This window comes from Martelella sp. AMO21009 (genome assembly GCF_053484295.1).
Genome location: NZ_JBAKFR010000028.1, coordinates 1 through 52,104, shown reverse-complemented (window position 1 = coordinate 52,104; position 52,104 = coordinate 1). Strand labels below are relative to the sequence as shown.

Sequence of the window (52,104 nt, the reverse complement as noted above, 5' to 3'; positions counted from 1 at the left end):
ATGATCGAAGGCGTCTCCAACAGCGAAACCAGCCTGCTTTTAAGCAGCGTCTGACGAGCACCGGCGACGACCACCATTGATCAACGTCGGAAACCGCGTCTCACGCAATCTGATCTAATGCCGAAAGGCGAAGTGCTTTATGACCGGACCGCGCCGAACAGCCACATCAGTTGCCCTCGGCACCTTCTCCCGACGGATCAGTACACAAGCACGAGATCGCGCTTCCCCCATGGGTCGAGCACACCGTGTTCCGGCACCTGTATCCTAGGCGATATCGAGAACCGGGCGCGTCTCGAAAGAAAACAGGTTCTTTGCCTCGCCGATGCGGAAGCCGTTGACGAAGGCGTAGAGGGATTGGGGTCGCCGTGCTGGCGTGGCGCGGCGGCAGGATTCGGGGCCAGCAGCCTCGCCAACGCCTGTCTCCAAAAGTCGCCGGCGGTGAAAACCGTCGTCATATTGGCGGCGTTCTTTGTCGGCGGCTCGCGCATCGAAACGGATTCGCATAATCTGAGGCGGGTTCTGGCCGGGGCACTCTGGGCGCTTCTGTTCGGGCGCGGCTTCAGGATAGCTACCGGCCGGCTCCGGCGACCGGCGCGCAAGCACAGAGAACATGGCCGCAGGCACAAACACGGAGAGCATCGGTCGATGAAATTTGCAGAATATGCCGAAAAGCTGATGATGATGGACGACAGCACCTGGCAGCGCCATGCCAGCCCGTGGAGCGGATGGAGCCGACTGACGGTCCTGCCTGCGATCGCGCTTGCCGCCTGGAGCCGGGTGCTGATCGGGCCCTGGGCCATCCTGCCGGCCATTGCAGCCCTTGCCTGGGTCTGGCTGAACCCAAGGCTTTTTTCGCCGCCCGCCCGCAAGGACAACTGGATGACGCGCGGGATTTTCGGCGAACGGGTCTGGCTCAGACGCAAAAGCGTGCCCATTCCCGCCCATCACGAGCGCGCCGGCAATCTGTTGAACGCGCTTTCGGCCGTTTCCGGCCTGGTTTACCTAGCCGGCCTCATCTGGCTCGATCTATGGGCCACGCTTTCCGGAATGGCGCTGACCATGCTGCTCAAGCTCTGGTTTCTCGACCGCATGGCCTGGCTCTACAGCGATATGGAGAAGCAGAACGCCCAGTATGCAGCATGGTCGTCTGGGGGCACTCCTGCATGAACATGGACAGGGAAATGGCGTGGCCTACCCCATGTGCAGGCCGAGCACTTGCTCGGACAGCGTGGCGACGGAGTTCTTCCTCTCTTCCCTGAAAACCCCACGGCTCCGAAAGAAAGTCTATCAGTCGCCCAACCAGGCGAACGCCGACATTTTCGATCGTCAGGATGAGGCGGCCCAAAAGCTGAATGGTCGTCGCCAGACCAGACAGCAGCCCGGTGTGCTGAGCCCTGCGCATCAAAGAAACACAAGTCCACCGCCCTTACAAAGGAATGCGCAGGACCACCGATAGACCGCCCTCTTCGTTGAGGTCGGCGCGGATATCGCCGCCGTGGACATGAAGCGCTCTCTGGGCGATGGAAAGGCCGAGACCGAAGCCGAGCTGGCTTTCGCCGCCCGTATCGACACGTTCGAAGGGCCGGAAAATGCTCTTCAGGTGCTCGCGCGGTATCCCCGGCCCGCTATCCTGGACCCTGATCTCCAGCGCGTCGATGCGGCGGATCGCGGTGACCGCGACCTCGGAGCCGGGCGGAGAGTATTTGACCGCGTTGCGGATGACATTTTCGATTGCCCTGTAAATCAGTTCGCCGTTGACCGCGACGACAGAGGATGTCAGCCCCTCGTAGCTGATCGTCACGTTCTTCGTGAGGCTTTCAAACCGGCAATCATCGATGATATCCGCGATGAGATCGATGATGTCGACCGTCTGTCGCTGCAGTGGCAAAGGCTCCGAGGCATTGAGTTTTGCAAGGGTCAGGACCTCCTCGACAAGATCATCGATCCGACTGATCTCACGCTCCAGCCGGCTCGTCATCGCTTCCATGCGTGCCGGGTTTTTCTTCAGAAGGCTGATCGCGACCTGCAGCCGCGCCAGCGGGGAACGCAGTTCGTGGGAAACATCGTGGAACAGCCGGCGCTGGACATCCTGGAACTCTTCCAGTCGCTCCGCTGTCAGATCGAAATCATAGGCAAGGCCGGCGATCTCGTCGCGCTTGCGGTCGATACGGTCGCCGATGCGGGTGCTGAAACGGCCCTCGGCCAGCGCCCTCAGACCGACTTTGATCTCCTGCACCGGATGCGTGAGATACCGGGCGAGCCAGAACGCCGCCAGCGCTGCCGCGATGATGGCCGAAACCCAGGGAATGCTGCGTGGAAGCAGTCGGGAGAAAAGGCTTCGTTCGAGTTCGTCTGCCGCGAGCCTGTAGCACGTCGCACCGACGGAGACGAACCGTTCCCGCCTCGTATTGTCGCTTCCCGCACAGGCGTTCGGGCCGGAAACTTCCGTGAGTTCCAGCCCGACATCGAGCGGAGAACTGCCCGCGACCGCGATGAACTCGCGCGTCGCCGCCGGACCGGAACTAGCCAGCAGGCCGGCGGCGGCCGCGAGGGCGAAATCGGATTGCCGCTGCCGCAGCTCCTCTTCAAAGGGCGTCGCCCGGCTGACATAGGCGACGAGCAGAACACCGAGGATCGAGCTGGCGATTGCCAGCCAAATCATGATGAAGGCATTCAGAAAAAGCTTCTGCATCAGGTCTCCTGAAGAAGCTGGTACCCCTGGCCGCGCACCGATTTGATCCACGTGGTTCCGTCGGGGCGATTGCCGAGCTTCTGCCGGATACTGCTGATATGCACATCGATCCGGCGATCGAACGGGGCGAGATTGCGCCCGAAGACGCGGCGCGAGATGTCCTGCTTGGCGACAAGCTGGCCGCCATTGCGCGCGAGGATTTCAAGAATGCTGAACTCCGTGCCGGTAAGCTCCAGCGGTTGGCCCTGCCATTGCGCCGTGCGCGTGCCGGGATAGAGCAGCAGCGCGCCGGCCCCCAGGCCATCGGCATCGCCCGCCGGCTTCGCGCCCGTCCGTCTGAGGACCGCGCGGATCCGGGCAACCAGTTCACCGGGCATGCACGGCTTGGCGATGTAATCGTCGGCGCCGAGATTGAGACCCGCGATGCAGTCCACATCGTCGCCCTTGGCCGTCAGCATGATCACCGGAATCTCGCTTCTGCGGCGGATGCGCTGCAGGGCGTCGATCCCGTTGACATGCGGCATCATGACATCCAGCACGATGATATCGACGTGACCGTCCTCGGCGGCAGAAAGTCCTGCGCGCGCGTCGACGGAGCTCTCGACCTGAAAACCCTCGTCACGCAGATACTCTCCCAGCAGCGCTGTAAATTCCGTGTCGTCGTCGATCAGAAGTACATTTGGCATGTTCGATGGCCTCTTCCACCGGCAGTCATACATTCGGCGGCAGCACACAGAAGAAGTTTTACCTATCTTTACACACTCTTAACGGCGCTTCACATCCCCGCCTTTATGTAGGTCCGGTAACCGCCAGCCGGAGTATCGTTCCTTGCGCCCCCGTAATTTGCACAACGTTGCCGATAGATGCCAGAACGGCGGCCCTGAAGTCGCCGCAACAGAGGAGCGCCAATGGTGACCGTGGTCCGTCTTTCGGCGATCGCGGCACTGTCCGCAACCTTGAGCGGTTGCGTGGTCGGACCGGATTATCACGCTCCCGCGCTTTCGCTTCCGGCCAAATGGGCCTCCAGCGGATCGGCGACCGACGCCCGGTCCGCGCCCGTGCTTGCCGACTGGTGGAAGCGATTCAACGATCCCGTTCTCGACCAGCTCGTGGACCAGGCGATCCAGTCCAACCGCGACATCGCCCAAGCCAAGGCAGCGGTCCGCGCGGCGCGCGCCACGGCGCGCGAACAGTCGGGAAGCCTGTTCCCCTCCCTGTCCGGCTCCGCCTCGGCGACAGACAATCGCGCCCAGACCAACACGTCCGGTTCGAGCGACTATGCCCAGTATGAGGGTGGATTTGATTCCATTTGGGAGCTCGATCTTTTCGGCGGCAACAAACGGGCCGTAGAGGCTCAGCGCTATGCCGCGCAATCCACCGAGGAGGAGTTGCGTGACACGCTGGTGACCGTGATTGGCGATGTCGCGTCCTACTACATCGACGCACGCGCATATCAGCAGCTCGCCAGCCTGGCGCAACGTTCCGCGGCTTCCCAGTGGCAGACGGCCAAGCTCACGAAGAGCCAACTCGAGGTCGGCCTCGTGTCCGATTTCGACCTGCGCAAGGCTGAGGCACAGGCAGCGTCGACCGAAGCCGATGTCCCCGCCTACCAGATTTCGTACACGGAGTCGGTGAACAGACTGGCCGTTCTGCTGGCAAAGCCTGCCTCTGAAATCGATGCGATGCTGGACGCCGGAAAGACAATCCCCACCCCGCCGGGCAAGACCGCCGTCGGCATTCCGGCCGAAGTCCTGGTCACGCGTCCCGACGTGCGTTCGGCCGAGCGGCAGCTTGCCGAGGCCACGGCGAAAATCGGTGAGGCCGAGGCCAACCGCTATCCTTCGCTGTCGCTGACGGGCTCGATCAGCACATCGGCGACGTCTCTCGGGGAACTCGGCGAAAAATCGACGATCGGCTGGTCCTGGGGACCGCAACTGAGCATACCGATCTTCCAGGGCGGACAATTGAAGGCCGCTGTCGACGTCGCCAAGGCTGAGCGCGACCAGAGCCTTGCCAACTACCAGTCGGCGGTCCTGAATGCGCTGGAAGAGGTCGACAACGCGATCATCGCGCTCAACCGGACGCGGACGCGGATCGGCTCCCTCTCCTCCTCCGCCAAGGGATACCGCGATGCCGTGCGGCTTTCGAAACAAGCCTATGAAGCGGGCGAGACGGATTTGTTCGATACGCTCGATTCAGAACGTTCGCTTTATTCAACCGAGGAAAGCCTCATTCAGTCGAGAGCCGATGTCGCGACATATTACGTCGCACTGAACAAGGCGCTTGGCGGCGGCTGGAGCGGTATGATCGACGTGTCGCAGCCGCTGGCAGAAGACACGCAGGAAGGCCCGCATGTCATCGCACGCAAATGACACGGCGGGCAGCCGCCCGAATCTCTGCCCGCTCCCCCACGCAGGCGCGGCCCCGATGGAGAACGACATCGCGCGAGGCTTCCATTCGCTTCGTACAAATCTAAAGGGAACACGAATGACGACCATTTCTCGACTTGTCGCCATTATCTTTTGCCTGCTGGGCAGCCTGCTTCTCGGATATATGGTCGCAGCGCGCCATGCCAGCGGCGCCGAGCAGGCACAGTCGTCGCCGGCCGCATTGTCGGTAACGGTCGCGAGGCCCATGAGCGAAATATGGCCCGAAGAGCTTTCGGCCAGCGGCTGGCTTGAAGCATGGCAGGAGGCCGTCATCTCGGCGGAGGTCGGGCAGGTCAGGGTCACGGCGGTCAATGCGGATGTCGGGGACAGCGTCGCGAAGGGCGACGTTCTCGCCGAACTGTCGCAGGAACGCCTGAAGAACGACATCGCCGCCCTGCAAGCCTCGGTGGATTCGGCAGAGGCAGCGCTGGACAAGGCCACGGCGGATGCCGACCGGGCCCGGCAGTTGAAGGGGTCCGGCTCGGTTTCCGATCAGCAGATCGTCGAATACCTCGTGGACGAGCGCAAGGCGAAAGCCGATCTCGACTCCGCCAGGGCCGAACTGGCTTCCTCAAAACTCGATCTCGAGCGGACCCGGATCGTTGCCGTCAGCGACGGCGTCGTCTCTTCCCGCAGCGCCGCGCTCGGCGACGTGGTGAGCCAGGGCGAGGAAATGTTCCGGCTGATCCGTGACAACAGGATCGAATGGCAGGCCGAAGTGCCGGCGAACGAACTCGAGAAGATCGCGGTCGGGACCCCGGCCGAGATATCCTCCCCCAGGGGAACGGTTTCCGGCACTGTGCGGCAGATCGCCCCTTCGGCCTCTTCAACGAACGGTCGCGTGATCGTTTATGTCGAACTCGCCCCACCGAAAGACGCCCCCCAGCCAACCATCGACACGATGGTGAGCGGCGTCTTCAGGCTTGGCGAAAGCGCGGCTCTGAGCGTGCCCTCGACGGCGATCGTGGTCGCCGACGGGTTTTCCTATGTCTTCGTCCTCGACGGCGAAGACAGCAACAAGGTCACGCGCGTGAAGGTCGAGACCGGGCGGCGGCAGGATGACCGGGTCGAGCTTCTGGGCGACTTTCCCTCCGATGCCGAGGTGATCCAGTCGGGAGGCGCGTTCCTCTCGGAGGGCGTGACCGTCAATGTTGTCGATGACGAGACCGGGACCGCCGGCCAGGAGACGACACAATGAATTTCTCCGCATGGGCAATCCGCTATCCAGTCCCGCCGATCCTCGCCTTCGTCCTGCTGACGGTCATGGGCCTGATGGCCTTCAACCGTCTGGACGTGCAGAATTTCCCCGACATGGACCTGCCGACGATCGAGATATCGGCAACGCAGGATGGCGCCGCTGCATCGCAGCTTGAAACCGAGGTGGCGCGCAAGATCGAGGACCAGTTGACCGGTCTGACGATGCTGGATTCGGTGACCACGACCATCACCGACGGGTCGGTCTCGATTTCGGTCGCCTTCCAGGTCGGCAAGGATACCCAGGTCGCGCTGGACGAAGTCCAGAATGCCGTCGACCAGGCCCAGAGCGACCTGCCGTCCGATATGGACGCGCCGACCGTCTCCAAGAGCGACATCGGGTCGTCGCCGCTGATCACCTATGTGGTGAGTTCGGACAAGCTCGATGATGCCGAGTTGAGCTGGTTCATCGACAACGATCTCGAGAAGGCGCTGATGCGAGTGGATGGCGTCGGCGAGGTCGGACGGCTCGGCGGCATCGACCGCGAAATCCGCGTCGAACTCGATCCCGCTCTTCTGGATGGCATGGGCCTGACCGCGGAAGACATCAACACGCGGCTGGAGGCGGTCCAGCGCGACCTTTCCGGAGGCGAGGCGGAAGTCGGTGGCAACAAGCAGAGCGTGCGGGTTGCCGCAGCCGCCGAAAGCGTCGAGAAACTGCGCCGCATGCCGATCCCGCTGCCGAATGGCGGATGGGTGCGTCTCGATGAACTCGGAACCGTCACCGACACCCATGCCGACCTGACATCGCTCGCCTATCTTGACGGCAAGCCGGTGATCGCAGCCCAGATCAAGCGCCTCAAGGGATATTCAGACCTCGCCGTGACCGACGCTGTCCGCGAGGCGTTGACGGGTTTCGCGGCGGCTCACCCGGAGGTTACGCTCGAAGAGGCCTACAACACCGTCCTGCCAACGGAGCAGAATTACCTGGCATCGATGAACATGCTCTATGAGGGCGCGGCGATCGCCGTCGTCGTGGTGTTCCTGTTCCTTCTCAACTGGCGGGCGACACTGCTTTCGGCCGTTGCCCTGCCGCTGTCGATCATTCCGACATTCCTGGTCATGGACCTGCTGAACTATTCGCTGAACACGGTGACCCTGCTCGCCCTGTCGCTGGTCGTGGGCATCCTCGTCGACGATGCGATCGTCGAGGTGGAGAATATCGAGCGGCACATGCAAATGGGCAAGAACGCCTATGATGCGTCGATGGAGGCGGCGGACGAGATCGGCCTTGCGGTGATCGCCACAAGCTTCACCCTGATCGCCGTGTTCCTGCCGACCGCCTTCATGAGCGGGATCATCGGCATCATCTTCAAGCAGTTCGGCATCACCGCCTCGGTCGCCGTCCTCTGCTCCCTGCTCGTCGCCCGTTTCGTGACGCCGATGATGGCGGCCTATATGATGAAGACGCCGGCGAAGACGAAGTCCGGGGACGGCTGGCTGATGCGCCACTATCTCGCGGTGGTGCGGGGCGAACTGAGGCGCCGGTGGATTCCGGTCCTGGGCGTCATCCTTTTCTTGGCGGCGACCGTCCTGCTGTTGGGCAATCTGTCCACCGGCTTCTTTCCGGCCTCCGATGACAGCCAGACACAGATATCGATCACGACGACGCCCGGTTCGACCATCGAACAGACCGACGCAGTCGCGAAGAAGGCCGCCGAACTGGCCTCCGGGGTCGACCATGTCACCGGGATTTTCCAGGCAACCGGCAGCGCGTCCACCGGCGGCATGGGCGGAAGCAGCGGTGACTCAGACTCGGTCACATCGGCGACGCTGGTCGTGAACCTGACCAATATTGACGACCGCGACGTGACCCAGACCGAGATCGAAAGCGACATACGCAAGGCCGTCGACGGGATACCCGGAGCCCGGGTCGAGATTGGCGGCGGCGGAAACGGAACCGAATTGCAGCTGACGCTCGCCGGCGACAACTCCGAGACGCTGGAGTCCGCGGCGGCCCGGCTGGAAGAGGATATCCGCTCCCATATCAAGGGCATCGGCAATGTCACCTCGTCGGCCGCCCTGCAATCGCCGGAAATCGTCATCACACCCGATCTTGCGAAAGCCGCCTCCTACGGGGTGACCTCCCGGGCGATCTCGGACGCGATCCGGGTGGCGACCGCGGGCGCCTACGATTCCGCGCTGTCGCATCTGAACCTGCCGGAGCGGCAACTGGATATCCGTGTACTACTGGCACAAAGCGCGCGCCAGTCGCTGGACCAGATCAGGCTTATTCCCGTGGCGGGAACCGACGGCAATGTCACGCTTGGAACGATCGCCGACATTTCCATCGGTGCCTCGCCCAGCGAAATCAACCGGCTGGATCGTTCGCGCAACGTGACGGTCACGATCGAGCTCAACGGCCGCAATCTCTCCGATGTCAACCGGGAAGCACAGCAGCTCGACAGTTACCGGAACCTTCCGGCCGGCGTCTCATTCGTCGAACAGGGCGACCTGAAGCGTCAGACGGAGCTGTTCGATAGCTTCGCCACGGCGATGGCGATCGGCATTTTCTGTGTCTACGCCGTCCTTGTCCTGCTGTTCCACGACTTCCTCCAGCCGATCACCATCCTGATGGCCCTGCCACTCGCACTCGGCGGCGCGCTGTTCCCGCTGGTGATCACCGGAACGAGCTTCTCGATGCCGGCGGTGATCGGCCTCCTGTTGCTGATGGGCATCGTCTCGAAGAACTCGATCCTGCTCGTGGAATACGCGATCGAGGCCCGGCGCCATGGCATGGCGCGGTTCGAAGCCATCGTCGATGCCTGCCACAAGCGGGCACGGCCGATCATCATGACCACCGTCGCCATGTCGGCCGGCATGCTGCCGGCGGCGCTCAGCCTCGTGGAGGGCGATCCGAGCTTCCGCCAGCCCATGGCCGTCGTCGTCATCGGCGGACTGATCACCTCGACCATGCTCAGCCTTCTCGTCATTCCGGTGATCTACACGCTGATCGACGATGTCGCGCGCGGTATCATGAAACTGTTTGGAAAACGGCCGAAAAACAGCGATGCGACGGCGGCCAAGTAGGTCAAGCGCAGCGCCGCCCGAAATGCGGCAACAGCGTGGAGCGTCTCGCTAAGACGATGTCGGCTCGCACGACATCCTTCGCTATCAGTTGCCGATGCCTCCGAGCAAGAGATCGAGATGGGCATCGGCGGTTTTACTTTTCATGGTGCGTCATATTAAAACGAGCTATACCGGCAAGGCGACCACCCTAATGCCCTGCTTGCAGAAGCGTCGAGCAGAGTTCAACGTTGAACCGTCACGAGGTGATCCGTCGTGAACTCCTCGACGATCCAATGACCGTTGAAGCGGCCAAGGCCGGAGTTCTTTTCGCCGCCGAACATCACATGGGGAAAGTCATGGATCGTGATGTCGTTGATGTGGGTCATTCCCGCCTCAAGTCCCTGCGCGAAACGCAGTCCGCGCTGTTCGTCGCCGGTGATCACCGCGCTTGAAAGCCCATATTCGGTATCGTTTGCGAAAGCGAGCGCTTCGCCTTCGTTTGCGGCGCGGATCACCGGGGCGACGGGCCCGAAGATTTCACTCTGCGCAAGGCGCGAGCGATGGTCTACACCGGCGAAGACGTGCGGCGGCACGATCCGCCCCTCCACCGGGCCGGAGACGCGCAGATCGAAACCCTGCTGGCGACCGGACTCGATCAGTCCGGTGACGGACTGAACCTGCGCATCATTGCACAGAGGCCCGATCATCGTGTCCTCCGCATTCGGGTCGCCATATTTGATGCCCGACACCGCCGCGCAATAGGCTTCCAGAAAGTCGTCATGAAGCGCGTCATCGACAATGATGCGATTGGTGCTCATGCAGATCTGCCCGCAATGCAGGAAGCGACCGACAACAGCCGCATTGACGGCCATGGCGATGTCGGCGTCATCGAGAATGACGAGCGGCGCATTGCCGCCAAGCTCCAGTCCGAGCTTCTTCAGACGGGTCGAACCGGCGGCAACCTGTGCGATGCGCTGACCGACCTCGGTCGAGCCGGTAAAGCTGATGATCCGCGGGATCGGATGGGCACAGAAGGCGTCGCCAATCTCCGACCCGGCGCCGATCACCACATTGAGAACCCCGGCGGGCAGGCCCGCTTCCTCGTAGATCTTCGCCAGAAGAAGACCGCCGGTCACCGGCGTGTCGCTGGCGGGCTTGAGCACAACCGCGTTGCCGAGCGCGATGGCCGGCGCGACCGAACGGTTGGAGAGATGAAGCGGAAAATTCCACGGGCTGATGACCCCGATCACCCCCACGGGCTTGCGGTAGACGCGCGCCTCCTTTCCCGGATGATCAACCGGCATGATCATGCCATGCATCAGGTAGGGCATGCTGGCGGCTTCGGCCATGCCGGCGCGAACCGCCTCGAACTCGGCCGTGGCTTTCATCCGCGTCGAACCGGATTCGCGGATGACCCAGTCGATGATTTCGGCGCGCCGGCTGTCGAGAATGCCGACCGCATTATGGAAGATCGCCGCCCGCTCCTTCGGAAGGGCCAGTGCCCAGTCTTTCTGTGCCTCGCGCGCGGCCTCGTAGGCCCGGTCGAGGTCGTCCCGTCCCGCCATGGCGATCCGGGTCAGCAGGCTGCCGTCATAGGGGTTGATGTCATCGAGCTCGCGCATCGCCGAACCGGCGCACCACTGCCCGTTGATATATTGCCCCGTGAAGCCCTCATAGGCCGGCAATGATGTCTGCTCTTTCATGGTTTCCTCCAGACGCTCCCGAAATACATCAGTTTAACTATAGTCCGGCGACTGCCGGCAACCAGACGGAAAGAACGGGCAGCAGGATGATGATCGCCAGAACCACCATAAAGGCTGCCAGAAACGGCAGTGCGCCGCGAAACACCTGCATCATCTTCAAACCCGTCGCATCCAAGGCGAGATAAAGCCCCGGCCCAACGGGCGGCGATACCAACCCGGTCAGTGTGGCAATCGCCAATACCACGCCGAAATGCACTGGATCGACGCCAAATTGGGTGGCGATCGGCAACAGCACCGGGACGGTCACGATCAGCACGCCGATCCCGTCGAGAAACATCCCCAGGACGAACACCGCAGCACAGACAAGAACGAGAAAGCTCACCTGCCCGATCGCGATGGACGCAATGGCGCGCGCCAGCATATCCGGCACGGCCTCGTAGGCCAGCGTCCAGCCGAGCAGTGTGGCAAAGCCGATCAGCATGATAATCGAGGCGGAGGACAGCACGACATTGTGCATGACCGGCACGAAATCGCGAAACCCGAGCCGGCGATAGACCACCGTCGAGAGCAACAGCGCGACCACCGCAGCCAACGCCCCGGCTTCCGTCGGCGTCATGGCGCCAGAGACGACGCCCCAGATGATTGTCAGCGGAATGAGGCCCGGAAGGGCATCCGCCGCGATCTCGCGCCAGGTTCCGCCGGGAAGACGGCTCTCGTCCACCTCAGGCAGATGCGACTTCGAGAGCCAGACCGTCACAAAGAAGGCCGCCATAAGCAACAGGCCGGGAATGAGACCGGCAATGAACAGCGCCGCCACCGACTGATAGGCCAGGACGCCATAGATGATCATCAGCATGGACGGCGGAATGATCGGACCCAGGAGCCCGGTGGCCACCGTCAGGCCGGTGGCAAACTGGCGACTGTAGCCCTGGCGCTCCATTTCCGGCACGATGGAGCGCGACATGATCGCGATCTGCGCGGTCGCCGAGCCGAGAATGGCGGCGGCGAATGCATTCGTCAGCACGTTGACGAAGGCCAGTCCGCCGCGCATCCGGCCGACGATCCGCATCGATGTACGGATCAGCCGCTCGGTAATGCCGCCCCGGTTCATGATCTCGCCCACCAGCATGTAGAGCGGGATGGCCAGGAACCCGTTGGCTTCGATCCCTTTCACCGATTGCACGAGAAAACTGTCGAACAGGACCGACGCATCATTGGTCCACGCGAAGACAATCGCCGCCATCAGCAACAAAAAGATGATCGGCAGGCCGAGACACAGGAAGAGGAAAAAGGCGGCGAGTGTGATCATGTCGCGCTCTCGCCCTGTTGCCGTCCGCCGCGGGCAGGCCAGGTATCGACAAGCTGCACGAACTGATGGAACACCAGAAAACAAAGTTCCGCGGTCACGATCGCATAGAGCAGCGCGCGCGGCAGGCCAAGCGTGGCGGAGCGTTCCGCCCAGACCCAGGGCACCATCAGGTAGCGAATGGAAAAAGCCGCCAGCGCCGCCGCAAGGGCAAGCACCGTCAGCCGCATCACCCAGCCGATGACGGCATGGGTGCGGGCACCGACCCGTCCGCCGAAAAGATCGATCGTGATCAGCCGCCCTTCAGCCACCATCAGACTGAAACCGGCGAAAGTCGCGACGATCATGAGCACAAGCGCAAGTTCCTCGGCAAAGAACAGGGGAGATTTCAGCAGGTAGCGGCAGATCACCTGCGCGATCAGGATCGCTACAAGCCCCGTCATCGCAAGCACGGCGATGAAAAGCTCCAGGCGAAACATGTACCGGTCGAGCATTTTGAGATGTTTCATGGATATCTCCCGAACAGAAATCTGCCGCCGGCACGGTATGCCGGCGGCAAGGCGCTCAATTCTGATTGGCTTCGTAGAAGCGGCGGATCAGCGGATCACGGTCGAGAAAAGCGTTTCGGACCGCCTCGCCCGCCGCCTGAAGTGCTGGATCATCAATCGCGCCGATCTGCGCTCCGTCGGCGGCGAGTTTATCGAGCTGCGCCGCCTCCCCCGCAGTCTGGGTCGCGATCGCCCAATCCTGCGTTTCGGCCACCATCTCTTCGAAGCGGGACTGTTCTTCGGGGCTCAAGCTGTTCCACCAGCGCGCCGAGGCCAATATCGCGGCGGGAAAGGCCATGTGGTTGGTCAAGATCAGGTAGGGCGCCTGTTTCTGCATCTGCAGGCCGGAGACGATGTCGATGTCGACGTCGACCGCGTCGATCACCCCCGTCACCAGCGATGGCATGATTTCCGGCAGAGGCAGGGCCGTGGGTGCTGCTCCCAGATCGCGCCACCAACTGTTGAAGATATCATTGGGAAAGGCGCGGACCTTCAGCCCGGAGATATCCGCGACCGACGTAATGGGCTGTTTCGACAGCAGATGGCGCTGACCGGGGAAAACATAGCCTAGCCCCTTGATGCCCTGCGCATCGAGCCGGGCGAGCATTTCCTGCGCCGGCGCGCTGTCGGCGGCCTCGCCCGCCTCTGCCAGCGTCTCGAACTGATAGGGCAGAAACCACGCCAGGAACGACGGATCGCGATTGGCGAGATCGCCCACCGGCACGACGGCGAGCTCGACCGCGCCGCTTTGCAGCAATGACAGAACGGTCGGAACATCGCCAAGCTTGTTGACCGGGAATACCTCGATCGTATCGCCGGTATTCGCCTGCGCAAAGGCATCGGCCAGGTGATACGCCGATTTTGTCATGATATGCGGTTCGGGCGTGGGCGTTGAGAACTTCAATTCCCGTGATTGTGCCGCCATGCCTGCGCCGAGCCAAAGGCAGAGCGTCAGGCCGGTCAAAAGCCCTGTTGTCAGATGTTTCATAATGGTCTCCTCCCTCATGGTTTCAAGATCGCTTTCGCGCCGGCTCCTCTTCCGGCACGAACGTTCCGTGGCTTTCCACGGTGACCGGCGCCGCGAGGCGTTCGATCATGGGCAACAAGTTCTCAAGCGTTGCGACAGGTTCGATCGCCGCCACATAACGGTCCCGGCGCAGCAACAGCCCGTGCGCCAGACAGCCCCGGAACGGCTGGTTCGAGAAGAACCGGCTCCGGTCGTGCAGGATCGGAAACGATGCGGCGACCGGGTTCATCCACTCTGGCGTCAGGCCGATAACGGCGGCACCTGCCGCCTCGAACCGCGCATTGAGCTCGGCGCTGACAAAGCGATCGGGCATCTCATCGAATACCAGCACCACCGGACGATCCGGCAGGCAGTCGTCGAGCAGGCATTCCTCCCTGCCGGGCCGGGTCACCAGCGGCTGGGGTATCATGCGCCCGACGGCAGCCGCGCCTGTGCTCGCCGTGGACGGCCGGATCATGCCCGCGTGGAACTTCGGCTTGGGCTTGTATTTCATCTGCGCGACGTAATCGCGCGCCGGTCGATAAAGCCCCAGGAGCCGGAAACCCGTTCGGATCGCCATTCCGCGCAAGGCTGAATCGGGCATCATCACCTTGCCCATCCTGAGCGCGAGTTCGATCATCGACCAGGCATGCGGCTTGCGTTCGGTCTGGTAGCTGTCGAGCAGGTCTTCGGGGTCGGCCATGGCAAGCGCCTCGGCCAGTTTCCAGGCAAGATTATGGGCGTCACGAAGGCCGCTGTTCATGCCCTGCCCCGCAAAAGGCGGTGTCAGATGCGCCGCATCGCCGGCCAGGAACACGCGCCCGTCGCGCCAGCGCGAGGCAATGCGGGCGTGGAAGGTGTAGACCTTCTGCCGCCTTATCGGCTCATCGCGATCCGGCCCCACCTCGGCGAGAAGGCGACGCGCGAAAGCCTCGCGTTCGGCTTCCTCGGCGGTTTCTCCGGCATTGAGCTTGAACTCGTAGCGGCGAATCCCGCCCGGACCGGGCAAGGTGATCGCAGAGCGCTTCGGATCACAGAAAACCTCGGTGTGGAAGCAGCGGTTCCGCGTGGTTTTGAGATCGACGATCAGCCAGGGTTCCTCGAACGTGGCCCCCTCCATCTCAATGCCAAGGGCCTTGCGCACCATCGAGCGACCACCGTCGGCGGCCACCATGTAGCGAGCGCGCAGCTGACGGGCCGTGCCGTTTTCCAGCACATGCGCTGCAACGTGATCTCCTGCCTGCTCAAAGCTCGTCAGGGCTGCGCCGAAACGGGCGTCGACCATGGCATGGCGCGCGAGCGCGCGGCGCAGCGTGGCTTCGAATTCGGGCTGCTCGAATGCATTGCGCTTGTCAAAGCCATATTCCTTGACGAAAGGTTTGACCTCGGCAAAGACGCGGCCCGATGGCCCCTTGTAGAGCGATCCGTAACCTTTGGCCGTGATTGCGGAAATCTCGGCAGACAGGCCGGCGGCCTGCAGCGCGCGCATGGATTCATCGTCAATGGATACCGCGCGCGGCTCCGCGACCGTGGTTTCGTTGCGCTCTATGAGTATGGTGCCGATCCCCATCGAACCGAGAAGATTGGTCAGCAAAAGACCGGTTGGCCCCGCTCCGACGACAAGGATATCTGCATCCAGAGATGTGGCCCGCATATCAGAGCCCGCTCTCGTCCATGACCGGGTTGACGAGCGTGCCGAGCCGGCCGATTTCGACCTCGACCACATCGCCGGGCTTGAGATAAACCGGCGGATCGCGGCGATCGCCGACGCCCCCGGGCGTACCCGTGACAATAACGTCCCCCGCCGAAAGCGGCGTATAGGTCGAGATATAGGCGATCAATCGCGGGACCGGAAAGATCAGGTCGGCGAGCGTCGCATCCTGCACCACCTCGCCATTGAGGCGCGTGCGGATCGGCAGTTCCCGGTAATCGCCAACCGTGTCGGCGCTCACCATAAAAGGCCCGAAAGCACCGGTGCCCGGAAAGGTCTTGCCGGGGCCGAACTGGTGGGTGTGGCGCTGCCAGTCGCGAATGGTGCCGTCATTGTAGCAGGCATAACCCGCCACATGCGAAAGCGCGTCTTCTTCAGCGATGTTGCGTCCGCCGCGTCCGATAATGACGGCCATTTCGCCTTCATAATCCAGCCTTTCGGAGACAGCCGGACGGATCATAGGCGCACCGTGCGCGATCTGGCTGTCGGCGTAGCGGGTGAACATCGTTGGATATTTCGCATCGGGCCGCTTGGTCTCGGCGCGGTGGGTCTCGTAGTTGAGGCCCACGCAGAGGATCTTGCCCGCGTCCGGGATCACCGGCAGCAAGGTGACATCGCTGAGTGCCATCTCCGGCGCGCACGATTCGACGTAGTCGGCGGCCTCAGCGAGAAGATCGGCGGCGATCAAGGCCTTGAGGCTGTCAATCTGGGGACGGATCCGGCCGGTCAGATCGACAATTCCCCCGTCGACCACAGCGCCCATGCCGGTCTTGCCGAGGCGAGTAAAGCTGATGAATTTCATGGGAAACCTCCTGTCACGAGCGCAGAATGGCGCGGCCCCATTTGTTGAGCGTGCGCGGATCCTGCGGCCAGTCGATGACCGTGCGATCGTAAATCGTTTCCAGTTCGCCGGAGATTTCGATCCAGTTTCCGTCCGGGTCCGTGTAGAACACGAACAGATTGTTGCCCGGCCCGTGACGGCCCGGCCCCCAGGTCAACAGAACGTTGTTGGCGGCGAACCGGTCGCAGAACTTCTTGATGTTTTCGAAACTGCCCGCTTCGTAGGAATGATGATCGACGCCGGTGCGATCGGACAGGAAGCACGCGATAGTGTGATGTTCGTGGTTGGTTGTGGTGAACACAGTCGCTGGCTGGCCGTTTTCGTGCAGCACACGATCCGAAAGGAAGAAGCCGAGCTTGTCGACATAGAAGTCCCTGAAGCCGTCGAGATCCTGCGTGGCAAAGGTGAGATGCTGGATGGGGGCATGCAGCCCTTCGCGCTCCGGCAGATAGGCGGTGGTGCGCTGTCTTGCCACTCCGAAGCAGATCAGGTGCCCGTCATTGTCGCGAACGGCAAAGGCGCCATCCTCGAAATAGGGCGAGACGCTCTCAAGGATCTCGACGCCACTGGAAACCACCTGCGCGCGCTGTGCGGCAAGAACATCCGCGTTCCGGTAGGCCAGCCCGGCATAAGCCAGCTTTCTGTCCTCGCCCTTCACTGCCACAAACCGGCGCATCGGGCCCAGGCACCGATATTCGGTAGCCGAAACCCTTTCCACCTCCATGTCCATATTGGCGGCGTAGAAATTGGCGAGCCGTTCCGGATCGGAACTCTCGAAGGCGACGTGATGCAGATATGCCCCCGCCTGAACAGCATTGTGCGACATTATGTCCTCCCTTACGATTTTCGTTACGATTATCTATCTTCGACAAATTAACAAGTGCTATTTTTAATATTTATCATTTTTAGGTAATTTTTATATTTTTATAATCCTAAATGTCCACCAAACATCAAAGCAGGCCGGCGTGAAAGCGCTGTCCAGAAACAGGAGAATAAAATGCCGAAGGAATCCTGTTATCCGGAACCAAACCACTGTTGATTTTCGGTTTTTGCCGATAAAAGATAAAAACGTTATCCAGAAGAAAGCATGAGAGAGAGCCATGACGACGACGGGAATTACGCGCTACACACGGATCCTTGCGTTGTTTGACCAGGCTTATCCGACGTGGACCGTCGCCGAGATATCGGCTGCTCTCGACACCTCCGCCAGCACGCTCTACCGGCTGATTCGGGAGATGGTCGCCGCCGACCTGCTGGAAAGCACCGTGGAATCGCGCTACCGGCTCGGGCCGCTCTTCGTGGAATATTATCGCCGCCTGAAACTGACCGACCCTCTGGTCCTGTCCGGCTCGAAATTTCTTCGCCCGCTGCTGAGTCAGATCCCCTGCCCCTGCACGACCATTCTTGCCCGGCTTTACGGCAGAACGGTCATGTGCGTCGCCGAAGAGCGCTCAAGCGTTGCCACCTTCGCCACAAGCTATGAACTCGGTCGCCCCATGCCCCTGTTGCGCGGCGCGACATCGAAAGCCGTGCTCTCAACGCTGCCGAAACGCCAAATCATGTCGCTCATTGCCCAAGGCACCAGCCGTGAGAAAGATGACGGCGAGGCACTCTATGCTGAGTTTACGAGCATCCGGAAGATCGGGATCAGCGAAACCCATGGCGAGATCGATACCGGTCTTGTCGGGATCGCGGCACCGCTGCGAAGCACCGAGCTCGGCATCAACGCGTCGCTCTCGGCCATCGTCGAGGAGCGCACGCTCACCGAGGAAATACGCCCGCAAATCTATGCTGCCCTCTCCTCGACCGCGCGGATGATCGAAGGCTTCATGGCCGAACGCGCTGCCGACGCGAAGGAGGCGAACTAGCGCAAAATATCAATAAAATAGAATTCATACTATGTTGATTTTATCTTATTTCGATAATTTTGTGATTTTAGTTTGACTATTAAATTGATTTTTGCGAATTCTATCGCAGAGACCCTTTCATTTCATGTGATCGTGTAAGGGTCGTTTCGGGAGGATAGCAATGTCATTTAAACCCACGCGGCGCGAAGCGCTGCTACTCGGCGGCGCATACGCGGTTGCCGGAACCCTTATCGGCCGTTCCATCCGTCCGGCGTTTGCCGCCGGGCGCACGCTCAAGATCGGGATCGTCTCCCCCAGGACCGGCCCCATGGCCGCCTTCGCGGAACCGACCGAATTCGTCGTCGCGCGCATTCTGGAAGCGACCGGCGGCGCCATCGAGAACGCCGGCGTGCGCTACCCGCTTGAAGTGGTTGAACGCGACACCCAGTCGAACCCCAACCGCGCGGCGGAGGTGACGCAGGACCTCATACTGTCCGAAGGCGTCGATGTGGTTCTGTGTTACGGCGGCCCGGAAAATGCCAATCCGGCCTCCGACCAATGCGAGCTCAACGGCGTGCCCTGCCTGGCCTCCGATGTGCCGATCGAACCATGGTTCTTCGGCCGCAATGGCGATCCAGAGCAGGGTTTCGACTACACCTATTGCGCCTTTTTCGATGTTGCGACCTATGCCGGCGCCATGCTCGCCTTCATGGACAAGATCGCCCCCGGCGGCACGGTCGGCGGCCTCTGGCCGAATGATGCCGACGGCGTCGTCCTGTCGCAGGCTTTTACGGAGGGCTTCGGCGCAGCCGGATACACTATCGTCGATCCGGGTCGCTTCGACCTGCCGACCTCGAGCTTCTCGACCCAGATCGCGAAATTCCGCGACAGCGGCGTGAACATCGTCCAGGGCATCATGCCGCCGCCGGACTTCACGCTGTTCTGGACCCAGTGCGCTCAGCAGGGTTTTCAGCCGAAAGCGATGATCGCGGGCAAATCGTCGGAGTATCCGGCCTCCGTCCAGCCTTTGGGCGACAAGGCGGTCGGGGTTTCCGTGCCGATCTGGTGGACCCCGGAATTCCCCTATGTCTCCTCCCTTGACGGCACCTCGGCCTCCGAGATCGCCCGCGCCTATGAGACGGAGACCGGGCGCCAATGGACGGCGGGCGTCGGCTCGCGTTATGCCATGCTCGAAGTGCTCATCGATACGCTGCGGCGTGCCGATGATCTCGATGACCCCGAAAGCGTCAACGCGGCTCTCGGCGCGACCCGGCTGGAGACACTCTGCGGAACCATCGATTTTGCGACCGGCCCCGTGCCGAACTCGGCGAAGCTCGGGCTGGTTTCCGTGCAGTGGGTCAAGGCGGGCGGAGATTACCCGTTCCCCTATGACATGGCGGTGGTCGAAAACAGCTTCCATCCAAGCGTACCCGTCTCGCGCGCCCCCTTCCCGATCCCTTACGGCTGAGCCGCCGGCGTGACCATGCTCGAGGTTTCGCAACTCAAGAAGCACTTCGGCGCGCTCAAGGTCATCGACGGGATCGACCTGTCGGTGGCGCGTGGGGAAGCGCTCGGCATTCTCGGCCCCAACGGGGCCGGGAAAAGCACATTTTTCAATCTGATTTCCGGCAACCTACGCCCGACCGAGGGAAGCATACGCCTGGACGGGAATGACGTTACCAGGGCCAACCCGTGGACGCGGGTCCGCAGCGGGATCGGACGTACATTCCAGATCCCGCATCCGTTTGTCCACCTCTCGGTCTTCGAAAACGTGCTGGTGAGCGCGACCCAGGCCAAGGGCCGCGGCATCGCCGTCGCCCGGCCGGAGGTCAACCGGATACTGGATCTCTGTCAGCTGTCGCATCGGGCGCGAACACCGGCGGGCGACCTGCCATTGCTTGACCTCAAACGGCTTGAACTGGCCAAGGCGCTCGGCACCTCCCCGCGGCTTCTGCTGCTTGATGAAATAGCCGGTGGGCTCACCAACAGCGAGTGCGGCGCGCTTCTGGACATCCTGGAGACGATCAAGGCCGAAGGCGTCACCATCGTCTGGATCGAACATATCGTTCATGCCCTGATCCGGGTGGCGACACGGCTCGTTGTTCTGGCCGAGGGCAGCCTGATCGCCAGCGGCACGCCTGAGCAGGTCATGGCCGATCCCAAGGTGCGCAATCTCTATCTGGGGGTGGAATAGTGAGCACGCTTCTGGAGCTTCGCGGTCTCAACGTCTTTTACGGCGCGTTTCATTCCGTGCACGGTGTCGACATCATTTGCCAGGAAGGCGAAATCCTGTCGCTCATCGGCGCGAATGGGGCGGGCAAGAGTTCGACGCTACGCGCCATCATAGGCCAGGTGCCGCGCGCCACGGGCGTGATGCGCTTTGCCGGCGAGGATATTTCCGGACGCTCGACGCCCGACCGGATAGCCTCGGGCATCGCCCTGGTGCCGGAGGGCCGGCAGCTTTTCCCCAACCTGACGATCGAGGAGAACCTCAGGATCGGCGGGTATACGGGTCGGCCGGGAGAGATCGGCTTGCCGCAGGTCTACGAGATTTTTCCCGCTCTGTCCGAGCGGCGCAAGCAACGCGCGCGTCAACTGTCTGGCGGTCAGCAGCAAATGGTCGCGATCGGCCGCGCGCTGATGATGAACCCCCGTCTGCTGCTCTGCGACGAAATCAGTCTCGGACTGTCGCCCAAGATCATCGCGGACATTTACGAGGTGCTGCCACGCATTCGCGACCATGGGGTCAGCATGATCCTTGTCGAGCAGGATATCACCCGCGCGCTCGCCATGGCGGATCACTTCGTCTGCATGCTCGAAGGTCGCGTCTCGCTGGCCGGCCGCACCGGCGAAGTCCCGCGCGAACAGATCGCCGCCAGCTATTTCGGAGAATGACATGACCGGCCTTCTCGACCAAATTGTTCAGGCTAGCCTGCTGGGCGGTCTCTATGCCATCTTCGCCCTCGGCCTGGCGATTTCCGTGGGCGTGCTGAAATTCATCAACGTCGCCCATGGCGATCTCATCGTCGCCATGTCCTTTCTGATGCTGACGCTGACAGAGAGCCTGGGCCTGCCCGCCCCTGTCGCGCTTGCGGCTCTGATCCCGATCGGCGCCGGCATTGGCTGGTTGCTGCAATTCGGATTGCTGCAACGCGCGGCGAGCCAGAACGAGTTGCAGATCATCCTGATCACATTCGGCCTATCGGTCATACTGCAGAACGGTCTGCTCACCATCTACGGCGCCGATACCCGCAAGGTGACAGCCGGCGGCATCGAACTGGCATCGATCCATCTCTTCGGCAACATCAATATCGGCGTTCTGCCGCTGATCATCTTCGCAACGGCCTGCCTGCTGATCGCGGGGCTGGAGCAGCTCCTCTACCGCACCGCGCTCGGCGTGAAAATCCGCGCCATCGCGGATGCGCCTGAAGCCGCCCACCTCGTCGGGCTCAAGGTCGCGGGGCTCATGGCCACGGCCATGGCGCTCGTCGGCATCACCGAGGCCTTCTCCGGCGGGCTGATGTCGATCTGGACCAATTTCGACCCCTCCTCCGGTTCCAGCCGCCTGCTGATTGCCTTCGAGGTGGTCGTGCTTGCCGGACTCGGCAGCTTCTGGGGCGTTCTGGTGGGCGGCATCATCATTGCCCTTGCGCAGACCTTCGGCGGCATGATCGACAGCGCCTACCAGATGCTTGCCGGGCATGTCGTCTTTCTCATTCTCTTCCTTGCCCGCCCGCAGGGCCTGTTTCCGAAAGCGTGAGGTGACATCATGACATCCGGTTTGGTTCTGTTCGGGCGGCTGGCGCTGATCATCGGTCTGGCATGCCTCTGCATCGCGCCTTTCGCCTTCTCTCCGGCAACGCTGGTGCTTTTGACGCAGGCCCTGACCATGCTCTCTCTCGCCATGCTTTGGAATCTCGTCGCCGGTTACGGCAATGTGATGGTGATCGGCCAGCATGCCTTCGTCGGCATCGGCGCCTACGCGTTTTACGGGTTTGCGATGCTTGCAGGCTGGCATATGGCGGCGGCGCTGCCGGCTGCGATGGCGGTTACGCTGGTTTTCGGCATTGCCGTCTACGCCATGCTGTACCGGCTGCGCACCGCCTATCTGGCGGTCGGAAGCTGGGTGGTCGCCGAGACGCTGATGCTTGTCGTCAGCCGACTGCCCGGCTTCGGCGGCGGATCGGGCGCAAGCCTGCCGGCAAGCCTGCTGCGCACCCTCGGTGCCCGGGCGCCCGAACGGCTCTCGACGATCTATATCCTGGTCCTCGTTGTGGCCGTGCTGACATTCGCCCTGATCTGGATGCTGATGCGCTCGCGCGTCGGTCTGGGCCTTGCCGCCCTGCGCGACAGCGAGGAAGGCGCCGCCGTGGCCGGCGTTAACACGCGTCTGGTGCGCGCGGCCTGCTTCATCCTCGCCGCCCCGATGGTCGGCCTGGTCGGCGTGCTTGTAACCCTGCAGAAGGGGCGGATTTCGCCGGTCGCCTCGTTCTCGATGCTCGACTGGACCATCTATGTCCTGTTCATCGTCGTCATTGGCGGCCTCGGCAGCCTTGAAGGGCCGATCATCGGAACGCTCGTTTTCTTTCTGCTGCGCGAACTGCTGCAGGATTACGGCACGCTCTATCTGATCACGCTCGGGGCCATGTCGATCGTGATCGTGCTGTTCGCTCCGAAGGGTCTGTGGGGCCTGGCACGCAGCAAACTCGGACGCGACCTCGTTCCGCTGACACATGATCCCAGGACAGGAGACCTCCCATGAAAATTCAGGCCGCCGTTGCACGCGCACCAGGAAAGCTTGCCTACGAGCCCCTCGATCTAGACTCTCCTCGTGATAACGAAATCCTCGTGCGCGTCCTCGCAACCGGGATCTGCCATACCGATCTGTCGGCGATCGAGCAGCTGCTGCCGGCGCGCCTGCCGATGGTCCCCGGGCACGAGGGCGCCGGGATCGTCGAAGCCGTCGGGGCATCCGTGACAAAGGTGACGCCCGGCGATCATGTGGTGATGACCTACGACTATTGCGACGATTGCCGCGCCTGCAAAGACCATGATCACACCTATTGCCACCATGCGGTCGAACGTTGTTTTCTCGGAGACCGCCCCGACGGAAGCGCCACCCTGCATGATGCAGACAAAAACATCGTGCACGGCAGTTTCTTCGGCCAATCCTCCCTTGCCACCTACGCGCTTTGCTACGATCGCAATGTGGTCAAGGTCCGAAAGGACGCACCGCTGGAGCTTCTCGGCCCGCTCGCCTGCGGCATCCAGACGGGCGCCGGGGCGGTGCTCAATGCGCTCAATGTCACTGAGGCGACCGATTTCGCGGTCTTCGGCGCGGGCGCCGTAGGGCTGAGCGCTGTTATGGCCGCGCGTGTCGCCAGAGCTCCCGCCATCATAGCCGTGGATATTTCAGAGGATCGTCTCAAGATGGCGCGGGACCTGGGAGCCACGCATGTCTTCAACAGCAAGAACGGCGACCCGGTCGCCTTCATCCGCAGCGTGGCCGATGGCGGCGTATTGCGCGCGCTCGATACCAGCGGCGTGCCCGCTGTGATGCAACAGGCGCTGGCGGCCACCGCACCGCGCGGCACCTGCGGCTGGCTCGCCGGTGTCGACCCTGCGCTGGAAGTGCCCGTCAACCCGACCTTCCTGCTGGCCGGCCGCAGCGTGAAAGGCATCATCGAAGGCGAGAGCCATGACGCCCAAGCCTTTATCTCCCGGCTGATCGACCTTTACATGGACGGCAATTTTCCATTCGACAAGTTGTGCCGGTTCTACGACATGGATCAGCTTGAAGGAGCGATCGCCGACAGCAGGTCAGGCCGAACGATAAAGCCTATTGTCAGGTTTGGAGGCATTTCTGACCAGGGCGCGGACCAAAAGATATGCGGATCGCAAATGCTTGAATGACGGCATCCCAACGCCGGGCTTCGCGCTGAAGCCCGGATGTTCCTCTGGGGCATTGGTCGTTCATTATTCTGCTCCGAGGTTCCTTGACACCCTAAACGTTTAGGGTTATCAATGGAACCACACTAAACGTTTAGGAGACAAGTCAGCGTTTGGTGTGACTGGAGGAAATCATGCGCAGAAAGACGATGCGAGACGTCAGCGTTGCCACGGGGCTTTCGACCTATACCGTCTCGCGCGCCCTTTCGGGAGCGGACGGCGTTTCGGCGGAATCCCGCGCGCATGTCCTCAAGGTTGCCCGCGAGATCGGCTATATTCCCAATCGCGCAGCGCAGGAACTGCGGCGCGCCAACCGTGATTCCGTCGCCGTCATCACCGCCAGCACATCCAATTCCTACTATCTGGACCTGATGGAGGGCATCCACCATGCGCTCAGATCCACGGGGCGCGCCGTCATCGTCGGCGATATCGCGATTGACGGCGTATACAGCGCCGAACTTGAAGATCAGCTCGTCCGGCGCCTGATCGAATCGCGCACGGCGGGCGTGATCGCCACTCTGACGCTAAGACCTGAAAACCTGAAGCTGCTTGACCAGTGGGACGTGCCGGTCGTCTTCGTCGACTCAGATCCGCCTGAAGGTGCCGGACACTATCCAAGCGTCACAACAGACAACTACGCGGCCAGCCTTACCGTCGGCGATCACATCGCTTCGCATGGCTACGGCAACTGGCTGCTGCTGATGTATCCGGATAAATGGTCCACCCGCTTTGAACGCGAGCGCGGCATCCGGGACGCCGCTGCAAGGCACGCGGCCGATCTGACCGTCATTGAGTGCGAGAACAATGATCTGGCGGCGCGGGAGGCATTCGCACGTCATCTCGAAGGAGCGGCCCGTCTGCCTGATGTGCTGATCGCCGGCAATAATCCGCTTCTGCTCGGCGCTCTCAAGCTTTGCCGCGAGAAAGCCATCCGCATCCCCGACGATATGGCTGTCGTCAGCTTTGACGATTTCGCCTGGGCGCCGCTGATGGATCCGCCGCTGACCGTTCTGGACGAGGACAGCAAATCCATCGGCAGTCGCGCGGCCGAAACGCTGACGGCCATCATCGAGCAGCAGATCGAAAGCGAGAAACGAAGCCAGTCCACGAAACCGGATTACAAACCCGAATACAGACAGCAGATGCCGGCACGACTTGTCGTGCGGCGTTCATGCGGCTGCACTTCTGAAACAAGGGAGAAAAACTAGGAAACCGACCGGAGCCCAGCCGGTTTCCAGGCCTTCATAAGGCAGCCAACCAATCCGCCGGACGATTCTCCACCTGCGTGCTGGAACACGCCGGAAGGGAAGCGTTTTGCCGGAAGCATCGCCAAAGGCGATGTTGATAGTCGTTCAATGCAATCCGGAGCGATTTTTTATCGAACAGCTCCGCACTACCAAGGGAGGTATAATATGAAAATGAAATCATACACAAGGCCGGGCAGCCTGCTGGCCGCTTCGGCGCTGGCCGCACTCATGGCCTTTTCCCCTGCCAACGCGCAAGACCGGCAATTGCCTGACAAGATCGAGAAGATCGGGCTGATGGTACAGGACATGTCCAACCCCTTCTTCTCCGCCATGGAGAAAGGCGCGAAGGACGCCGCCGACAGGCTCGGCGCGTCGCTCAACACCCAGGACGCCCAACTCGACCTGTCGCGCCAGTATACGCAGATCGACGCTTTCATTCAGCAGGGTGTGGACCTGATTGTCATCTCGTCCGTGGATGAAGCAGGGATCGAACCTGCCATCGAGCAGGCCAAGGCCTCGGGCATTATCGTCATGGCTGTGGACACGCCGGCCCAAGGCGCCGATGCAGTAATCATGACCGATGCCGTTCAGGCGGGTGAGAAATCCTGCCGGTACCTGTTCGAGCAGATGGGCGGCGAGGGCAAGGTCCTTCTTGTCGACGGCACGCCCATCCAGACAATCATCGACCGGATCGACGGCTGCAACAACGTCCTCAAGGATTTCCCCGGCATTGAAGTCGTGGGCCACCAGTCCTCGATGAACGACAGGGCTTCGGGCCTCGCCGTCACCATCGACATGCTGACGGCAAACCCGGATGTCGACGGCATTTTCGGCATGAACGACCCCTCCGCGCTTGGCGCGGTTCTGGCAGTCGAGCAGGCTGGCCTTGCCGACCATGTGGTCGTGACCGGCGTTGATGGCAGCCCCGAAGGCGTCGACGAACTGAAGCGCGAAGGCTCGCCCTTCATCGCAACGGCAACGCAGAACCCGGCGCAGATGGTCCGCGAAGCCGTGCGGATCGCCGAGGACATGATTGCCGGCAACCCTCCGGAAGAGACGACCATCCTCATCCCGAGCGTTCTGGTGACGCGCGACACGGTCGATGAGTATCCCGGCTGGTAACGGTCGGACCGCTCAGTTGGCATGAAATACGGAAGCACAGAGCGTCAAGGCGCTCTGTGCACCGGGAAAGGAGCGCCTCATGGCAGGCCAGACCGATGACCCCGAACCGCTTCTGAAATTGGAATCGATCAGCAAGCGCTACGGCGCCACGCTGGCGCTCGACAATGCCAGTTTCGACCTTCGCGCAGGAGAGGTTCACGCCCTCATGGGCGAAAACGGCGCCGGCAAATCCACACTGATGAAGGTTCTTGCCGGCAATATTACCCGCGACAGCGGACGCATCCTGATGGATGGCAAGGAAATCGAAATCCGCTCGGCACGGGATGCCCGCGCCCACGGTATTGCGATCATTCACCAGGAACTGAATACCGTTCCGCAGATGACGGTTGCCGAAAATCTCAGCCTCGGCCAGGAACCCGTCACAGGGTTGAGGATACTGGATCGTCGCGCAATGCTGGATTCGGCACGCGAAAAGCTCGCCACGATCGGCTCTGACATCGATCCCCGCAAGCCGCTTTGCTCACTCAGCGTCGGACGGCAGCAGATGGTCGAAATCGCCCGCGCCATCGGTGAAAATGCGCGCGTTCTGGTGCTCGACGAACCGACGGCCGCGCTTTCTCGGGCAGAAGCGGAACAGCTCTATGCGCTCATCGCGAAGATGCGGGCCGAGGGTGTCGGCCTCGTCTATATCTCGCACCGCATGGAAGAGGTTTGGCGTCTGGCCGATCGCGTCACGGTATTCCGCGACGGCTGTTTCGTCGGCACCAGCCGGATGGAGGACACATCCCCGCAGGAGGTCGTCCGCATGATGGTCGGCCGGTCCGTCGGGCATCTCTACGAACATCCCCACCGCAGTCCAGGCAAATCCGTCCTCAGCGTTCGAGACCTTTCCGGCGACGGCGTCGAGGGGCCCGTCAGCTTCGATGTGCATGCCGGCGAGGTGGTGGCCATGGCCGGCCTTGTCGGCGCGGGCCGAACCGAGGTCGCCCGCCTGATCTTCGGCGCCGGCCGCCGCACGAGCGGCACGGTCGTCGTCAACGGACGACCTTCCGAGCCCGCCGGACCAAGCGACGCGATTGCAGACGGCATCGGCATGCTTCCCGAGGACCGCAAGGTACAAGGACTGTTCCTCGACCACACGGTCGCGGCGAATATCTCGATCAGTTCCTTGCTGCAGTTCGTGCGCGCGGGCGTCCTGCGTGAGAAGCTGGAGCGGGAAGCAGTCGAACAGGAAATGAAGCGCCTTAACCTGAGGAGCAACGCCATCCGCCTGCCCGTCAAGGCGCTTTCAGGCGGAAACCAGCAGAAGGCGGCGGTTGCCCGTTGGCTCCTGCGCGACAGCGATGTGCTCATCATGGACGAGCCGACGCGCGGCGTCGATATCGGCGCCAAGCGCGAAATCTACGAGATGATCCAGGAGCTTGCCGAGGCGGGCAAGGCCATACTGGTGATTTCCTCCGATCTGCCGGAGGCCATCGGCATCAGCGATCGCGTCCTGGTCATGCGGCACGGGCGTATCGTTCATGAAATGCCGTCGGCATCCGCAACCGAACAGGACGTCATGTTCCACGCGACCGGAACGGCAGCGCAAAACGCACCGGCCGGCGAGGAGTTGTTACAATGAACCAGAAAGATGAAGCCGTTCGCCGGCAGCCGCCACAGGTGGAAAAGGAACCGTTTGACTTCGCCCGCTGGTGGGACCGTGTCGGCATTCTGATCGTATTGCTGGGGCTGGTCGTCTTCATGTCGATCTTTGCGCCGAACTTCGCGCGGCTCGACAACCTTTTCAACATCGCGCGCTCGATTTCGGTCAACGCCATTCTGGCAGCCGGGATGACCTTTGTCATCCTGACGAAGGGTATTGACCTATCCGTCGGCTCGACAGTCGCTGTTTCCGGCGTCGTCGCCGTGCTGGCGGCCATCGCAGGCGTGCCCGCCCCGCTTGCCATTCTCTCCGGCATGCTCGTCGGCGCCGCCTGCGGCGTCGTCAATGGCGCGCTGGTCGCCTATATGGGCCTTGCGCCTTTCATCGTGACGCTTGGCCTGATGACCTTCCTGCGCGGGCTGGCATATACCATGACCGAGGGACAGCCGATCGTCTCGAGCAGCCTCAACTTCAAGGCGTTCGGCAGCGGTTATCTCGCTGATGTGCCGATCCCCGTCATCACCATGATCGTCGTCTATATCATTGCCTGGTTCGTTCTGGAACGCACGCGGTTCGGGCGGCACATCTATGCCGTGGGCGGCAATGAAGAGGCTGCAGAGCTGGCCGGCGTGCGCGTCAAGCGGATTCTGACGGCGGTCTATGTCATTGCCGGCCTGTGCGCGGGCCTTGCCGGCGTCATTTTCGCCGCCCGGGTGATTTCCGCGCAGCCAACGGCGGGCACCGGTTACGAACTTGATGCAATCGCGGCGGTCGTTCTTGGCGGCACCAGCCTTTCGGGTGGTCGCGGCCGGATCATCGGCACGCTGATCGGCGCCGTCATCCTGGGTGTCCTGAGCACCGGCCTGATCCTGATGGACGTTCCTTTCTTCACCCAGCTCCTGATCAAGGGCGTGGTCATCATCTTCGCCGTTGCCATCGACAGCCTCAAGCAGCGCACATTCAACTTCGGCTTCCTGTCGCGCAAACAGGTCCCCCGTCGAAGCTAGAGCAACACGCAAAGGGTCCAGCGCCCTTTGCCCCTCCCGACTTCAATCTCACGCCTTGTGAAAGACCGACACATGACCCACCGTATCCGGATCGAAGATCCGCTCAATGGCGCACGCGTGCGCGAGCCGATTGTCTTCGCCGTCAACGCCGCCATCGACGCGCCGCTCCTTTGGGCCAAGACCGACGATGGCAAAAAAGTTCTCTGCCAGAGACTAAACCAGGGCTCCAATGCGCAGCAGACCCGTTTCGTCGCGACCGTCGACGTCAACCAGACGGCAAATCTGGAGCTGGCGGAAGCCTGTGAAGCGCTGCCGGCCGACATCGCGCCGGTGATCAGCGAAAAGCAAGGCCGCGAAACCGACTGCTTTGTCCGTCTCGACACCGGCGCCTTCGACCTCGAACTCTGCTCGGGCAAGGCAGAGGGGCTTGGTTCCTCGAAATGGGGCTTGCGGCACTTTCGGGCACTGAGTGACGACTTCGAACTCTTGCCGTCCGGAAACAATGCCATCGGCGGCTTCTATGGCCCTTTCTTCACGCCGGAAAACGGCCTCATCAATCCGCCGGAACACACGATGGTCGAAATCGAGATCATCGAAAAGGGACCTGTCATGCATCACTATCGCATGCATGGACAAATCCCCGACGGGCTTCTGGACGAACTGAAGGGAAAGTCCTTCTCAATCGACTGGACGTTCTACGCCGGAACGCCGTTCTTCGAGCGCCGCTATGATGTCACGCCGTTCCAGACGGTGATCAATGGCCGATCGGTCACCAACAAGATCACGGTCGGCGACGAGTTCGAAGGCGGCAAGGGAAAACTGGTTTTCGATCGCTTTGCCGCCTATGGCGGAACGCGCTACCGAGCGGGCGACCCTTATGCCGGAGAACTTGTCGATATGGTCGCGGATACCGTCAAGACCGTGACATCCGGCAGCGCCAAGCTTGAGGAATTCAGGACGGAACTCGCGGATATCGAATCCGCCCACTGGGATCTTTACTGGCGGCTGTTCTGCGCCTGGGAAGGAGTCTTGGATGAAGACGAGATTCGCGACAGGCTGGCGCAAGTGCGCGCGTCTGCGCATATCAAGGCCGACCTCAACGACCGCGAATGGATCATCACGGATGACCCCGTGGATGTCTCCGCCCTCCCCCACGAAACCATCTTCCCGGGACCGGCGAGCAAGACCGTCGAATTCCACCAGGAAAGCGGTCGCGCGATGGTCTGGTGGACGTCGAAACCCTCCGGCGCTTTCCAGATCGTTCAGCGCAAACAGTCGGGCTGGGTCAACTGGGGTTCGAACGGCGAAAATGAATGCCCGGAACTGCCGGTCGGCGTTGACATCAAGACAGCCTATGGTCCGTTCGCAGAACGCTGGATGCAGATCGCCGACCAGCTTGAGACCACGGTGAAGGTCAGTATCGAGGCACTCTAGACAGGACCTATTCTAGGCTCCACCATGTGAGTGTGGAACGAGTTACAATCGCCTGGCCGGCCCGATCTGAACCTGCTTGTCGGGTTCGAGGCCCTGATGACAGAGCGAAACGTCACCCGCGCCGCCGCGCGGGTCGGTCGCACTCAGCCTGCCATGAGCGGCACCCTCGCCCGCCTTCGAGAGATCATGTAGGATGAGCTATTTATCCGCACGGCGGACGGACTTCGATCCACCCCGCGTGCCTATGAACTTCACGACCCGATCGGCAAGGCATTGGCGCAGATCGAGTCGGCCTTCTCCTTCCGGGACCATTTTGATCCGGCCAGCGCCGAGATGGCGTTTACAATTTCCGCTTTCCTCTGAGCCTGCGAATGGTCGAGGATTTGCTGGCGGCGCGTGGTATCATTGTCTCGCATCAGACCATTCGTCCGTGGGCGGAGAAATTTGGCTGTGCTTTCGCTAACGAGATTTTCCGGCGGGCATCTGGCCGGCTCGGTGACAAGTGGCACCTCGATGAGGCCGTTATAGCCAACGTTTTCCATATCCCGCGCCACGACATCCCCTCCAACCATCATCGCGAACTGCGTGCGGTGGCGATGAACCTGTGGGAGAAGATCGCTCGGGCATGAGCGGTGTACGCGGCGGACGTCGCGCTTTTGCTTCTCAGTCGTTAACTTTAAGATGCAAGGCAGCCTGGCAATCGGAAAAGGTGGGCCTTTCTCTGCCTCGGAGAGCCTTCGCAACAGTGCCGTTGCCAGGGCGTTTGGGACAGCTATCTCAATCCTCTTTGTCGCAATCGGTTGGCAGCGTTGCGCAGATGGCGTTCGGCGGCGCTGCGGGCTGCCTCTCTGTCCTGTGCGACAATTGCAGCGTAAATCTCGTCATGTTCCTGCTGAACTGATTTTGTCAGCCCGGCCCGCGAACTATTGGCGCGAGCCTCACGGATGAGGTGACGAACCCGGTTTTCCAGGAATGCGCCAAAGGCGACGAAAAACTCATTATTCGTTGCCGCCGAAATGGCCGCGTGAAAGGCCAGATCCTCATCAACGCCGATTTCGTTGCGCGCAATCGCGGCGTTCATCGCATCCAGCGCCTTCTTGATCTGCTGCAATTCTTCTTCCGTGCGTCGCTCCGCGGCAAGGCTGGTCGCGGCCGTTTCGTGGGCAATGAGGAATTCCAGTACCTGCTGCAGCTCCTCCAGATCGTCGAGATCGGCAGTTGCAAGTCGAAATGTCGCTTCCGGTGGCCGGTCCGATACGAAAATGCCGCGCCCTTGATAGCTCTCCAGAATCCCGTCCTGCTTCAGGGCGCTGATCGCCTCTCGCACGACGGCCCGGCTAACACCGAATGTAGAGCAGAGTTCACCTTCCGTAGGCAGACGCTCGCCGGGCCTGAAGACGCCGCGATAAATCTCGTTTCTCAGAATGTCAGCGATTTTGTCCGCGAAACTTCTGGATGGGCCGAACCGCCGGATTTGTTTGTCTGTGTTCATCATCGGAAGCGTCTGTAGCCCTCCATTCCAAAACCAAATGTAACCGTACCGCATTCCCTCAGTCTGTTCAAACTGATTTTCTGCTTGTCAGACAAGCGGACTAGCTGTATAGGTTGCCACGGGAACAGGTGGCTTCACGGATCCGGAGGACTATCCGCACTATGATTTCCCTGCAACCGGACGGCCTGCTGCCGTGAGGATATCTGAGGAGGATTGAGAATGGGTATCGGCCCCTCTCGCAACAGAATGATGCCGCAGCTTACGCAAGAGAACATCGTCTTTGCGATTGCCGCGGTTTTCTTCGTCGGTTTTTCGCTGCTTTTGCCCGGCTTTTTCGATACGTCCAATCTGCTCTCCCTGATTCAGAATGTTTCCATTCTTGGCATTCTTGGCATTGGCATGGGTATTGTCGTCATCGGCCGCGGCATTGACCTGACCATGGTCGCGACCATGGCGATGTCGACGGCCTGGACGGTGGCGCTGTTGAACAAGGGAGTGGATTCTTTCACGGCCGTAGCGCTCGGCGTCGCCTTTGCCGCCGCCGTGGGCGTCATTCTCGGCGTGCTCGTCGCCTATGTCGAAATTCCCGCCATTTTCGCGACGCTGGCCATGGCGATCGTGGTCTACGGTTTCGGCCGCATGGCGCTTGTCGATCTCGACGTCATCTACTTGCCCGAAAGCGCCGCCTGGTTGCGCGCGCTTGCCAATTCGGTCTTCGGCATTCCGCTTCCCGTCATCTGGTTTGCGCTCCTGTCGGCGGCGGCCTGGCTGTTTCTGCAATTCAGTCGCTGGGGCCGTTATCTCTTCGCCATGGGCGACAATCGTGCCGCCGCCCGCATCACCGGCATTCCGGTGCGGCCGTTGACCGTGCTGCAATATCTGATCTCCTCAATCATCGCGTATGCGGCGGGGATCGTCACCGCATCGCTGCTGGCCTCCGTCAATATCCGCGTTGCCCAGTCGACCATGGTTTACGACGTCATTCTGGTTGTGGTTCTCGGCGGCATCGGCCTGTCGGGCGGCAAGGGCGGCGTCCGCAACATCATCGTGGGCACGTTGCTGATCGGCATCCTTCTTAACGGCATGACCATCCTGAACATGTCGTTCACCGTGCAGAACCTGGTCAAGGGTTCGGTCCTGTTGATTGCTATCATCTTCGATAGCGTCGCCAATCCCCGCGATGAGCAGACCGCTCAGCAAGGGGACATTTAAATCCTGACATCACTGGGAGGAATTGTAATGTCAAAACTCTTTGCACGCCTTGCGGCTGCAACGCTTGTTCTTTGCACAGCAGTATCCGGCGCGTATGCCGAACAGTTCGATGACGGTATCGCGCCGTCCTATTTCGAGGCATTCAAGGACAAGAACGTCGTCTTCCTGCCTCTGGCCATGAGCTTCGACCTGCCGCAAGTCTGGGCCAAGGGCATGGAGATCCAGGCCGAACGCCTCGGTTACAATTTCTCGATCCGCGACCCCAACTGGAGCGGCGATGCCGGCGCCCAGGCGCTGACGACCCTTATCAGCGAAAAGCCGGACCTGATCGTCGTCCAGAATCCCGACATGCAGGTCTATGCGCGGCTTTTGATGCGCGCCCAGAAGGCCGGTATTCCCGTCATCCAGATCAATCTGAAATCGATCGCGACCACCGATGCCTATGTCGGCGTGAACTGGTACGAGATCGGCTTGCATCAGGCGAAAATGGCCGTCGATATGTGTTCGCCGAAAAACGGCGGATCCGGCAAGATCGCGATCATGCAGGGCACGCCGACCAATCCGAATAACGCCATCACCATGACCGCGATTGAAGATGTTCTGGCTGAAAATCCGGATATCACGGTCGTTTCCAGCCAGTCGGCCGACTGGGATGCCACCAAGGCCCATGCCGTCGCCTCGACGGTCATCAAGCAGAACCCCGACCTTTGCGGCTATGTCGGCCTTTGGGAAGTCATGGATGCGGGCGTTGCCGCGGCCATTCGCGAGGCAGGCAAAACCGGAGAAATCGCTCTGATCACCAATGGCGGCGGCCAGAAACCGGCCTGCGACAATATCGAAAACGGCACGTTCAGCGGCTATGTCAGCTATGACGCCTTCGGGCAGGCCCGCGATCTGACTGATGCGATCGCCCAGGTGATGCAGGTCGGCGCCAAGGCCGGCTCGCAGCCCTACGCGCTTTACACGCCCATCAAGGATATCTCGCGCGAGACGATGCGTTCTACATCCTGCTGGACGATGGAAGACGTCGCTGCGGCTCCCTTCTGATCCCTCCCGAGCGATGGGCGGGCGTTCTGCGGGGCGCCCGCCCGGACCAACAGTTTCAAGACGAGGCGTCTTCCGTATGTCCTTCTCAAAATCCTATGCCAAGTGGCGCTACCGACTGGTGCCCGATCATCTGCTCGGCGAGCTGCTTTCCAAAAGCTGGATCGACAATGCGATCCCGTTTCTGTTCCTCATCGTCGTGGTTTCGATATTCGGCGCGCTGATTCCCGATTTCTTGAGTGCAACGGGATTTTCCGATCTGGCGCGGCAATTGGGAGAGATCGCCTTCGTCACCATGGGACTGGCGATCGTGATGCTCGCCGGCGGCATCGACCTTAGCGTCGGCTCCGTCTTCGCCCTTGCCAATTTCGTCGCCCTGACGCTGATAAACTATCTGGAATGGCCGCTCTACATGGCGATCCCCGTCGTGATCGCGACCGGCGGTCTGGTCGGGCTGGTCAACGGCATTCTGGTGGGCTTCCTGCGGTTGCGCGCTTTCCTCACCACGCTGGCCACGCTGATTGTCGTGCGGGCCATCGTCGACCTTTTCGTGCTGGCCTATGCCCGCGATGTTGGCATGGCCATGAACATGTCCGATGCCTGGTTCTTCCTCGGAGAGGGCAATATCTTCGGCATGCCCTTTGATTTCCTGCTACTGGTCGCCGTGGCGATCGTCGCGCATATCGTTCTCAGCCGCACCCGGTTCGGCTGGCATATTCTCGCCGTCGGCGGCTCGCGCCGTTCCGCCTATAATGCCGGTATCTCGGTGCGCCGCACGGTCTGCCTCACCTATGTCATTTCCGGCATGTTCGCGGCCATTGGCGGGTTGTTTTATGCCGCGCGGCTGGGCAGCGTCAGCCCGGAAGCAGGTATGGGTCTTGAGGTCACCGTCTTGACGGCGGCCGTGCTTGGCGGTGTCAGTCTCGGCGGCGGTCGCGGTTCCGTGTTCAAGGCGTTGATCGGCACGGTCATCGTTCTGCTGGTGACCAACAGCCTGATCCGCCTTGATCTGGCAAGCGGCGCCTCGCCGCTGGTTCTGGGCATCCTGCTTCTGCTCGCCGTGGCCGTCGATATCCGCTGGCTGAAGAACCGCAACAAGCTTCTGTCGCGCGTTTATGTCTCGCCGACCTATTTCGAGCTACCCGATGCGCCTGAAACGGCGAAGGGCAGCGCCTCTCCCTATGCCGTCAACGACCGTCTCGGCGATGTGTCTGCCATCGGCCTTGGCGAGCTGGACGGGCCGGAAGATATGATCTTCGATTCAGAAGGCAATCTTTATACCGGTGGAAGACAGGGAGATATCGTCCGCTTCTTCGCGCCCGAATATGATCGTTCGGAAGTCTTCGTTCACCTTGGCGGTTTCCCGCTCGGGCTTGCCTTCGACGCCGAGGACAATCTGCATGCGTGCGTCGCCGGCATGGGGCTTTACAAGGTCACGCCGGAGCGCGAAATCATTCGGCTTTCCGATGAAACCCCGCGCTCGCTGTTCTCGGTGATTGACGATTCCCGCATCCGCATGGCCGATGACCTCGACATCGCCAGCGACGGCCGGATCTATTTCTCCGAAGCCACGATCCGCTACGGCGTCTCCGACTGGGCCGTCGATGCGCTTGAAGGGCGCGGCAATGGCCGCATCATCGCCTATGACCCCAAGACCGGCAGCTCCAGCACCGTGCTGAAGGGGCGGGTCTTCCCCAACGGCATCTGCATGGTGGGCGACGGCGAATCCCTGCTTTTTGCCGAAACCTGGGCCTGCCGCGTCAGCCGCTTTTGGTATGACGGACCGCGCAAGGGGCAGGTGGAGACGGTGATTGCCGATCTGCCGGGCTATCCCGACAACATCAACATCGCCTCCGACGGCAAGTTCTGGTGCGCGCTGGCAGGCATGCGCTCGCCCGCTTTCGACCTCAGTCTTGCCTTTCCGGCGTTCCGACGACGCATGGCGCAGCGCGTGGCGATGGATGAGTGGCTTTATCCCAATCTCAACACCGGATGTGTGCTGAAATTCTCGCTTGCGGGCGAAGTGACGGAATCGCTGTGGGATTTCAACGGCGAATCCCATCCGCAGATCACATCCGTGCGTGAACATCGCGGCTACCTCTATCTCGGCGGCATCAACAATAACCGTATCGGTCGCCATCGGCTTCCCGACGCCGATCCGGAATGGACGAGCCAGAAGGCTTACTGGGGGCGGGCATGATTTCTTTCGTCAAACGCGCTTATGACAATTTCTTCGGAGCCGGCGATGCGGCGGTCACCGTGCCGCCGATGGATGGAGCCCTGCTACCCAATGATGCGCTCGACCAGGCCGAAAGTCTCTTCGATGTTTCAGCACCCGATAATCTGGTCGCTCACGGTGATGATCTCCTGTTCACCGCCGGCCATACGCTTTACCGGCTTGACCCGGCGGGCGGCGCGGCTGCCGTCGATCATTTTGACGGCGAGATACTGGCGTTGGCCAGCGATGGCGGCGAAACGCTTGCCGTTGCGGTTTCGGGTGTGGGCATCGTCCTGCGCGGCGGGGCGGCGGACGGTCATGTCATCGGCTCCGATCTTGCCGGCAGAGATGCGATCACGGCGCTGTGCTTCGACAGCGAGGCGGGCCTTTTCGTCGCCGTCGGCTCGACCGTGGATGCCGCTGCCGACTGGGTGCGCAATCTGATGGCGCGTCGCGCGGACGGTTCAGTGTGGCATCTCAGCGTCGATGGCAAGACCCGGCAGATCGCCGGCGAATTGGCTTGGCCTGCCGGTCTCGCCCTGCTCGGCAATGGTTCGCTCGCCGTCTCGGAGGCGTGGCGTCACCGGGTCGAAAGCCTGACGGTCGATGGCAAGCGCCGGACCATTATCGCGCATCTGCCTGCCTATCCTAGCCGCCTATCGCATGAGGCCGGGAAGATCTGGCTCTGCCTCTTTGCCCCGCGCCGGCAGATGATCGAGTTCGTTCTGCGCGAGAAGGACTTCCGCACCACGATGATGCGCGAAATTCCGCAGGATCTTTGGATGGCTCCGGCGCTGCGTTCCGGCGAAAGCTTTCGCGAACCGCTTCAGGGCGGGGCGGTCAAGCAGCTTGGCGTTCTGAAGCCATGGGCACCGACACGGTCCTACGGTCTTCTGGTCCGCTTTGCCGAAAATTTCACACCGGAGGCGAGTTTCCACAGCCGCGCCGACGGCAGGCGTCACGGCATCACCAGTTTCGTCACGCATGGCGGCCGCGTCTTCGTGACCTCCAAGGGGGGAGATGTCGTGCTTGCCCTTTCCACCGATGCAAAAGCGGGGAGACAGGACGATGAATGAGACGCTGATCGAACTTCAGGGCGCTTCCAAGGAATATCGCGGCGTCCATGCCGTCAAGAATGTCGACTTTGCCCTGCGCAAGGGCGAAATCCACGCGCTGCTCGGCGAAAACGGTGCGGGAAAATCGACGCTCAGCAAGATGATCGCGGGCGTTACACCGCCGTCCTCTGGCAAACTGTTGCTGGATGGGAGAGAGGTGCAGCTTCAGGGGCCGGCCGACGCTCTGGCAAAAGGCATTGCCATGGTGTTTCAGGAAACCAGTCTCGTGCCCTCGATGACCGTGGCCCAGAACCTTTATCTCGGTGACGAGAGACTGTTCAACCGGCTGCGCAAGCTCTACATCGCCGCCCAGCAGTTTCTGTCCTCGCTGAACTTCAACGTCGATCCATGGGCGACTGTATCGAGCCTCGGCGCGGCGCAGAAACAGCTTGTCGAGATCGCCCGCGCCGTGCGGCTGAAATCGCGCGTCATCATTTTCGACGAACCGACCGCGACGCTGACGCCAGAGGAGAAGCATTACTTCTTCTCGCTGGTCGACCGGCTGCGCAAGAACGGCGTTTCGATCCTGTTCATCAGCCACGCGCTGGAAGAGGCGCTGTCGATCTCCGACCGCATCACCATTTTGCGCGACGGCGAGCTGGTGGCCTCCGACGTGACATCGACATTCGACCGCGACGGGGTGATCCGCGCCATGGTCGGCCGCTCGCTTTCCAACGAGCTTTACGGCCGCAAGCGGACCGATGACGATGTCCGCAAGCCCGGCGAAAAGCTGTTGAGCGTGGAAAACCTGTCAATGGGATCGATGGTGCACAATACCTCGTTCTCGCTCTATTCGGGGCAAGTGACTGGCTTTTTCGGCCTGATCGGCTCCGGCCGGACGGAGACGGCGAAAATCATTTCCGGCGTCATCAAGCGCAATATCTTCCACGGCGGCGAGGTGCATTTCGGCGATCGGTCGGTGCGCTATCGCGAGCCGCGGCCATCGGTGCGCGACGGCATCGTCTACATCACCGAGGACCGCAAGGCGGAAGGCTTCTTCGAGACGATGACGATCGCGCAAAACATCCACATGGGCCTGATCACGACGGAACCCCCGCCCGGCGGAATCGTGCGCAGCAGCGCAGCGGAGGCCGTCACCGCGGAATGGTCGAAAATTCTCCAGATCCGCGCCATCAATCCCAATGCCCGCATTGTCGAACTGTCGGGCGGCAACCAGCAGAAGGTCGTGATCGCCAAATCCCTGGTGCAAAAGCCGAAACTGGTGATCTTCGACGAACCGACGCGCGGCGTCGATGTCGGCGCTATCGCGGAGATCCACAAGGTCATCGAGGATCTTGCCGACAGCGGCATCGCGGTGATGGTGATTTCGTCCTACCTGCCTGAAATCATGGTGCTTTCCGATCGGATCCTGGTGTGCCGCCTCGGCCGCGTGGTGGAGGAGTTCACCCCCGGTTCCGCGACGGAGGAGAAGATCATGTATGCGGCGGTCCACTAGGGCGACGGGGAGGAAAATGCATATGTCCTTGAACGACGCGAGATTCGACTTTTCCGGGCGAACCCTCGTTCTTTCGGGCGCCAATGGCGGCATTGGCAGGGCCATTGCCCGGGCATTTCACGATGCCGGTGCCAATCTGGTGCTGAGCGATATCGATCTTGATGGCCTCGACAGCTGGGCGGCACGGTTCGACGACGCCGGCCGGATTGTCACGCTGAAGGCCGATGCGGCCTGCGCCGGCGATGCTGAAGCCATGGTTTCGGTCGCCCGCGATCATTTCGGCGGGATCGACTTTCTTATCCCCTCGGCCGGGATTTACCAGTCGAAACCCTTTGCCGAAATGAGCGATGCGGAATGGCAGCGTACGATCTCGATCAATCTCGACGGCGTCTTCTATCTGTGCCGCCGGGCGCTGACGGCTCTGCGCGACGATGCCTCGATCGTCACCATCGCCTCGCTGGCGGCCTATCGCGGCGCGTTTTCCAACGCCCATTACGGCGCGACCAAGGGTGCGATGGTTTCGTTCACCCGCGCCTTGTCGCGCGAGCTTGCGCCGAGGGTCAGGGTCAATGGCATCGCACCGGGCATTATCGAAACGCCGATGATCGCCGGATTGCTTGAAACCCGCGCGGAGGAAACCTTTGCCCAGACGCCGCTCAAAAGGCTTGGGAAACCATCGGAAATCGCCAGCGTAGCGGCCTTTCTGTGCAGTTCGGCAGCCAGTTTTATTACCGGCGAGACCGTCCAGGTCAATGGCGGAATCTATATGGCCTGAGGGTCGGAGGAATGAACGATGACACAATTGCTGAAGGGCAAGATCGCGCTTGTAACCGGCGCCGGTCGCGGCCTCGGCGCGGCGATTGCCGCGGGTCTGGCAGAACATGGCGCACGGCTGATCCTGACCGACAGGGACGGCAAGGCTGCTGGCGAAGGAGCCGGGGCGATTCGCGACAAGGGGCATGAGGCTGAAAGCCACGCCCTCGACATTACTGATCGCGCCGCCGTCAAGGCCTTTGCCGCCTGTGTTCTCGACCGCCATGGCAGGCTCGACATACTGGTCAACAATGCAGGCGTTGCCGGGCGAGCGGCCTTCGATACGCCCGAGGCCGAATCGGTATGGGACGATATTATGGCCGTCAACCTTCAGGGCACGTTCAACGTTTCCCACGCGCTGGTCCCGTCGTTGAAAGCCGGAAAGGGCTGCATCGTGCATCTGTGTTCGGTCGCTGGTTTCGTCGCTGGCGGCTCGACGGCCGGTTACGTCGTGTCCAAGGGGGCGGTGCGCTCGCTGACCCAGGTCATGGCCCGCGACCTCGCCCCACATGGCATTCGCGTCAACGCCGTGGCGCCTGGCATCATGATGAGCCAGATGGCCATCGCCCAGCTCAATCGGCCCGGCGGCGCGGATTGGTTCACGGACCGGGTGATGATGAAACGCATCGGCGAGACTCACGAAGTGGTCGATCCGATCGTTTTCCTCGCATCCTCCATGGCCAGCTACATCACCGGCACGATCCTGCCTGTTGACGGCGGTTTTCTGGCTGCCTGAGGCCCGCCCGCAATCGCCCAACCAAAAAATGCCTTCTCCCGGAGAGTCCAGAATGCCCGAACAGATTGACCTCGTCGCAAAAAGCCCCTGGTGCGAAATCAAACCCGTCGCAGCCGACTATGCCGCGTTCGATCTGCGCACGGGCGGAACCATGCTTGCCGAAATGCACCTGATCCGGGCGTTCGAGGAAAAGGTTCTGGAACTGGCGGGGCAGAACTTCGTTCATGGCCCGGCGCATTCCGCCATCGGACAGGAGGGCGGAGCGGTGGGCTCGGCCATCGGCCTTCGCGTCAGCGACCAGATCAACGGCTCGCACCGCGCTCACCACCAGTTTCTGGCCAAGGCGCTGGGCTTTGTCGCGCCGGGCGGGGTCGACCCGGCCACTGAGTTCAGCGGCGATATCCGCAGCCTTGCCAAGCGCACGCTGGCGGAAATCTGCGGGCTTTCCGAAGGCTTCTGCAAGGGTCGGGGTGGCTCCATGCATCTGCGCTGGGCCGAATCCGGCAATCTCGGCACCAATGCCATTGTCGGCGGCGGCGTACCCATGGCCGCCGGGGCGGCCTGGGCGCACAAGAAGGCCGGCGCAGGCAATGTCGTCTATACCTATTTCGGCGACGGCGCGACCAATATCGGTTCGGTTCTGGAAACGATGAACATCGCCGCGGCGTGGAAGCTGCCGCTTTGCTTCTTTATCGAGAACAACCGCTATGCCGTGTCGACCCATGTCGACGAAGTGACCGCCGAACCGCGCCTGTCCTCGCGCGGTCTTGCCTTCGGCATTCCCGCCTTCAAGGTCGACGGCATGGACAGTATCGCCGTTCAGCTTGCCTGCGAGGCGGCCAATGACATCATGCGCAATGATGGCGGCCCGACCATTATCGAGGCCGATGTCTACCGCTATTTCCACCAGAGCGGCCCGCTTCCCGGCAGCGCCTTCGGCTATCGCGGCAAGGATGAGGAAGCCGAATGGCGCGGCCGCGACCCGCTCGACGCGCTGGCTGCGCGGCTTCAGGAGCGTCAGGCCATTGGCGAGGAAGCCGTGGCGGCGCTGCGCGCGCGTTGCGTCGCCCTGATGGATGAAATCGCCAGCGAACTGATCGAGACCCAAGACGGCAAGAAGCGGATCATTCCCGCGCTGTGGCCGGACCAGAAACTCCGCGATTTCGGCCTGCGCGGCGACCTCTCCGAGTTCGCCGGCGTCCGTTTCGAGGAGCAGGAGAGCTTCTCCGGCACGCTTGATGAAAACGCCCGCTTTATCGATACCGTGGCTGATGTCATGGCCGCGCGCATGGCCGCGGACGAGCGCATCGTCGTTCTCGGCGAGGATGTCCATCGCCTGAAGGGCGGCACGAACGGGGCGACGCGCGGGCTTTCGGATGCGTTTCCCGGCCGGGTTCTCGGAACGCCGATTAGTGAGAACGCCTTCACCGGCATTGCAGCCGGCATGGCTGCGGACGGGCGGGTAATCCCGGTGATCGAATTCATGTATCCCGATTTCATGTGGGTGGCCGCCGATCAGGTGTTCAACCAGATCGGCAAGGCGCGGCACATGTTCGGCGGCGATAGCGACATGCCGCTGGTGCTGCGCACCAAGGTGGCAATGGGCACTGGCTATGGCTCGCAGCATTCCATGGACCCGGCAGGCATTTTCGCCACCGCGCCGGGCTGGCGCATCGTCGCGCCGTCAACGCCGTTCGATTATGTCGGCCTGATGAATTCCGCGCTTTTGTGTCGCGACCCGGTTCTGGTCATCGAACATGTGGATCTCTATGCCTCCAAGGGCCCGGCGCCTGCCGACGACCTCGATTATTTCATTCCGCTCGGCAAAGCGAAAGTGGTGCGCCAGGGCGAGCGGATGACGGTGCTGACCTATCTTTCGATGGTGGAGAAGACCCGGCAGGCCGTGGAGAAGCTCGGCGTCGATGCCGAAATCATCGATCTGAGAACCCTCGACCGGGCCGGGCTGGACTGGGAGACAGTGGAAGCCTCGATCCGCAAGACCGGCAATGTGCTGATCGTCGAACAGGGCGCGTCCGGCACGTCTTATGGCGGCTGGCTGGCCGATGAATTGCAGCGCCGCTGCTTCGACTGGCTGGACCAGCCGGTCGCTCGCGTTCACGGCGCGGAAGCCTCGCCCTCGATCTCCAAGGTTCTGGAGGCGGCGGCGGCCGCGCAGCCGCTGGATATCGAAGCCGGCCTTGCCGCCGTCATGGCGGCCCAGGGCCTGCCGCTGGCCGGCTGAAGCGGAAGGAAAACGGACATGCCCTTGAATATCGTGTTGCCGGCACTTTCGTCCGGCATGGAAGATGCCATTGTCGCGCGCTGGCTGAAGGTCGAGGGCGATGCGGTGGAAATCGGCGAGCCGATCGCCGAAATCGAAACCGACAAGGCGACGATGGAGCTGGAGGCGGAAGCCGCCGGCACCCTCGGCCGCCTGCTGGTGGCCGAGGGCAAGCGCGCCGACGTCAACCAGGCCATCGCCGTGCTGCTTGTCGCCGGCGAGGATGCCGGGTCCCTGCCGCAGGCGCAAAGCACGCCTGCAAAACCGGCAACGCCCGCCCCGGATGAAACGCCGTCCGCGCCACAGGCCTCATCACAGCTTGCCGCGCCAGCACCTCAGCCTGTTGCGAAAACTGTCGGCGAGAACGCGCGCCACAGGGTCTCGCCACTGGCCCGCCGCCTTGCGGCCGAACGCGGCCTATCGCTCGACGGCCTTGCCGGGAGCGGACCGAAAGGCCGGATTGTTCGCATCGACATCGAACGCGCCGCCCTTGCTGCCGCCGAACCGGAAGCTACAGTCTCAGAAACACCGGAAATCCCGGCTCCTGCCGCCATTCCGCCGGGAATCGGACCCTACGAGAGCCTGCCCCACAGCACGATGCGACGCACCATCGCCCGACGTCTGCTGGAAGCCAAGACCACCGTGCCGCATTTCTATCTGGAGATGGACTGCAATCTCGACGCGCTTCTCGCCCTTCGTCAGCAAATCAATGAAGGCCGCGAAAAGGCGGAGCGGATTTCGGTCAACGACTTCGTTATCAAGGCGTCCGCCGCCGCCCTTGCCGCCGTGCCCGATGCCAATGTCATCTGGACCGAAGAGGCGATGTTGCGGCTTGCCGATATCGACATCGCCGTGGCCGTGGCAACCGATAGCGGCCTGATCACGCCGATCATCCGCAGGGCCGGCGAAAAGAGCCTCGGTGCGATTTCCGCGGAGATGAAAGTGCTTGCGGCAAAAGCGCGCGATGGAAAGCTGCGCCCCGAAGAGTATCAGGGCGGTGGATTTTCGATTTCCAATCTCGGCATGTATGGCGTCAGATCCTTCGCCGCGATCATCAACCCGCCCCAAAGCGCTATCCTCGCCGTCGGCGCGGCGGAGCGCCGCCCGGTCGAAAGCGAGGTCGGCATGGTCGCCTTTGCCACCATGATGACCTGCACGCTGTCCGTCGACCACCGTGCCGTCGACGGCGCGCTCGGCGCCCGGCTTCTCGGCGCGCTGAAGGCCGGGCTCGAGGAGCCGATGCGCCTGCTCGTGTGAGCAAGCGGGTTTTGTGTGACAGATACTTGCCGCTGCAATGTCTGTTGTAACCCCGTCCGACGCGTTCCGCAGTCTTGAGGCAGTTCTCATTCGTCCAGACGGCTGTGTGGCGGCCTACCGAGCGACGGAGGTTGCTTGATGCTCGATCTCGCACGCTTCGCTGATCAACGTCGTTGCGCCCATCGCTGGCCGACTTCTCGTGAGCAGAATTTCATGGTTGGCCTCCGCCATCACTGTACTCGCCCTGGGAGGCGCGTCGATTATGTTTCTGCCTGCCTTCCCAGGTAGTTCGGCTGATAAGGATCCGGACTCGCGGGGCTTCACATTACGCGCGCGGACATCGCCGCTCCGCCTATTTGCCGTCCGCTACGGTCAGCAACAATGGTAGCCAAACTTCGTCAACGATCTCAACGATCGACTCGTTGGATACCTCTCGGAGCGTCATGAATACATCATGTCGGAATAGATCGAACGGCAAGTTCACGACCCGCCGGGAGCGCGGCACGTCAATCAACTCGCCACGCTCGACGGCGCGACGGGTAATCGTTTCGAAGGCGGTGGACTCGCCCGGTGCGTAGAGCGCTTCGCGCAACTTGCTGAACGTGCTACCGCTATCGCGAAAGTAGTCCATGATCTGGGCGCTGATCAGCGCGATCATACGCGGACGCCTTGCGTTCAAATTATGCAAGAGCGCGATGGCGTCCTCTCGCAAGCTGCCTGTGTTCGGGATGGGAATTGGCTCCGACCGCCATGAGCGGGTCACCGCGGCGAGCAGAAGATCGTCGCGGTGCGGCCATCGCCTGTAGAGGACAGGGCGGCTTGTCCCAGCGCGGGCAGCGACCGCTTCGTATGTCATCCCGTTGTATCCGTGCTCAATCAGAATATCCCATGCAGCTTCAAGGATCGCTTCCTCAAGCTTGGGACCACGCCGGCGAGAGATGGCCGTCGGCGCTTCCTCTGCCTCGTCCGGCACAACGCCATCAGTCTTCATCGTCACCTCAATATAAGTGCCGTTCTGCGTATCCTAGGGAAAACAGCAACAGGAGATCCATTAGTGTACCTTATGAGCAGGCTGGTGTCCAACGGTTACAGTCATCGAGTCTGTCGATGAACTCCTCACTACATATCCACTCCCTAACGTTGACCGACCGATAGCCAGGAACTCGTCGAGGTCCTTGCGGGCGGTATTAGCTAGTTTGCGACGCGCAGCACAACAGCCGGAAATGCAAGTTGAGCCTGAAGTCGCTTCCGGCGGTTGCAGCTATCAATGCCTTCGGGCGCGAACCACCCGGCGCGTTCGCATTCGTCATATGGCCACGAGTTGGCACTCTTGTTCAGCGCATTGGCATCGATATGAAAATCCGGTCCCCCGTGCCACACGATGCAAACACAACAATTCTGGCGGCCAGAATGAACGCGGTGCGGTGCCGCAGCCGGTGGCGATCGCCATATTTTTCTGATCGTGACCCGCAGCAAATCCGCGCGCTCTGGCCATCTGCTATATAGGACGGGGCCGCTCTCTAGCTCTGGCGGATAACTTCGTACGTGAAGCCCGGATAGCCAGGCTTGGTCGGCACGCTGCATCAAGCAGCGCATCCTTGATGCTTGCTTCCTCGCCGCCGCGTAACACCGCCCTACCCATTGCAGATCCAAAAATATAAGATTCGATAATGTATCTTATTGCGCCGCGCGAAAAGGACCTTATATAGATACACATTCGTATCTAATGTGGAGATCGCCTGTGTCTATGATTCATGCGGCAGTAGTCGAAGCCTTTGACGAGCCACCGCGTTTTCGATCCGTTCCAGAACCAATAGCCCAACCGGGCCAGGAGGTTGTGCAGGTGCTTGCCGTCGGCATCAGCCATGCCGCGCGCGGGGTGGCGTCCGGAAAGCACTATACCAGCCCCGCCAAGCCTCCCTTTCTCGCCGGCATTGATGCGGTCGTGCGCAGACAAGACGGAAGACTCGCTTTCATTATGGCGCCCGGAACCGGGACTTTAGCCGAGCGAATTATTGTCGATCCGGCAGATTTGATCCCTGTGCCAATAGATGCCGATCCCGCTGTTGTCGCTGCCACTATGAACCCGGCCTTGTCCCCCTGGGTGGCATTAAAGGGAAGGGTCCAGTTCAAAGCTGGGCAGTCTGTCCTGATCATCGGAGCCACAGGTAATGCAGGTGGTATGGCCGTTAAGATAGCGCGACACTTGGGGGCAAGCCGAGTGATCGCGGCAGGACGTAATCGGGCTCGTCTGGTCGAATTGCTGTCCGAAGGTGCTGACGAGATCGTCGCGATTGGATCTGATAATGCCATGACCGAGGCAGCATATGCCGCCGCAGCCGCAGAGGTTGACGCCGTTCTTGATTACGTTTGGGGCCCCCCTACGGAATTGGCCATGCGGGCGATCCTTGGCTCGCGCATCCAACACGATCGCATTCTTGATTGGGTCCAAGTCGGAGGTATGGGAGGTACAGAAATCACGCTCGGAGGGCACGCACTTCGACACAATGCGCTTCGCATTAGCGGAAGCGGCTTCGGTTCCGTTCCAATGGAGGTGGCGCAACTTGCCGAACTTGCCGCCGCTATCGGATCGGGCGCGCTCTCCGTTCGCCCTTGTCCCTTTTCTCTCTCAGACGTGGAGGCCGCTTGGGGGCACGAGGAGGCGGAAGGCGAACGAACGACCATCATCCTTTGATAGATCCCGCCAAACTATGCGACGGGATCTAACCGCCCTGAAAGAATAGGGCGAACCTTTCAAGACCAGTTTGACGATCACGTTCAATCCGGTGCCATTTCCTGACTTCGACTAGGCGCGGTTGCTAGTTAACCGCGCGGGTCTTGCTGCCTTTTTCATATTGTGTCGGAAGGATGTAAAATGATCGGCGGGTTGCCACCGAGTGACGTTATTGACGAGAGGACGAGCCTCAATTGGTGGCTGATGTGGCCACTTTTCGCTATCGTTAGCCTTTACGCTGCCAGCATTGGCGCGGTACTTCCAATTCTGCCATTCTATTTGCGTGAGATGGGGGCAAGCCCACTGGTCTTTGGCTTCGCCCTTACAGCGGAAGCGTTCAGCCAAGCTGTTGCATCGCCTTTGCTCGGTCAGCTTTCAGACCGCTTGGGCCGCAAGCGGGTTCTTCTTGCCAGTCAAATCGTAGCAGTCGTTAGCCTGTTGCTGCTCGCCCTCGCGCAAAGCATAGTTACTGTCGTTCTCGCGCGGTTCTTGTTTGGTCTAACTGCCGGAAATTTCTCGGCTGCTGCTGCTTATGCAGCAGATAACAGCTCACCAGCTAGGCGACGCCAAGCTCTCGGCATAGTAAATGCTGGGTTCGGCCTCGGGATGATCGTTGGTGCGGGGCTTTCGAGCGGATTGTCAGAAATATCGTTGACGGCGCCGATCTACACGGCGTTGGCGCTGTCCGTTTCCGGCATAGCCGCAACGACCTTCTGCCTGAAAGGCGACAAAGCGTTGGCGCGAGTTTCGAGCGAGAGCGACCAAAATAGAGGCTCATTTCGCATAGCAATCGGTTCCCAGGTGATCCGAATTCTGATCATAGTGATGCTGTGCCACTTCTTCGCTTATGGTATTTATGCCTCTCAATTACCAAATTTCCTTGCCGACAGGTTCTCGTGGAACGGTCAAGCCGTGGGACCGCGCGAGATAAGTTACATCTTGGCAGCGGATGGTGCTATCAACATCAGCGTCCAGCTTTTCGTGATCGGATGGCTCGGCCGATTTTTCTCTGAACGCCAACTGATAATTCTGATCTTTACGCTCATTTGCATTGGGTTCATAAGCGCCGGTCTGGCCAGCACAATTCCTGCCCTCTTCTTTGCTGTGCTCTGCATCAGCACCGGCGATGCTCTAGCAAAGCCAACATATCTCGCGGCGTTATCCGTCCATGTTCCGGCCGCGCGACAAGGGGTGGTAATGGGGACAGGACAATCGTTGGCCGCTGTGACAGAGATAACATCTCCGGTTCTGGCGGGCTACATTCTTGGTTTGGGACTCTATGGAGCATGGATCGGTGCAGCAGTCGCGATCTCCATTATCGGAGCTGTGATTGCGACTGCCTACTTGCCCCGTTCGTAAAATATGCGGAGGCGGCGACGAAGACCTTTTTCCTCAGGCAAGCTTCCGCAAATGATGATGAGTTGTAGCCACTCCCGTCGCCAACGTTGCCGTTTGCAGTAGCTGGACATCTGAATTTTCGATATGCCGCTGAGGCTCTCGACGTCAGTCAATCGCGTATGCAAGGTTCCGAATTACCTCGGCAGAGGTGAGCACTAAACGCTGACGTCGGCCCGGCGGGCGAGCCATTCGATCTTGTCTGCGGAAGTACCGTCATCATATCCGACGTCTTCGGCCGTTGAGCCGAGCTGAACGGAGCCTTCCTTCGTCTGGCGGCATTTATTGGTCGGATAGTCGAGAAACGGTTTCAGACGTTCGGTGATCAGCACCTGCCCGCGGGTCGGTTTGATCGGTGCGAGCAAGCCGACCTGCGGCGCAAGCGTTGCGTTGCCGACCCGGATCTTGAAGACGTGACACCGCCCGAATCCCGGAGCTTCGTGTCCGCCACGACGATGGGCATCCTGGCCATCGTCATTCTCGAGATTGCCAGGATCGGTCACCAGACCTGGATGCGGTAACAGACCCGTTCGCCTGGCTTAACGCGCTTCCGGACGTGAATCGGTCTCCGCCTCGCCTGAACTGGCCTCAGGCCGTCTTCATAGAGATATAGTTGCCGGACTGATCGCCGTACCACTCGTCGCAGCCTTCAAGCTCCGTGACCTGCGTGAACTTGCGCAGCATCTCGGCATGGGATTTGGCGACGCCCAGCTGGCGGCTGATCGCCGCGGGATCCCAGTCTTGGTCGAGAATTGCCTTCAGCATGGCGCGGATATGGGCGTGATCCGGCGAAGCGCCGAGATCGATAAGCTCCGCCGGGTCGGCGATCATGTCGAAAAGCTGCGGCGTGTCGTAGCCGTGGTGCACGACCAGTTTCCAACGCCCCTTGCGCACCATTGCCGAAGGCGCATCGCCCTTGATGTCGGCAAGCTGCGATGTGATCGCCCTTTCGGGGTCCTCGGGCTCTGCGCCCGTGAGCAAGCCCCAGAGGCTTTTGCCGTCCATGACCGGAAGTTCAGGGCCTTCTGCAATCGAAATGAAGGTCGGAGCGAGGTCGAGGAGGCTGGCGACCGTCATCATTGTGCTGTCGGCGGGAATTTTCCCCGGCATCGAGAAGATCAGCGGAACGCGCGCCGCGCCGTCGTAGAAGTTGGTCTTCCAGAACAGGCCGTGCTCGCCAATATTATCGCCATGGTCGGAGCCGTAGACGATCAGGGTGTTTTCAAATCCGACGGTCTCTTCGATTTTCCCGAGAACCGCGCCGATGAGACCGTCCAGATATTCCACCATGCCGAAATAGGCGGCTTTGACGCGGCGGACATCTTCATCCGAAATCGTCTCGACACCGCGATTGCGTTTCCACTGCTCGATCGCCGGGTGCATCTCCTCCTCGACGGTCACCGGCGGAAGGGACTCCATTTGCCTGTAGTAATAGGCGAACAGCGCTTCGGGAGCGACATAGGGGCAATGCGGGCCATAATAGCCGACCGTCATGAACAGCGGCTTGTCGTCCTTCCTGTCGTCCAGATAGGCGCATGCCGCATCCGTCACGGCGCGATCGAACTGGAGAACGGCGGAGTTTCCGCCGCCGGACTTGTCGATCGCGATCCGGCTCTGGTCGGGGGTCTTGATCAGATCGCCGAACTGCAGGTCGCGACGCCCCCGCCCAGGGAAGCTGGGCGTGATATCGCCGACAAGCCGCCGTTCGAAGCCGTGGCGCTGGTCGGGACCGTTGAAATGCATCCGGCCGGCGAGCACGGTGTCGTAGCCGGCGAGCGCCAGCGCATGCACGAACGTCGCCTGATCGCTCCGCAGGGCCTGCGTATTGTTGAACACGCCCGTGCGTGAGGGCAGGACGCCGGCAAGCAGGGAGGCCCTGCTCGGCGCGCACAACGGCGACGAGCAGTAGGCGTTGTCGAAGGCACACCCCGACTGCCGCAACCGGTCGAGGTTCGGCGTGCGCACCAGCCCGTGTCCGGCCGCGCCCATGACATCAGCGTTGTGCTGGTCGGAAAGAATGAAGACGATATTCGGTTTGTCAGACATTTTTCGTACTCTTGGCGTCTTTGACGCGCCTGCGGACGAAGATGTAGTTGGTCGCCAGCAACAGGACGATCAAACAGACCACACCGATCGAAATCGGACGCAGGAAAACATATTCGAAGAAGTTGAAATGACGCGCATGGGCTATGACCAGTGATCTTCGGAAATTCTCCTCGACAACCGGGCCGAGAATGAATCCCAGCACGACCGGCGGGATGGGAATCGCCGCCTTGCGGAACAGCACGGCCATAATGCCGCAGAAGACGGCGATGAACATGTCCGCGATCGAGTTGCGGGCGCTGTATGCTCCGATCAGGGAGAAGACCGTCACCGCCGGGATGATATAGTTCATCTTGATCTTGGCGACGAGCGCGAACCACGGAATGGCAAAAATGCCGATCAGGACCATGACCACCACGGTCAACAGCATGCCGACCATGAAGACATAGGCGAGCTCGGCATTCTGGGAGAAGAGCCGCGGGCCCGGGATAAGGCCGTGAATAGTCAGCGCGGCATAGACGACCGCCGTGGTGGCCGATCCGGGAATGCCGAGTGCCAGCAGCGGGACCAGCGCTCCGCCGACGGCGGCGTTGTTCGCCGTTTCCGTGGCGATGATGCCTTCGGGATTGCCCTTGCCGAATTCCTCGGGATGCTTCGACGTGCGTTTGGCTTCCCCGTAAGACAGGAATGCCGCGATCGAAGCCCCCGTTCCGGGAATGATGCCGATGATGATCCCCATGATCGAGGCGCGGGCAACAAGCGACCAGTGCGATACGATTTGAAGAAGCGTGGGCCTCAGCGTCGTCTGTTCCAGCTTGACCGAGGTGACGGAAGCATTGGTGTCGCGCTTGGCCATCTGCGTCAGCATCTCGGAAAGTGCGAACAGTCCGACGATCAGCGGCACGATGTTCAGGCCGCTTCCGAGAAAGTCGAGGCCGAAGGTAAACCGGTAACGCCCGCTGACCGTGTCCTGGCCGATCATGCTGAGCAGAATGCCGACGCCAGCCGCGAACAGTCCCTTCCAGATGCTGTTGCCGGTCATGCCGCCGACGACGGTCAGGCCGAGCACGCCCACCAGGAACAGTTCGGGCGGACCGAATTTCAGCGCGAAGGAGGCGAGCGTCGGCGTGAAGAAGATCAGCGCGAGAACGCCCATGGCGCCGCCAATGCCCGAAGCAATGACGGACAGGTAAAGGGCTTGCCGGGCGCGACCTTTCTGCGCCATCGGATAGCCCTCCATCGTCGACATCACCGCGGTTGCCGTACCGGGAATGTTGAGAAGGATACCGGGAATGACGCCGCCATAGGAGCCGCCCATGAACACGCCGCCGAGCAGCAGCAGCCCGGTAGCCGGATCCATGCTGTAGGTGAACGGCAGAAGCAGGACCACGCCGATGGCCGCACCAAGCCCCGGTATTGCGCCGAGGACCACGCCGATAAGGGTTCCGACGACAAGCCACAGCAGCGTCGAGACGCTAAACAGGTGACTGAGGACATCGAGAGCTAGTGGTTTGATTCCAACGTTTGGAACCCTCGATTTCGTGCGGTGATGATGTCC

42 protein-coding genes and 1 pseudogene are annotated in these 52,104 nt (G+C 61.3%); 29 read left to right on the top strand and 14 right to left on the bottom strand.

Annotation, left to right across the window (positions count from 1 at the left end; genetic code table 11):
• The first annotated feature begins 645 nt into the window (after nt 1-645).
• Nucleotides 646-1,167 carry a DUF6653 family protein gene (locus tag V6766_RS20940; RefSeq protein ID WP_448469830.1) on the top strand — a complete coding sequence of 174 codons (522 nt, stop codon included), beginning with the start codon at nt 646-648 and terminating at the stop codon, nt 1,165-1,167.
• A 259-nt stretch (nt 1,168-1,426) separates the two neighbouring features.
• Here V6766_RS20940 and V6766_RS20935 read toward each other — a convergent pair whose 3' ends face one another.
• Both V6766_RS20935 and V6766_RS20930 read right to left on the bottom strand, forming a co-directional pair.
• Nucleotides 1,427-2,692, bottom strand: a complete 1,266-nt coding sequence (locus tag V6766_RS20935; protein WP_448469828.1) for a HAMP domain-containing sensor histidine kinase — start codon at nt 2,690-2,692, stop codon at nt 1,427-1,429.
• A complete protein-coding gene (locus V6766_RS20930; protein ID WP_448469826.1) occupies nt 2,692-3,378 on the bottom strand; it encodes a response regulator in 687 nt (228 codons plus the stop codon). Before V6766_RS20930 ends, V6766_RS20935 begins: the two co-directional genes overlap by 1 nt.
• A 222-nt stretch (nt 3,379-3,600) precedes the next feature.
• On the opposite strand from V6766_RS20930, the gene V6766_RS20925 reads away from it, so the two are divergent.
• From V6766_RS20925 to V6766_RS20915, 3 genes are all read left to right on the top strand, one after another.
• A complete protein-coding gene (locus tag V6766_RS20925) occupies nt 3,601-5,064 on the top strand; it encodes an efflux transporter outer membrane subunit (protein ID WP_448469824.1) in 1,464 nt (487 codons plus the stop codon).
• A gap of 115 nt (nt 5,065-5,179) precedes the next feature.
• Entirely contained in the window at nt 5,180-6,319 is a 1,140-nt protein-coding gene (locus tag V6766_RS20920; RefSeq protein WP_448469822.1) for an efflux RND transporter periplasmic adaptor subunit, read from the top strand.
• Complete coding sequence (locus V6766_RS20915) at nt 6,316-9,405, top strand: efflux RND transporter permease subunit (RefSeq protein ID WP_448469819.1); 3,090 nt, start codon at nt 6,316-6,318, stop codon at nt 9,403-9,405. Before V6766_RS20920 ends, V6766_RS20915 begins: the two co-directional genes overlap by 4 nt.
• A gap of 221 nt (nt 9,406-9,626) precedes the next feature.
• Here V6766_RS20915 and V6766_RS20910 read toward each other — a convergent pair whose 3' ends face one another.
• Genes V6766_RS20910 through V6766_RS20880 form a run of 7 tightly spaced genes read right to left on the bottom strand, consistent with a single transcriptional unit; the run spans nt 9,627 to nt 17,325 of the window.
• Nucleotides 9,627-11,087, bottom strand: a complete 1,461-nt coding sequence (locus tag V6766_RS20910) for an aldehyde dehydrogenase family protein (protein WP_448469817.1) — start codon at nt 11,085-11,087, stop codon at nt 9,627-9,629.
• A gap of 37 nt (nt 11,088-11,124) precedes the next feature.
• A complete protein-coding gene (locus tag V6766_RS20905; protein WP_448469815.1) occupies nt 11,125-12,396 on the bottom strand; it encodes a TRAP transporter large permease in 1,272 nt (423 codons plus the stop codon).
• A complete protein-coding gene (locus tag V6766_RS20900) occupies nt 12,393-12,902 on the bottom strand; it encodes a TRAP transporter small permease (RefSeq protein ID WP_448469813.1) in 510 nt (169 codons plus the stop codon). Before V6766_RS20900 ends, V6766_RS20905 begins: the two co-directional genes overlap by 4 nt.
• 55 nt (nt 12,903-12,957) lie before the next feature.
• The gene (locus tag V6766_RS20895; RefSeq protein WP_448469811.1) at nt 12,958-13,929 is read right to left on the bottom strand and encodes a TRAP transporter substrate-binding protein; all 972 of its coding nucleotides are present in this window, start codon (nt 13,927-13,929) and stop codon (nt 12,958-12,960) included.
• 22 nt (nt 13,930-13,951) lie between these two features.
• Nucleotides 13,952-15,601 carry a bifunctional 3-(3-hydroxy-phenyl)propionate/3-hydroxycinnamic acid hydroxylase gene (locus V6766_RS20890; RefSeq protein WP_448469809.1) on the bottom strand — a complete coding sequence of 550 codons (1,650 nt, stop codon included), beginning with the start codon at nt 15,599-15,601 and terminating at the stop codon, nt 13,952-13,954.
• Between the two features lies 1 nt (nt 15,602).
• Nucleotides 15,603-16,460, bottom strand: coding sequence for a fumarylacetoacetate hydrolase family protein (locus tag V6766_RS20885; RefSeq protein ID WP_448469807.1), 858 nt, complete (start codon nt 16,458-16,460; stop codon nt 15,603-15,605).
• Nucleotides 16,461-16,473: 13 nt separating this feature from the next.
• Nucleotides 16,474-17,325, bottom strand: a complete 852-nt coding sequence (locus V6766_RS20880; protein WP_448469805.1) for a VOC family protein — start codon at nt 17,323-17,325, stop codon at nt 16,474-16,476.
• 274 nt (nt 17,326-17,599) lie between these two features.
• Here V6766_RS20880 and V6766_RS20875 point away from each other — a divergent pair, with 274 nt between their 5' ends.
• The 14 genes and pseudogenes from V6766_RS20875 to V6766_RS20810 form a co-directional block, all read left to right on the top strand.
• Nucleotides 17,600-18,367, top strand: coding sequence for an IclR family transcriptional regulator (locus tag V6766_RS20875; RefSeq protein ID WP_448469803.1), 768 nt, complete (start codon nt 17,600-17,602; stop codon nt 18,365-18,367).
• Nucleotides 18,368-18,527: 160 nt separating this feature from the next.
• Nucleotides 18,528-19,814 (top strand): ABC transporter substrate-binding protein, encoded by a 1,287-nt coding sequence (locus tag V6766_RS20870; RefSeq protein WP_448469801.1) that lies wholly within the window; start codon nt 18,528-18,530, stop codon nt 19,812-19,814.
• A 15-nt stretch (nt 19,815-19,829) separates the two neighbouring features.
• A complete protein-coding gene (locus V6766_RS20865; RefSeq protein ID WP_448469832.1) occupies nt 19,830-20,540 on the top strand; it encodes an ABC transporter ATP-binding protein in 711 nt (236 codons plus the stop codon).
• Nucleotides 20,540-21,241, top strand: coding sequence for an ABC transporter ATP-binding protein (locus V6766_RS20860; RefSeq protein ID WP_448469798.1), 702 nt, complete (start codon nt 20,540-20,542; stop codon nt 21,239-21,241). Before V6766_RS20865 ends, V6766_RS20860 begins: the two co-directional genes overlap by 1 nt.
• 1 nt (nt 21,242) lies before the next feature.
• The gene (locus V6766_RS20855) at nt 21,243-22,106 is read left to right on the top strand and encodes a branched-chain amino acid ABC transporter permease (RefSeq protein WP_448469796.1); all 864 of its coding nucleotides are present in this window, start codon (nt 21,243-21,245) and stop codon (nt 22,104-22,106) included.
• 9 nt (nt 22,107-22,115) lie between these two features.
• Nucleotides 22,116-23,108, top strand: coding sequence for a branched-chain amino acid ABC transporter permease (locus tag V6766_RS20850; protein ID WP_448469794.1), 993 nt, complete (start codon nt 22,116-22,118; stop codon nt 23,106-23,108).
• Nucleotides 23,105-24,259, top strand: a complete 1,155-nt coding sequence (locus V6766_RS20845; protein ID WP_448469792.1) for an NAD(P)-dependent alcohol dehydrogenase — start codon at nt 23,105-23,107, stop codon at nt 24,257-24,259. Before V6766_RS20850 ends, V6766_RS20845 begins: the two co-directional genes overlap by 4 nt.
• Nucleotides 24,260-24,429: 170 nt before the next feature.
• Entirely contained in the window at nt 24,430-25,503 is a 1,074-nt protein-coding gene (locus tag V6766_RS20840) for a LacI family DNA-binding transcriptional regulator (RefSeq protein ID WP_448469790.1), read from the top strand.
• 204 nt (nt 25,504-25,707) lie between these two features.
• The gene (locus V6766_RS20835) at nt 25,708-26,664 is read left to right on the top strand and encodes an ABC transporter substrate-binding protein (protein ID WP_448469788.1); all 957 of its coding nucleotides are present in this window, start codon (nt 25,708-25,710) and stop codon (nt 26,662-26,664) included.
• 79 nt (nt 26,665-26,743) lie between these two features.
• Complete coding sequence (locus tag V6766_RS20830; RefSeq protein WP_448469786.1) at nt 26,744-28,288, top strand: sugar ABC transporter ATP-binding protein; 1,545 nt, start codon at nt 26,744-26,746, stop codon at nt 28,286-28,288.
• On the top strand, nt 28,285-29,316 hold the full coding sequence (locus V6766_RS20825) for an ABC transporter permease subunit (protein ID WP_448469784.1): 1,032 nt from the start codon (nt 28,285-28,287) through the stop codon (nt 29,314-29,316). The genes V6766_RS20830 and V6766_RS20825 overlap by 4 nt, the downstream gene beginning before the upstream one ends.
• Nucleotides 29,317-29,388: 72 nt before the next feature.
• Nucleotides 29,389-30,750, top strand: a complete 1,362-nt coding sequence (locus tag V6766_RS20820) for a hypothetical protein (protein WP_448469782.1) — start codon at nt 29,389-29,391, stop codon at nt 30,748-30,750.
• A 96-nt stretch (nt 30,751-30,846) separates the two neighbouring features.
• Nucleotides 30,847-30,942 (top strand): LysR family transcriptional regulator, encoded by a 96-nt coding sequence (locus V6766_RS20815; RefSeq protein WP_448469780.1) that lies wholly within the window; start codon nt 30,847-30,849, stop codon nt 30,940-30,942.
• 155 nt (nt 30,943-31,097) lie between these two features.
• Nucleotides 31,098-31,280 (top strand): annotated as a pseudogene (locus V6766_RS20810) (IS6 family transposase); the annotation flags it as partial.
• Between the two features lie 242 nt (nt 31,281-31,522).
• Here the strand turns inward: V6766_RS20810 and V6766_RS20805 are convergent.
• A complete protein-coding gene (locus V6766_RS20805) occupies nt 31,523-32,245 on the bottom strand; it encodes a FadR/GntR family transcriptional regulator (protein WP_448469778.1) in 723 nt (240 codons plus the stop codon).
• Nucleotides 32,246-32,461: 216 nt separating this feature from the next.
• Between V6766_RS20805 and V6766_RS20800 the strand changes: the two genes are divergently transcribed.
• The 9 genes from V6766_RS20800 to V6766_RS20760 all read left to right on the top strand — a co-directional run bounded on the left by V6766_RS20800 (nt 32,462) and on the right by V6766_RS20760 (nt 44,374).
• On the top strand, nt 32,462-33,454 hold the full coding sequence (locus tag V6766_RS20800) for an ABC transporter permease (protein WP_448469776.1): 993 nt from the start codon (nt 32,462-32,464) through the stop codon (nt 33,452-33,454).
• 27 nt (nt 33,455-33,481) lie between these two features.
• Nucleotides 33,482-34,501, top strand: a complete 1,020-nt coding sequence (locus tag V6766_RS20795; protein ID WP_448469774.1) for a sugar ABC transporter substrate-binding protein — start codon at nt 33,482-33,484, stop codon at nt 34,499-34,501.
• A gap of 76 nt (nt 34,502-34,577) precedes the next feature.
• Complete coding sequence (locus V6766_RS20790) at nt 34,578-36,698, top strand: ABC transporter permease (protein WP_448469772.1); 2,121 nt, start codon at nt 34,578-34,580, stop codon at nt 36,696-36,698.
• Complete coding sequence (locus tag V6766_RS20785) at nt 36,695-37,792, top strand: strictosidine synthase (protein WP_448469770.1); 1,098 nt, start codon at nt 36,695-36,697, stop codon at nt 37,790-37,792. Before V6766_RS20790 ends, V6766_RS20785 begins: the two co-directional genes overlap by 4 nt.
• Nucleotides 37,785-39,287 carry a sugar ABC transporter ATP-binding protein gene (locus V6766_RS20780; protein WP_448469768.1) on the top strand — a complete coding sequence of 501 codons (1,503 nt, stop codon included), beginning with the start codon at nt 37,785-37,787 and terminating at the stop codon, nt 39,285-39,287. Before V6766_RS20785 ends, V6766_RS20780 begins: the two co-directional genes overlap by 8 nt.
• A gap of 22 nt (nt 39,288-39,309) precedes the next feature.
• Complete coding sequence (locus V6766_RS20775; protein WP_448469766.1) at nt 39,310-40,062, top strand: SDR family NAD(P)-dependent oxidoreductase; 753 nt, start codon at nt 39,310-39,312, stop codon at nt 40,060-40,062.
• 18 nt (nt 40,063-40,080) lie between these two features.
• Nucleotides 40,081-40,836: an SDR family NAD(P)-dependent oxidoreductase gene (locus V6766_RS20770; protein WP_448469764.1), complete on the top strand. Its 756-nt coding sequence runs from the start codon at nt 40,081-40,083 to the stop codon at nt 40,834-40,836.
• 52 nt (nt 40,837-40,888) lie between these two features.
• Nucleotides 40,889-43,078 carry a dehydrogenase E1 component subunit alpha/beta gene (locus tag V6766_RS20765; RefSeq protein ID WP_448469762.1) on the top strand — a complete coding sequence of 730 codons (2,190 nt, stop codon included), beginning with the start codon at nt 40,889-40,891 and terminating at the stop codon, nt 43,076-43,078.
• A gap of 18 nt (nt 43,079-43,096) precedes the next feature.
• Nucleotides 43,097-44,374, top strand: coding sequence for a pyruvate dehydrogenase complex dihydrolipoamide acetyltransferase (locus V6766_RS20760; RefSeq protein WP_448469760.1), 1,278 nt, complete (start codon nt 43,097-43,099; stop codon nt 44,372-44,374).
• A 352-nt stretch (nt 44,375-44,726) separates the two neighbouring features.
• Here V6766_RS20760 and V6766_RS20755 read toward each other — a convergent pair whose 3' ends face one another.
• Entirely contained in the window at nt 44,727-45,365 is a 639-nt protein-coding gene (locus V6766_RS20755; RefSeq protein ID WP_448469758.1) for a TetR/AcrR family transcriptional regulator, read from the bottom strand.
• Between the two features lie 750 nt (nt 45,366-46,115).
• Between V6766_RS20755 and V6766_RS20750 the strand changes: the two genes are divergently transcribed.
• Both V6766_RS20750 and V6766_RS20745 read left to right on the top strand, forming a co-directional pair.
• Complete coding sequence (locus V6766_RS20750) at nt 46,116-47,069, top strand: quinone oxidoreductase family protein (protein WP_448469756.1); 954 nt, start codon at nt 46,116-46,118, stop codon at nt 47,067-47,069.
• A gap of 180 nt (nt 47,070-47,249) precedes the next feature.
• Entirely contained in the window at nt 47,250-48,467 is a 1,218-nt protein-coding gene (locus V6766_RS20745) for an MFS transporter (RefSeq protein WP_448469754.1), read from the top strand.
• 194 nt (nt 48,468-48,661) lie between these two features.
• Here the strand turns inward: V6766_RS20745 and V6766_RS20740 are convergent, their stop codons facing one another.
• The 3 genes from V6766_RS20740 to V6766_RS20730 all read right to left on the bottom strand — a co-directional run.
• Complete coding sequence (locus V6766_RS20740) at nt 48,662-49,006, bottom strand: hypothetical protein (protein ID WP_448469752.1); 345 nt, start codon at nt 49,004-49,006, stop codon at nt 48,662-48,664.
• A gap of 85 nt (nt 49,007-49,091) precedes the next feature.
• Nucleotides 49,092-50,549 carry a sulfatase-like hydrolase/transferase gene (locus tag V6766_RS20735; protein ID WP_448469750.1) on the bottom strand — a complete coding sequence of 486 codons (1,458 nt, stop codon included), beginning with the start codon at nt 50,547-50,549 and terminating at the stop codon, nt 49,092-49,094.
• A partial coding sequence (locus V6766_RS20730; RefSeq protein WP_448469748.1) for a tripartite tricarboxylate transporter permease occupies nt 50,542-52,104 on the bottom strand: 1,563 nt, incomplete at its 5' end. The genes V6766_RS20735 and V6766_RS20730, both read right to left, overlap by 8 nt.

Coding starts and splice junctions, on each gene's coding strand:
- V6766_RS20745 (WP_448469754.1), top strand. CDS start 47,250: ATGATCGGCGGGTTGCCACCGAGTGACGTTATTGACGAGAGGACGAGC.
- V6766_RS20870 (WP_448469801.1), top strand. CDS start 18,528: ATGTCATTTAAACCCACGCGGCGCGAAGCGCTGCTACTCGGCGGCGCA.
- V6766_RS20820 (WP_448469782.1), top strand. CDS start 29,389: ATGACCCACCGTATCCGGATCGAAGATCCGCTCAATGGCGCACGCGTG.
- V6766_RS20935 (WP_448469828.1), bottom strand. CDS start 2,692: ATGCAGAAGCTTTTTCTGAATGCCTTCATCATGATTTGGCTGGCAATC.
- V6766_RS20840 (WP_448469790.1), top strand. CDS start 24,430: ATGCGCAGAAAGACGATGCGAGACGTCAGCGTTGCCACGGGGCTTTCG.
- V6766_RS20845 (WP_448469792.1), top strand. CDS start 23,105: ATGAAAATTCAGGCCGCCGTTGCACGCGCACCAGGAAAGCTTGCCTAC.
- V6766_RS20940 (WP_448469830.1), top strand. CDS start 646: ATGAAATTTGCAGAATATGCCGAAAAGCTGATGATGATGGACGACAGC.
- V6766_RS20815 (WP_448469780.1), top strand. CDS start 30,847: ATGACAGAGCGAAACGTCACCCGCGCCGCCGCGCGGGTCGGTCGCACT.
- V6766_RS20865 (WP_448469832.1), top strand. CDS start 19,830: ATGCTCGAGGTTTCGCAACTCAAGAAGCACTTCGGCGCGCTCAAGGTC.
- V6766_RS20775 (WP_448469766.1), top strand. CDS start 39,310: ATGTCCTTGAACGACGCGAGATTCGACTTTTCCGGGCGAACCCTCGTT.
- V6766_RS20905 (WP_448469815.1), bottom strand. CDS start 12,396: ATGATCACACTCGCCGCCTTTTTCCTCTTCCTGTGTCTCGGCCTGCCG.
- V6766_RS20915 (WP_448469819.1), top strand. CDS start 6,316: ATGAATTTCTCCGCATGGGCAATCCGCTATCCAGTCCCGCCGATCCTC.
- V6766_RS20920 (WP_448469822.1), top strand. CDS start 5,180: ATGACGACCATTTCTCGACTTGTCGCCATTATCTTTTGCCTGCTGGGC.
- V6766_RS20805 (WP_448469778.1), bottom strand. CDS start 32,245: ATGATGAACACAGACAAACAAATCCGGCGGTTCGGCCCATCCAGAAGT.
- V6766_RS20760 (WP_448469760.1), top strand. CDS start 43,097: ATGCCCTTGAATATCGTGTTGCCGGCACTTTCGTCCGGCATGGAAGAT.
- V6766_RS20785 (WP_448469770.1), top strand. CDS start 36,695: ATGATTTCTTTCGTCAAACGCGCTTATGACAATTTCTTCGGAGCCGGC.
- V6766_RS20800 (WP_448469776.1), top strand. CDS start 32,462: ATGGGTATCGGCCCCTCTCGCAACAGAATGATGCCGCAGCTTACGCAA.
- V6766_RS20825 (WP_448469784.1), top strand. CDS start 28,285: ATGAACCAGAAAGATGAAGCCGTTCGCCGGCAGCCGCCACAGGTGGAA.
- V6766_RS20910 (WP_448469817.1), bottom strand. CDS start 11,087: ATGAAAGAGCAGACATCATTGCCGGCCTATGAGGGCTTCACGGGGCAA.
- V6766_RS20850 (WP_448469794.1), top strand. CDS start 22,116: ATGACATCCGGTTTGGTTCTGTTCGGGCGGCTGGCGCTGATCATCGGT.
- V6766_RS20735 (WP_448469750.1), bottom strand. CDS start 50,549: ATGTCTGACAAACCGAATATCGTCTTCATTCTTTCCGACCAGCACAAC.
- V6766_RS20790 (WP_448469772.1), top strand. CDS start 34,578: ATGTCCTTCTCAAAATCCTATGCCAAGTGGCGCTACCGACTGGTGCCC.
- V6766_RS20880 (WP_448469805.1), bottom strand. CDS start 17,325: ATGTCGCACAATGCTGTTCAGGCGGGGGCATATCTGCATCACGTCGCC.
- V6766_RS20890 (WP_448469809.1), bottom strand. CDS start 15,601: ATGCGGGCCACATCTCTGGATGCAGATATCCTTGTCGTCGGAGCGGGG.
- V6766_RS20925 (WP_448469824.1), top strand. CDS start 3,601: ATGGTGACCGTGGTCCGTCTTTCGGCGATCGCGGCACTGTCCGCAACC.
- V6766_RS20780 (WP_448469768.1), top strand. CDS start 37,785: ATGAATGAGACGCTGATCGAACTTCAGGGCGCTTCCAAGGAATATCGC.
- V6766_RS20765 (WP_448469762.1), top strand. CDS start 40,889: ATGCCCGAACAGATTGACCTCGTCGCAAAAAGCCCCTGGTGCGAAATC.
- V6766_RS20875 (WP_448469803.1), top strand. CDS start 17,600: ATGACGACGACGGGAATTACGCGCTACACACGGATCCTTGCGTTGTTT.
- V6766_RS20835 (WP_448469788.1), top strand. CDS start 25,708: ATGAAAATGAAATCATACACAAGGCCGGGCAGCCTGCTGGCCGCTTCG.
- V6766_RS20930 (WP_448469826.1), bottom strand. CDS start 3,378: ATGCCAAATGTACTTCTGATCGACGACGACACGGAATTTACAGCGCTG.
- V6766_RS20830 (WP_448469786.1), top strand. CDS start 26,744: ATGGCAGGCCAGACCGATGACCCCGAACCGCTTCTGAAATTGGAATCG.
- V6766_RS20795 (WP_448469774.1), top strand. CDS start 33,482: ATGTCAAAACTCTTTGCACGCCTTGCGGCTGCAACGCTTGTTCTTTGC.
- V6766_RS20885 (WP_448469807.1), bottom strand. CDS start 16,460: ATGAAATTCATCAGCTTTACTCGCCTCGGCAAGACCGGCATGGGCGCT.
- V6766_RS20770 (WP_448469764.1), top strand. CDS start 40,081: ATGACACAATTGCTGAAGGGCAAGATCGCGCTTGTAACCGGCGCCGGT.
- V6766_RS20895 (WP_448469811.1), bottom strand. CDS start 13,929: ATGAAACATCTGACAACAGGGCTTTTGACCGGCCTGACGCTCTGCCTT.
- V6766_RS20755 (WP_448469758.1), bottom strand. CDS start 45,365: ATGAAGACTGATGGCGTTGTGCCGGACGAGGCAGAGGAAGCGCCGACG.
- V6766_RS20900 (WP_448469813.1), bottom strand. CDS start 12,902: ATGAAACATCTCAAAATGCTCGACCGGTACATGTTTCGCCTGGAGCTT.
- V6766_RS20855 (WP_448469796.1), top strand. CDS start 21,243: ATGACCGGCCTTCTCGACCAAATTGTTCAGGCTAGCCTGCTGGGCGGT.